General features: G+C 65.8%; 52 protein-coding genes and 2 pseudogenes (1 of these 54 only partly in view). 32 read left to right on the top strand and 22 right to left on the bottom strand.

Annotation, left to right across the window (positions count from 1 at the left end; all coding sequences use genetic code 11):
* From OU682_RS08310 to OU682_RS08300, 3 genes are all read left to right on the top strand, one after another.
* A protein-coding gene (locus tag OU682_RS08310) for a thymidylate synthase (RefSeq protein ID WP_268941606.1) crosses the window boundary here: on the top strand, window positions 1-759 show its 3' portion. The gene continues 75 nt to the left of window position 1, outside the view; the window shows 759 of its 834 coding nt (coding positions 76-834); the start codon falls outside the window, past its left edge; its stop codon occupies window positions 757-759.
* Window positions 760-762: 3 nt separating this feature from the next.
* Window positions 763-1242: a dihydrofolate reductase gene (locus OU682_RS08305; RefSeq protein ID WP_268941605.1), complete on the top strand. Its 480-nt coding sequence runs from the start codon at window positions 763-765 to the stop codon at window positions 1240-1242.
* 67 nt (window positions 1243-1309) lie between these two features.
* Entirely contained in the window at window positions 1310-1738 is a 429-nt protein-coding gene (locus OU682_RS08300) for a VOC family protein (RefSeq protein ID WP_268941604.1), read from the top strand.
* Window positions 1739-1753: 15 nt separating this feature from the next.
* Here OU682_RS08300 and OU682_RS08295 read toward each other — a convergent pair whose 3' ends face one another.
* Both OU682_RS08295 and OU682_RS08290 read right to left on the bottom strand, forming a co-directional pair.
* Window positions 1754-2254 (bottom strand): MarR family winged helix-turn-helix transcriptional regulator, encoded by a 501-nt coding sequence (locus tag OU682_RS08295; protein ID WP_268941696.1) that lies wholly within the window; start codon window positions 2252-2254, stop codon window positions 1754-1756.
* 127 nt (window positions 2255-2381) lie between these two features.
* Window positions 2382-2672, bottom strand: a complete 291-nt coding sequence (locus tag OU682_RS08290) for an FAD assembly factor SdhE (RefSeq protein WP_268941603.1) — start codon at window positions 2670-2672, stop codon at window positions 2382-2384.
* A 97-nt stretch (window positions 2673-2769) separates the two neighbouring features.
* On the opposite strand from OU682_RS08290, the gene OU682_RS08285 reads away from it, so the two are divergent.
* Window positions 2770-3972, top strand: coding sequence for a pyridoxal phosphate-dependent aminotransferase (locus tag OU682_RS08285; RefSeq protein WP_268941602.1), 1203 nt, complete (start codon window positions 2770-2772; stop codon window positions 3970-3972).
* Between the two features lie 140 nt (window positions 3973-4112).
* Here OU682_RS08285 and OU682_RS08280 read toward each other — a convergent pair whose 3' ends face one another.
* Window positions 4113-4895, bottom strand: coding sequence for a 3-hydroxybutyrate dehydrogenase (locus tag OU682_RS08280; RefSeq protein ID WP_268941601.1), 783 nt, complete (start codon window positions 4893-4895; stop codon window positions 4113-4115).
* Window positions 4896-5244: 349 nt separating this feature from the next.
* Here OU682_RS08280 and OU682_RS08275 point away from each other — a divergent pair, with 349 nt between their 5' ends.
* A complete protein-coding gene (locus OU682_RS08275) occupies window positions 5245-7023 on the top strand; it encodes an extracellular solute-binding protein (protein ID WP_268941600.1) in 1779 nt (592 codons plus the stop codon).
* 124 nt (window positions 7024-7147) lie between these two features.
* On the top strand, window positions 7148-7489 hold the full coding sequence (locus OU682_RS08270; protein WP_268941598.1) for a hypothetical protein: 342 nt from the start codon (window positions 7148-7150) through the stop codon (window positions 7487-7489).
* Here OU682_RS08270 and OU682_RS08265 read toward each other — a convergent pair.
* Window positions 7489-7779, bottom strand: a pseudogene (locus OU682_RS08265) (YnfA family protein); the annotation flags it as partial. The gene OU682_RS08270 and the pseudogene OU682_RS08265 sit on opposite strands and share 1 nt — an antisense overlap.
* A gap of 116 nt (window positions 7780-7895) precedes the next feature.
* On the opposite strand from OU682_RS08265, the gene OU682_RS08260 reads away from it, so the two are divergent.
* Window positions 7896-8783, top strand: a complete 888-nt coding sequence (locus OU682_RS08260; protein WP_268941596.1) for a cation diffusion facilitator family transporter — start codon at window positions 7896-7898, stop codon at window positions 8781-8783.
* On the opposite strand, the gene xth is transcribed toward OU682_RS08260, so the two are convergent.
* The gene (gene xth, locus OU682_RS08255; RefSeq protein WP_268941595.1) at window positions 8780-9565 is read right to left on the bottom strand and encodes an exodeoxyribonuclease III; all 786 of its coding nucleotides are present in this window, start codon (window positions 9563-9565) and stop codon (window positions 8780-8782) included. The two genes, OU682_RS08260 and xth, sit on opposite strands and share 4 nt — an antisense overlap.
* On the opposite strand from xth, the gene OU682_RS08250 reads away from it, so the two are divergent.
* Window positions 9564-10271, top strand: coding sequence for a hypothetical protein (locus tag OU682_RS08250; protein ID WP_268941594.1), 708 nt, complete (start codon window positions 9564-9566; stop codon window positions 10269-10271). The two genes, xth and OU682_RS08250, sit on opposite strands and share 2 nt — an antisense overlap.
* On the opposite strand, the gene OU682_RS08245 is transcribed toward OU682_RS08250, so the two are convergent.
* Window positions 10268-10591, bottom strand: a complete 324-nt coding sequence (locus tag OU682_RS08245; RefSeq protein ID WP_268941593.1) for a HesB/IscA family protein — start codon at window positions 10589-10591, stop codon at window positions 10268-10270. The genes OU682_RS08250 and OU682_RS08245 overlap by 4 nt on opposite strands.
* A gap of 75 nt (window positions 10592-10666) precedes the next feature.
* On the opposite strand from OU682_RS08245, the gene OU682_RS08240 reads away from it, so the two are divergent.
* The 6 genes from OU682_RS08240 (at window position 10667) to OU682_RS08215 (ending at window position 15127) form a co-directional block, all read left to right on the top strand.
* The gene (locus OU682_RS08240; protein ID WP_268941592.1) at window positions 10667-11824 is read left to right on the top strand and encodes a deoxyguanosinetriphosphate triphosphohydrolase; all 1158 of its coding nucleotides are present in this window, start codon (window positions 10667-10669) and stop codon (window positions 11822-11824) included.
* Between the two features lie 76 nt (window positions 11825-11900).
* Window positions 11901-12323 carry an OsmC family protein gene (locus OU682_RS08235; RefSeq protein WP_268941591.1) on the top strand — a complete coding sequence of 141 codons (423 nt, stop codon included), beginning with the start codon at window positions 11901-11903 and terminating at the stop codon, window positions 12321-12323.
* The gene (locus tag OU682_RS08230; protein ID WP_268941590.1) at window positions 12323-13165 is read left to right on the top strand and encodes a transglutaminase-like domain-containing protein; all 843 of its coding nucleotides are present in this window, start codon (window positions 12323-12325) and stop codon (window positions 13163-13165) included. The genes OU682_RS08235 and OU682_RS08230 overlap by 1 nt, the downstream gene beginning before the upstream one ends.
* Before the next feature lie 80 nt (window positions 13166-13245).
* Window positions 13246-14640, top strand: coding sequence for a class II fumarate hydratase (gene fumC / locus OU682_RS08225; RefSeq protein WP_268941589.1), 1395 nt, complete (start codon window positions 13246-13248; stop codon window positions 14638-14640).
* 69 nt (window positions 14641-14709) lie between these two features.
* Entirely contained in the window at window positions 14710-14901 is a 192-nt protein-coding gene (locus OU682_RS08220; protein WP_268941588.1) for a DUF4169 family protein, read from the top strand.
* Window positions 14902-14911: 10 nt separating this feature from the next.
* Window positions 14912-15127 (top strand): ribbon-helix-helix domain-containing protein, encoded by a 216-nt coding sequence (locus tag OU682_RS08215; protein WP_371832223.1) that lies wholly within the window; start codon window positions 14912-14914, stop codon window positions 15125-15127.
* Between the two features lie 130 nt (window positions 15128-15257).
* On the opposite strand, the gene pheT is transcribed toward OU682_RS08215, so the two are convergent.
* Entirely contained in the window at window positions 15258-17645 is a 2388-nt protein-coding gene (gene pheT, locus OU682_RS08210) for a phenylalanine--tRNA ligase subunit beta (protein ID WP_268941586.1), read from the bottom strand.
* Between the two features lie 185 nt (window positions 17646-17830).
* Here pheT and OU682_RS08205 point away from each other — a divergent pair, with 185 nt between their 5' ends.
* Window positions 17831-19081 (top strand): PPC domain-containing protein, encoded by a 1251-nt coding sequence (locus OU682_RS08205; protein WP_268941585.1) that lies wholly within the window; start codon window positions 17831-17833, stop codon window positions 19079-19081.
* Between the two features lie 68 nt (window positions 19082-19149).
* Window positions 19150-19467 carry a TM2 domain-containing protein gene (locus tag OU682_RS08200; RefSeq protein WP_268941584.1) on the top strand — a complete coding sequence of 106 codons (318 nt, stop codon included), beginning with the start codon at window positions 19150-19152 and terminating at the stop codon, window positions 19465-19467.
* 55 nt (window positions 19468-19522) lie between these two features.
* On the opposite strand, the gene infC is transcribed toward OU682_RS08200, so the two are convergent.
* Window positions 19523-20011, bottom strand: coding sequence for a translation initiation factor IF-3 (gene infC, locus OU682_RS08195; RefSeq protein ID WP_268941583.1), 489 nt, complete (start codon window positions 20009-20011; stop codon window positions 19523-19525).
* A 243-nt stretch (window positions 20012-20254) separates the two neighbouring features.
* On the opposite strand from infC, the gene OU682_RS08190 reads away from it, so the two are divergent.
* Entirely contained in the window at window positions 20255-20863 is a 609-nt protein-coding gene (locus OU682_RS08190) for a hypothetical protein (protein WP_268941582.1), read from the top strand.
* Window positions 20860-21726, top strand: a complete 867-nt coding sequence (locus OU682_RS08185) for a glycosyltransferase family 2 protein (protein ID WP_268941581.1) — start codon at window positions 20860-20862, stop codon at window positions 21724-21726. Before OU682_RS08190 ends, OU682_RS08185 begins: the two co-directional genes overlap by 4 nt.
* A 200-nt stretch (window positions 21727-21926) precedes the next feature.
* Here the strand turns inward: OU682_RS08185 and OU682_RS08180 are convergent, their stop codons facing one another.
* On the bottom strand, window positions 21927-22430 hold the full coding sequence (locus OU682_RS08180; protein WP_268941580.1) for an SH3 domain-containing protein: 504 nt from the start codon (window positions 22428-22430) through the stop codon (window positions 21927-21929).
* 309 nt (window positions 22431-22739) lie between these two features.
* Here OU682_RS08180 and gfa point away from each other — a divergent pair.
* Window positions 22740-23318 (top strand): annotated as a pseudogene (gfa, locus tag OU682_RS08175) (S-(hydroxymethyl)glutathione synthase); the annotation flags it as partial.
* A 395-nt stretch (window positions 23319-23713) separates the two neighbouring features.
* Window positions 23714-26896 (top strand): DEAD/DEAH box helicase, encoded by a 3183-nt coding sequence (locus OU682_RS08170; RefSeq protein WP_268941579.1) that lies wholly within the window; start codon window positions 23714-23716, stop codon window positions 26894-26896.
* Between the two features lie 59 nt (window positions 26897-26955).
* Here OU682_RS08170 and OU682_RS08165 read toward each other — a convergent pair whose 3' ends face one another.
* On the bottom strand, window positions 26956-28515 hold the full coding sequence (locus OU682_RS08165; protein ID WP_268941578.1) for a DHA2 family efflux MFS transporter permease subunit: 1560 nt from the start codon (window positions 28513-28515) through the stop codon (window positions 26956-26958).
* Window positions 28515-29690 (bottom strand): HlyD family secretion protein, encoded by a 1176-nt coding sequence (locus OU682_RS08160; protein WP_268941577.1) that lies wholly within the window; start codon window positions 29688-29690, stop codon window positions 28515-28517. The genes OU682_RS08165 and OU682_RS08160 overlap by 1 nt, the downstream gene beginning before the upstream one ends.
* A gap of 118 nt (window positions 29691-29808) precedes the next feature.
* Between OU682_RS08160 and OU682_RS08155 the strand changes: the two genes are divergently transcribed.
* The gene (locus OU682_RS08155) at window positions 29809-30495 is read left to right on the top strand and encodes a TetR/AcrR family transcriptional regulator (RefSeq protein WP_268941576.1); all 687 of its coding nucleotides are present in this window, start codon (window positions 29809-29811) and stop codon (window positions 30493-30495) included.
* Window positions 30496-30555: 60 nt separating this feature from the next.
* Window positions 30556-31305: an SDR family oxidoreductase gene (locus tag OU682_RS08150; protein ID WP_268941575.1), complete on the top strand. Its 750-nt coding sequence runs from the start codon at window positions 30556-30558 to the stop codon at window positions 31303-31305.
* Window positions 31306-31355: 50 nt separating this feature from the next.
* On the opposite strand, the gene OU682_RS08145 is transcribed toward OU682_RS08150, so the two are convergent.
* On the bottom strand, window positions 31356-32120 hold the full coding sequence (locus tag OU682_RS08145; RefSeq protein WP_268941574.1) for a DeoR/GlpR family DNA-binding transcription regulator: 765 nt from the start codon (window positions 32118-32120) through the stop codon (window positions 31356-31358).
* A 160-nt stretch (window positions 32121-32280) separates the two neighbouring features.
* Between OU682_RS08145 and OU682_RS08140 the strand changes: the two genes are divergently transcribed.
* The 8 genes from OU682_RS08140 (at window position 32281) to OU682_RS08105 (ending at window position 41420) form a co-directional block, all read left to right on the top strand.
* On the top strand, window positions 32281-32514 hold the full coding sequence (locus OU682_RS08140; protein ID WP_268941573.1) for a hypothetical protein: 234 nt from the start codon (window positions 32281-32283) through the stop codon (window positions 32512-32514).
* Window positions 32511-33578: an ABC transporter ATP-binding protein gene (locus OU682_RS08135; protein ID WP_268941572.1), complete on the top strand. Its 1068-nt coding sequence runs from the start codon at window positions 32511-32513 to the stop codon at window positions 33576-33578. The genes OU682_RS08140 and OU682_RS08135 overlap by 4 nt, the downstream gene beginning before the upstream one ends.
* Window positions 33578-34660 (top strand): ABC transporter ATP-binding protein, encoded by a 1083-nt coding sequence (locus OU682_RS08130; RefSeq protein ID WP_268941571.1) that lies wholly within the window; start codon window positions 33578-33580, stop codon window positions 34658-34660. Before OU682_RS08135 ends, OU682_RS08130 begins: the two co-directional genes overlap by 1 nt.
* Window positions 34660-35526 (top strand): carbohydrate ABC transporter permease, encoded by an 867-nt coding sequence (locus OU682_RS08125; protein ID WP_268941570.1) that lies wholly within the window; start codon window positions 34660-34662, stop codon window positions 35524-35526. The genes OU682_RS08130 and OU682_RS08125 overlap by 1 nt, the downstream gene beginning before the upstream one ends.
* The gene (locus tag OU682_RS08120; protein WP_268941569.1) at window positions 35526-36347 is read left to right on the top strand and encodes a carbohydrate ABC transporter permease; all 822 of its coding nucleotides are present in this window, start codon (window positions 35526-35528) and stop codon (window positions 36345-36347) included. The genes OU682_RS08125 and OU682_RS08120 overlap by 1 nt, the downstream gene beginning before the upstream one ends.
* Window positions 36347-36748, top strand: coding sequence for a DUF2160 domain-containing protein (locus OU682_RS08115; RefSeq protein ID WP_268941568.1), 402 nt, complete (start codon window positions 36347-36349; stop codon window positions 36746-36748). Before OU682_RS08120 ends, OU682_RS08115 begins: the two co-directional genes overlap by 1 nt.
* Before the next feature lie 37 nt (window positions 36749-36785).
* Window positions 36786-38501, top strand: coding sequence for an ABC transporter substrate-binding protein (locus tag OU682_RS08110; RefSeq protein ID WP_268941567.1), 1716 nt, complete (start codon window positions 36786-36788; stop codon window positions 38499-38501).
* Window positions 38502-38783: 282 nt separating this feature from the next.
* Window positions 38784-41420, top strand: a complete 2637-nt coding sequence (locus tag OU682_RS08105; RefSeq protein WP_268941566.1) for an ATP-binding protein — start codon at window positions 38784-38786, stop codon at window positions 41418-41420.
* Here the strand turns inward: OU682_RS08105 and uvrB are convergent.
* The 10 genes from uvrB to coaBC form a co-directional block, all read right to left on the bottom strand.
* Window positions 41417-43603: an excinuclease ABC subunit UvrB gene (uvrB, locus tag OU682_RS08100; RefSeq protein ID WP_268941565.1), complete on the bottom strand. Its 2187-nt coding sequence runs from the start codon at window positions 43601-43603 to the stop codon at window positions 41417-41419. The genes OU682_RS08105 and uvrB overlap by 4 nt on opposite strands.
* 154 nt (window positions 43604-43757) lie before the next feature.
* Entirely contained in the window at window positions 43758-44972 is a 1215-nt protein-coding gene (locus OU682_RS08095; RefSeq protein ID WP_268941564.1) for an NAD(P)/FAD-dependent oxidoreductase, read from the bottom strand.
* A gap of 102 nt (window positions 44973-45074) precedes the next feature.
* Window positions 45075-46286: a cysteine desulfurase gene (locus tag OU682_RS08090; protein WP_268941563.1), complete on the bottom strand. Its 1212-nt coding sequence runs from the start codon at window positions 46284-46286 to the stop codon at window positions 45075-45077.
* Complete coding sequence (locus OU682_RS08085; protein WP_268941562.1) at window positions 46283-46876, bottom strand: Yip1 family protein; 594 nt, start codon at window positions 46874-46876, stop codon at window positions 46283-46285. Before OU682_RS08085 ends, OU682_RS08090 begins: the two co-directional genes overlap by 4 nt.
* On the bottom strand, window positions 46873-47391 hold the full coding sequence (locus tag OU682_RS08080) for a hypothetical protein (protein WP_268941561.1): 519 nt from the start codon (window positions 47389-47391) through the stop codon (window positions 46873-46875). The genes OU682_RS08085 and OU682_RS08080 overlap by 4 nt, the downstream gene beginning before the upstream one ends.
* Window positions 47364-48698, bottom strand: coding sequence for a SufB/SufD family protein (locus OU682_RS08075; protein WP_268941560.1), 1335 nt, complete (start codon window positions 48696-48698; stop codon window positions 47364-47366). Before OU682_RS08075 ends, OU682_RS08080 begins: the two co-directional genes overlap by 28 nt.
* Window positions 48698-49453 carry a Fe-S cluster assembly ATPase SufC gene (sufC, locus tag OU682_RS08070; RefSeq protein ID WP_268941559.1) on the bottom strand — a complete coding sequence of 252 codons (756 nt, stop codon included), beginning with the start codon at window positions 49451-49453 and terminating at the stop codon, window positions 48698-48700. Before sufC ends, OU682_RS08075 begins: the two co-directional genes overlap by 1 nt.
* A gap of 67 nt (window positions 49454-49520) precedes the next feature.
* On the bottom strand, window positions 49521-51065 hold the full coding sequence (gene sufB / locus OU682_RS08065; RefSeq protein ID WP_268941558.1) for a Fe-S cluster assembly protein SufB: 1545 nt from the start codon (window positions 51063-51065) through the stop codon (window positions 49521-49523).
* 30 nt (window positions 51066-51095) lie between these two features.
* Window positions 51096-52133: a cysteine desulfurase family protein gene (locus OU682_RS08060; protein ID WP_268941557.1), complete on the bottom strand. Its 1038-nt coding sequence runs from the start codon at window positions 52131-52133 to the stop codon at window positions 51096-51098.
* Window positions 52130-53362 carry a bifunctional phosphopantothenoylcysteine decarboxylase/phosphopantothenate--cysteine ligase CoaBC gene (coaBC, locus tag OU682_RS08055; protein ID WP_268941695.1) on the bottom strand — a complete coding sequence of 411 codons (1233 nt, stop codon included), beginning with the start codon at window positions 53360-53362 and terminating at the stop codon, window positions 52130-52132. Before coaBC ends, OU682_RS08060 begins: the two co-directional genes overlap by 4 nt.
* Window positions 53363-53489: 127 nt before the next feature.
* On the opposite strand from coaBC, the gene OU682_RS08050 reads away from it, so the two are divergent.
* Window positions 53490-55004: a YifB family Mg chelatase-like AAA ATPase gene (locus OU682_RS08050; RefSeq protein ID WP_268941556.1), complete on the top strand. Its 1515-nt coding sequence runs from the start codon at window positions 53490-53492 to the stop codon at window positions 55002-55004.
* 61 nt (window positions 55005-55065) lie between these two features.
* Window positions 55066-56463, top strand: coding sequence for a hypothetical protein (locus OU682_RS08045; RefSeq protein WP_268941555.1), 1398 nt, complete (start codon window positions 55066-55068; stop codon window positions 56461-56463).
* Window positions 56464-56571: the final 108 nt, after the last annotated feature.

The raw sequence follows: 56571 nt of genomic DNA, 5'->3' as shown, positions 1-56571 counted from the left end.
ACGATCTCGTATTTCGGGCTGCAATGCCGCTATCCGCTGGCGGACGGTTTTCCGCTGGTGACGACCAAGAAGCTGCACCTGAAATCGATCATCCACGAGCTTTTGTGGTTTCTGTCGGGCGATACGAACATCCGCTATCTGCAGAAGAACGGCGTCTCGATCTGGGACGAATGGGCGGATGAGAATGGCGATCTGGGTCCGGTCTATGGCCGCCAATGGCGCCACTTTCCCAAGCTGGTGCCAAGCGGGCTAGATGCCGACGGGCGGCCGCTGTTCTTTGCGGATCATGTCGATCAGATCGCCGGTCTGGTCGAGGCGATCCGCAGGACACCCGACTCGCGCCGCCTGATCGTCTCGGCCTGGAACCCCGGCGATGTGCCCCAGATGGCGCTGCCGCCCTGCCATACGCTGTGGCAGGTGCGGATCCTGTCGGGCAAGCTGCACCTGCAGCTTTACCAGCGGTCTGCCGACATGTTCCTGGGGGTGCCGTTCAACATCGCCTCCTATGCGCTGCTGCAGGTCATGCTGGCGCATGTAACGGGATACGAGCCGGGGGATTTCGTCCACTCCATCGGCGATGCGCATATCTACAGCAACCACCTGGATCAGGTGCGGACGCAGCTTGCGCGGACCCCGAAGTCCCTGCCCCAGTTGCGCCTGCGGCGGCAGGTCGAATCCATCTTCGACTTTCGTTTCGAGGATTTCGAGATCGTGAACTATGACCCCGATCCGGCCATCAAGGCCCCGGTGGCGGTGTAGCCCATGCTGACCCTGATCGCTGCCCACGACCGCAATGGCGCCATCGGCAAGGACAACGACATTCCTTGGCGCGCGCCCGAGGATCTGGCCTTCTTCCAGCGCGAAACCACGGGCGGCGCCGTGGTCATGGGCCGCCGGACATGGGAAAGCCTGCCGGTCAGGCCGCTGAAGAACCGCCTTAACCTTGTGGTGTCGTCCGACCCGCACGTTGCCGAACAGGTCCTTCCCTCCCCCGACGCGGCTGTCGATCATGCACATCAGGCAGGCTACCGGCGCGTCTATGGCATCGGTGGTGCCGGCATCTATCGCGCCCTGCTGCCGGTGGCGGATCGGCTGCTTCTGACCGAGGTCGATCTGGACGTGGCAGAAGCGGATGCGTTCTTTCCGGCCTTCGACCGGAGCGAATGGCACTGCCTCGGCTCGGTCCCCCTGCGGTCCGCAGATCCCGCCTGCGTACTGTTCGAATACCTGCGCTGTCGCTAGCCGGTTTGCACCCCGGCACGCGGCGTGCCAAGCTGCTTGTAACCCGCGGCAAGACAAGGAGACGCCCATGAATATCCGCTATCTGCACACGATGGTCCGGGTGAAGGATCTGGACAAGACCATGGCCTTCTTCAAGCTTCTGGGGCTGGAGGAAACACGCCGCATCGACAACGACAAGGGCCGCTTTACGCTGGTCTTTATGGCCCCGCCGGGCCAGCCGGAATGCCCCGTCGAGTTGACCCACAACTGGGACGGGGATGAAGGCCTGCCGTCGGACAGCCGTCATTTCGGCCACCTGGCCTATCGCGTCGGCAACATCTATGAGATGTGCCAGAAGCTGATGGACGCGGGTGTCACCATCAACCGGCCCCCCCGCGACGGGCACATGGCCTTCGTGCGCAGCCCCGACAACGTCTCGATCGAGCTGCTGCAAGAAGGCGACCACCTGCCCCCGGCCGAACCCTGGGCCAACATGGAGAACACTGGCCACTGGTAAGCCCGCCGCCGCCGGTCAGTAGATATAGCGGATCTGTTCCAGCCAGAACCGCTCGATCCGGCGGCTTTGCATGTTCACCTGATCCAGGGGCGGGTCTTCCAGCACGCCCGACATGGCCAGCCCCTCGGCATGGCGCAGAAACAGTCGGTGAACCATGTCGCGGATGGCCTGCCCCTCGTCCGTCAGCTTTACCCTGACCGAGCGGCGGTCCAGATCGCTGCGCTCGTGGTGGACATAGCCCATCGTCACCAGCTTCTTCAGGTTATAGCTGACATTCGACCCCTGATACATGCCGCGGGACCGCAACTCGCCCGCCGACACCTCGGCCCCGCCGAGGTTGTACAGGATCATCGCCTGCACCGGGGTCAGGTCGTGCTGACCGAGGCGTTCGAATTCATCCTTGACCAGATCCAGCATCAGCCGGTGCAACCGCTCCAGAAGCTGGAGGGTTTCAAGATAAGCCTCGGTCGTGTCCGCCAGATCAGGCAGGGCCTGAACGTCGGCTTGGGGGCGCATATCGCGCGGCGCGGGTGAAATCATGGCGTCTCGCGGTCCTGATTTGTTCGTCATGACTCCATCATTGCCGCAAAAATCAAATCTACAGTTAATGCAACTCAACTTCCGTGAGATACTGCAGAAAAATTTAGCGAACGGGCTTGAGACGTTCCGCCGCATGACCGGCGATCCTGTCCAGAATTGCCGAGATCTCTGCCGGACCGCGATTGTCGCCACCATTCACGCGGGCAGTGACCCACAGATACAGGTCCTGATCGTTCTCGGTCAGCACGGCCTCATAGGCGTCCAGATCCTTGGGCGACAGGTCGGACAAGGGACCATCGGCGAAATGGCCCAGGATCAGGTCCATTTCCTTCATGCCCCTGCGCCAGCTGCGCATCTTCAGACGGCGCAGGCGAGTCTCGGCGGTTTCGGTCATTCTGTTGTCCTTCCAAAGGCGCGCATGCCGCGCTTGTCGTCTCGGCCCGGGCAGCATAAGCCATGCGGCAAGTCCGTTCAAACCGTCGAGGCCGTTCATGGGTTTTCTGTCCGACCGCCTGTCCCGCATCAAGCCCTCGCCCACCATTGCGATGACAACCCGTGCCGCCAGCCTGCGTGCCGAGGGCCGCGACATCATCGGCCTGTCGGCAGGCGAGCCTGATTTCGACACGCCGCTCCATATCCGCGATTCCGCGAAAGCCGCCATCGATGCGGGCCATACGCGCTATACGGCCGTGGACGGCACGCCTTCGTTGAAGCAAGCCATTCGCGACAAGTTCGCGCGGGAAAACGGGCTGGATTATGCACCGTCCCAGATCACCGTGGGCACGGGCGGCAAGCAGATCCTGTTCAATGCGCTGCTGGCGACGCTGAACGAAGGTGACGAGGTGATCATCCCGGCGCCCTACTGGGTCAGCTATCCCGACATGGTGCTGCTGGCGGGCGGCAGGCCTGTCATTGTCGAATGCAGCCTGGACCAGGGCTTCCGCCTGACGCCCGAGGCGCTGGAGGCTGCGATCACGCCGCGGACCAAGTGGCTGATCCTGAATTCGCCGTCGAACCCTTCGGGTGCGGGGTATGATCGCGCGGCGATGCAGGCGCTGACCGATGTGCTGCTGCGCCACCCGCAGGTCTGGATCCTGTCCGACGACATCTATGAGCACCTGGTCTTCGACGGGTTCGAGTTCGTGACGCCTGCGCAAATCGAACCCCGCCTGAAGGACCGCACGCTGACGATGAACGGCGTCAGCAAGGCCTATGCCATGACCGGCTGGCGCATCGGCTATGGAGCCGCGCCTGAACCGCTGATCAAGGCGATGGCCAAGCTGCAGTCGCAATCCACCTCGAACCCCTGCTCGATCAGCCAATATGCGGCCGAGGCGGCGCTGACCGGGCCGCAGGACTACATCGCCGAAAGCCGCGACGTCTTCCAGCGCCGGCGCGATCTGGTGGTGGCCGGGCTGAACGCCTGCCCCGGCATCGAATGCCCGGTCCCGCAGGGGGCCTTCTATGTCTATCCCTCGATCAGGGATCTGATCGGCAGGACCTCGGCCGCGGGGACCGTCATCGCGGATGACGAAGCCTTCGCCAACGCTCTGCTGGAGGAGACGGGCGTGGCCGTAGTCCTTGGCGCGGCCTTCGGCCTTTCCCCGCATTTCCGCATTTCCTATGCCACCAGTGACGAACAACTGACCGACGCCGTGTCCCGCATCCGCCGCTTCTGCGAGGCCTGCACCTGACCCCTATGCGGCTTTATCAAAAGGAACTGCAGTTCGGCCGGGCCAGGATGCGGCGAAGAGCCTGTCCGACTGGGACCCGCGCGCCGTCAAGGACGCGCTGGCCTGATCGATGTCCGGCCCCGACGAGCGGCGTTCGTGGCTTACAGGGCCGTCCAGCCCCCATCCACGCTGATCGCGGTGCCGGTGATCTGCGCTGCCGCATCGCTGCACAGGAAGACGGCCGTGTCGCCCATCTGCTCGACCGTCGCGAATTCCTTGGAGGGCTGGCGTTCCAGCATGACGTTCCGGATCACCTCCTCGCGCGTCATGTTGTATTCCTTCATCGTGTCGGGGATCTGCGCCTCGACCAGAGGGGTCAGGACATAGCCGGGGCAAATGGCGTTGCAGGTAATCGATTCCCTCGCCGTCTCGAGCGCCGTCACTTTGGTAAAGCCGACAAGCCCGTGCTTGGCCGCGACATAGGCCGATTTGAAGGCGCTGGCAGTCAGGCCATGGGCCGAGGCGATGTTGACGATCCGTCCCCAACCTGCCTCGCGCATCATGGGCAGTGCCGCAGCGGTGGTGTGGAAGGCCGAGGTCAGGTTGATCGCGATGATCGCATCCCACTTTTCGACCGGGAAGTCGGGGATGGGCGCTACATGCTGGATGCCCGCATTGTTGACCAGGATGTCGCAGCGGCCAGCCTGCCGGACCAAGTCGCGGCATTCGTCGGCCTTCGACATATCTGCCTTTATATACCGGACAGTTACGCCATGTTCCTCAGCCAGATTCTGGGCAATCTGATGGTCCTCGGGACGGTCGGTGAAGCTGTTCAGGACCAGATCGGCGCCTGCCTTGGCCAGTTGACGCGCCACCCCCAGCCCGATGCCGGAGTTAGAACCGGTCACGATTGCTGTCTTACCGCTCAGAAATCTTTTGAACATCGCACCCCCACGCTGCTGCCTGTATCCGGCCGAACCGGACCAGAACCCGTCTTTGCAGGTGCAGCATGGGCAAAAAAAAACGCCCGCACAAGGCGGGCGCTAGTCATGAGGCAGGTTTCATACAGGCAAGAAACCTATCGAGCAGTAAGCTATTTATACGCCAAAGCCTGCCAGAGTCCAACGAATAAGTCTCACCTGCCATTGACGATCTTCGGTCGAGTCAGTTGAATTTGTATCGAAAAGAATAAAAACGGGCACTCGGGCGATGAAAATCTTAAGAAACCTTAACAATTCCGCGACTCTGCGCGCCTTGTGCCTGATTTTTGGGGCTTTTTCAGGTGTTGCATCTATGCCGCTTTCAGGTCCTGCCGAAGCCGCGCACGCCCTTGCCATGTATGGCGAACCGGCGCTATCCGAGGGATTCACGGCCCTTCCTTATGTGAATCCCGACGCGCCGCAGGGCGGAGTGATTCGTTTGGCGGAACCTGGGGGATTCGACTCTCTGAACCCTTGGGTGCTGAAAGGCAATGCAGCATGGGGCGTCGGCATCCATGTGGCCGAGACGCTGATGTATCGCAGCCTTGACGAGCCCTTCACCCTTTACGGTCTTCTGGCCCAGTCGGTCGAGACGGCTCCGGACCGTTCATGGGTCGAATTCACCCTGCGCCCCGAAGCCCACTTTTCCGACGGCAGCCCGGTCACTGTCGAGGATGTGATCTGGTCCTATCAGACGCTCGGAACGCAGGGGCATCCGCGTTACCAGGCAGCCTGGTCCAAAGTTGCGAAGATCGAACAGACGGGCGAACTCGGGCTGCGGATCACCTTCACGGAAGCCGACCGCGAACTGCCCATGCTGATGGGACTGCGTCCGGTCCTGAAGAAGGCGCAATGGGAGGGGAAGGATTTCGCGTCCTCCAGCCTGGAAGCGCCGGTCGGATCGGGTCCCTACGTGGTTGACCGCGTGGATCCGGGCCGGTCCATCACCTTCCGGCGGAACCCTGATTACTGGGGCAAGGATCTGCCGGTGAACCAGGGGCGCAACAACCTGGCCACCATCCGCTATGACTATTTCGGCGATGCCAATGCCATGTTCGAGGCGTTCAAGGCAGGCGAGGTCACGGTCTGGCGAGAGTTGTCCGCGCTGAAGTGGGAACAGGAGTACGATTTTCCCCTGATGCAGCGCGGAGATGCCCTGAAGGCCGAGATCCCCCATGGCCGCCCGTCGGGGATCATGGGGCTGGTAATGAACACCCGCAATCCGCTGTTTGCGGACTGGCGCGTCCGGCAGGCGATGATCGAGGCCTTCAACTTCCGCTTCATCAACGCGACGCTGAATGGCGGCAAGGACCGGCGCATCACCTCCTATTTCGCGAATTCGGATCTGGCGATGCAGCCCGGTCCGGCAGCCGGGCGCGAGGCCGAACTGCTGCAGCCCTTTGCCGCCGACCTGCCGCCCGGTACGATCGAAGGCTATGCGCTCCCCGAGGGATCGGACCGGGCGCTGGATCGCGCAGGGCTGCGCCGTGCCATCAAGCTGCTGGAGGAAGCGGGCTGGACGGTCCGCGACGGCGTCCTGCAGAACGCCCAGGGCCGGCCCTTCGCCTTCGAGATCCTGCTGAATCAATCCGGCACCGCCATGCGGACTGCATCCGAGACGCAGCAGATTGCGGACATCTATGTCCAGGCGCTGCGGAACCTGGGAATGCGGCCGCGCATCACCTTGCTGGATTCGGCGCAGTTCGTTCAGCGGACCAACGAATTCCAGTTCGACGTGACCTGGTATGAACGCGCCCTGTCGCTGTCGCCGGGCACCGAGCAGTTGCTGTACTGGGGGTCCGCCGCAGCGGACCAGCCGGGCAGCCGCAACTGGATGGGCATGAAGAGCCCGGCCGTCGAATCGGTGATCGCGGCGATGGTGAACTCGCAAAACGCCGCCGATTTCACCGCCGCTGTCCGAGCCTTGGATCGAATCCTGACCGCCGGGCGTTATGTCGTACCGGTGGGGTTCTCGCCGGTCTCGCGGCTGGCTCATGCCGCGGACCTGCGATATCCTGCCCAAACAATGCCACTCTACGGAGATTGGCCGGGCTTCATGCCCGAGCTGTGGTGGCAGGAGGCAGAGGAATGAGAGCAGTGATAGGCTTGGCTCTGGCCTGCATGATGCTGGCTGGATGCAATACAATGGCAGGCGTCGGCGAGGATATCACCGGCATGGCAACTTGGGCACAGTCCTCAATGGGAGGCGGATACTGATGAAATGGCAGCACGTGCAACAGAACTGGGCCGCCTTCTACGAAGCCATCGTGGAAAAATGGCCCGAGGTTGACGAGGTGGACCTGGACGAGATCGATGGTGACCAGCGCGCCTTCGTGGCCTACCTGGCCGAGGCGACCGGTCAGGAGCCGTCCGAGATCCGCGAGGAAGTGCGCGAATGGCTGGCCGGAGAGATCCCCTCGGACGTGGTCATGGACCCTACCCATGACAACCATTCCATCGCGCTCAGCGGCAAGTACGTCAACGAGGGCGAGGACGAATATGCCGACGACGCCCGCTTTGGGGATGACGACGAATACCCCGACGACGGGGACCGCTGACCCGCCAGGCAGATGGTGGCGCCTAGCAGATCCCAAGGGTCAGGGCGGCGCCCCTCGGCAAGCCACAGCCACACAAGCGAGGCGGCGATATAGACGCCGCCATAGGCCGCATGGGCGCGGCCCGCCTGATCTGCGGGGCTGAGCGACAGGAGCCAGGCAAAAAGCGCCAGGGACGCCACGCCGGGGGCCAGCCACAGGGCGGATCGGCCCAGCCGGAACCATGCCCAGAAGGCGAAGCAGCCGGAGATTTCGGCCAATGCGGCAAGGATATAGACGGCGATGGCCTGCATGCGTGGTGCCGATAGCCGAGCCTGCAGCCAGCGTCCATTCCCCTTTCCAGTTGCAACTGGACCGATAACCTGCCAGATGCACCGCGACGGGAGGGCAGGATCGAAGGAACGTCGCAATGAACCGCACCCTGAAGATTGCCCTGGGCAGCATCATTGTCGGGATCGTGGTGCTTGGGCTCAAGACCCTGGCCTGGCGGGTGACCGGGTCTGTCGCTCTGCTGTCGGACGCCCTGGAGAGCACGGTCAACGTCGCCACGGCCCTTGCCGCACTGATCGCCATCCGCATCGCGCAGCGCCCGGCGGACCAGAGCCACCCTTATGGCCATCACAAGGCCGAATTCCTCAGCGCCGTGCTGGAAGGCGTGATGATCATCGTGGCCGCCCTGCTGATCCTGGAAGAAGCCTTCCAGGGCATCATGGCGCCCCGCCCGCTGGATGCGCCGATGGAGGGCCTGCTGATCAACGTCGCCGCCAGCGCGATCAATGCGGGATGGTGCTGGGTGCTGCTGAACCAGGGTCGCAGGCTGAGGTCCCCGGCGCTGGTTGCCGACGGGAAGCACCTGTTGTCGGATGTCGTCACATCGGCCGGGGTGATCGTGGGCGTGCTGCTGGCCATCGTCACGGGTCACGCGATCCTTGACCCGATCCTGGCGGCGGTGGTCGCGGTCAACATCCTGTGGTCCGGCTGGAAGGTCATGACGGCCTCGCTGGGCGGGCTGATGGACGAAGCCGTGTCGGACGACATGTTGCATGCGATCCGCAGCACCATCTCGGACCAGGCGGAGGGCGCGATCGAGGCCCATGACCTGCGCACCCGCCATGCCGGCAGCATGACATTCATCGACTTTCATCTGGTCGTGGACGGCGATACCTCGGTGGCCGAGGCCCATGTGATCTGCGATCGGATCGAGGCGGCGCTGAAGCGGCGGCTGGATGACGCGCAGATCACCATTCATGTCGAACCCGAACACAAGGCCAAGCATTCGGGCGTGCTGGTCCTCTAGGCCGCCAGCCGCACCCAGACGGGAACATGGTCGCTGGGCTTCTCGGCCGCGCGGGCTTCCTTGTCGATGCCGGTTTCGACCAGCAGGTCGGCGGCCTGCGGCGACAGCAGCAGGTGGTCGATGCGGATGCCGTCGTCCCTGCTCCAGGAACCCGCCTGATAGTCCCAGAAGGTGAACGGGCCGCGTGACGACCATGGATCGCGGATACGAACCGCATCGGTCCAGCCCTGGTTGACGATCCGCCGGAAGGCCGCGCGGCTTTCGGGCAGGAACAAGGCGTCCTCGGTCCAGGCCTGCGGCCGCGCGGCATCGCGCGGTTCGGGGATGATGTTGAAATCGCCCAGCATCACCACCGGCATTTCGCTGGCGAGCAGTTCCTCGCCACGCTGGCGCAGGCGCTCCATCCAGGCCAGCTTGTAGTCGTATTTCGGGCCCGGCGCGGGGTTGCCGTTGGGCAGATACAGCCCGGCGATGCGCACGGCCGTGGCGCCCACCACCGTCGCCTCGATATAGCGGGCCTGTTCGTCGGCATCGTCGCCGGGAAGGCCCCGGGTCACGTCCTCAAGCGGCAGCCGGGACAGGATCGCCACGCCGTTGAAGCCCTTTTGCCCGTGGGTTTCGACCGTCCAGCCCAGATCCTCGAAATGGGACCGGGGGAAGGCCTCGTCCACGGACTTGATTTCCTGCAGGACGACCAGATCGGCCGCCGATCCGGCCAGCCAGTCCGTCAGGGCCTGGATGCGGGCCTTGACGCCGTTGATGTTGAATGTCGCGATCTTCATGGCCGGCATCATTAGCGACCTCGCGGCGATTGGCAACCGGGGGACGGGCCGCTACCATGGTCCCATGCGCCACCTGCTTGCCCTGCTGCTGGTGATCGCCCTGGCCTTGCCGGCCTGGGCCCAGGACCGGCCGCGCGCGGGCCTGATGTGGAACCGCAGCGGCTTGCCGGCGACCCTGCCACTGGTTGTCGGGACTGAACCGGGGCAGGATTACGTGGTCTTCCTGGTCCCGCCCGACGGGGGCGACCCGGTGATGGCGGGCTATATCCACGGCGGCACCTTCTTCCGCCTGCTCGTGCCGCCCGGCAGCTGGCATGTCCGCTTTGCCCATGGCCGGGAATGGCAAGGCGGCGACACCCTGTTCGGCCCGGATACCGAATGGACCGGCGTGGACGAACCGATGACCTTCGGCTCCGGCGTCGCGCGCAGGCACGGCTATATCGTCCGGCTTGCTGAACACGAGGGGCGGATGCAGATAGCGTCGACCGGGCCCCTGGATCAGTGTCAGGACCTGTACGTGACAAGCGAGATTATCCACTTGGACGAGGAACGCGAGACAGCCATCAAACGCCTGACGACGTCAGGCCTGCGCAAGTTGGATATCGAGCAGGACGAAGAACCCGAGGTAAACACCAACCGCTTGCCCGCGCCCGGCCTGCGCGACTTGGACATCCAGGTGGACACCCGCAGCCAGGTCTGCCCCTAGACGGAGAAGGAGGTGCCGCAGCCGCAGCTTGAGGAGGCATTCGGGTTGTCGATGACGAAGCGCGCCCCGATCAGCTCGTCGGCAAAGTCGATGGTTGCCCCGGCCAGGTAGGGCAGCGAGACGGGGTCAACCACCACCTTCTGGCCTGCGCCTTCCAGCACCAGGTCGTCCGCCTCGGCCTGGTCCAGGCGGATGTCATATTGAAAGCCGGAACAGCCGCCGCCTGCGACGGCCACGCGCAGCGGGCGAACCTCGCCCGAATCGTTGATCTCGGCCAGACGGGCAAAGGCGCGTTCTGTGACTTTCGGCGGCAGGTTCATGGGGCGTTCCCGTTTTCGTCGGCAGGCCCTAAATATAGGGTCCACAGCACCTGTTGCAAGGAAGGCTTCGCCACCGTGACCGCGCCCTATGCCTGCCATCCCGATGCCAGCCGTGGGCGGCTGCATTCGGAACGGATGTCCACCTTCCGCAGCCCCTGGCAGCGCGACCGCGACCGCATCATCCATTCCAGCGCCTTCCGCCGGCTGAAGCACAAGACCCAGGTCTTTGTCGAGCATGACGGCGAGGCCTATCGCGGCGACTACTTCCGCACCCGCCTGACCCACACGATCGAGGTCGCGCAGGTCGCCCGCACGATCGCCGGGGCGCTTGGCCTGAACACCGACCTGGCCGAAACCGTTGCCCTGGCCCATGACCTGGGCCATCCCCCCTTCGGCCATACCGGAGAGGATGCGCTTGCCGCGCTGATGCAGCCTTATGGCGGGTTCGACCACAATGCGCAGGCCCTGCGGATCGTGACCCGGCTGGAGCGGCACTATGCCGATTTCGACGGGCTGAACCTGACATGGGAGGCGCTGGAAGGCATTGCCAAGCATAACGGTCCCGTCACCGGCCCCCTGCCCTATGCCCTGGCCGAGGTGAATGCCACCTGGGATCTGGAACTGCACACCAATGCCAGCGCCGAAGCTCAGGTGGCGGCCGTGGCCGACGACGTGGCCTACAACCACCACGACCTGCATGACGGCCTGCGCGCTGAGCTGTTCACCGAGGACGAACTGGCCGAACTGCCCGTCGTGGGCCCCGCCTTCGCCGAGGTGGACCGCCTTTATCCGGGCCTGGATCCCACCCGCCGCCGATACGAGGCCTTGCGCCGCGTCTTTGGCGTCATGGTGGAAGACGTGATCGCCGTCGCCCAGAACCGGCTTGCCGGGCTGCAGCCGCAGTCGGCGCAGGAAATCCGCGACATGGAGGGGCCGATCATCCGCTTTTCAAAGCCGCTTTACCAGAACATCAAGGCGATCAAGTCCTTTCTGTTCACGCGCATGTATCGCGCGCCCTCGGTCGTGGTGGAGCGCAGCAATGTCACCGCGATGCTGAACGACCTGTTCCCGCTGTTCCTGCACGACCCGTCGCAGATGCCCGACCATTGGTGCCAGGTCGCCAGGGCTGCAGGGGACGAGACGCAATGCGCCCGTGTCGTCCTTGATTACGTCGCAGGCATGACCGACCGCTTTGCCATCGCCGAACATCAGCGGCTGCTGCCGAACCGCTGATATTTGCCCCATGTCTGAACCGAAGCCTTGCCGCTGCGTTCGACATGCGAAAGCATGAACGCATGGAGGACCAGGCATGTTCACACGCAGCGGATCGGCCGCATGGCAAGGCGGGCTGAAGGATGGCACGGGCACGGTATCGACCCAGTCGGGCGCACTGAACGGCCTGCCCTACGGCTTCAACAAGCGCTTCGGCGATGAGCCCGGCACCAATCCCGAGGAACTGATCGGCGCGGCCCATGCCGCCTGCTTCAGCATGGCCCTGTCCAACGAAATGTCCGGGGCGGGCATCGGCAACATCTCGATCGAGACCACCTCGAAGATCACGCTGGAAAAGGACGGCGAGGGCTTCTCGGTCACCAAGGCGCATCTGGTCACCCGCATCTCGGGCGATGGCGACAAGGCGCGGATCGAGGAACTGGCGCAGAAGGCCAAGGCGGGCTGCCCGATTTCCAAACTGCTGAACGCCGAGGTCACCATGGACGCGACGGTCGCGTGATGCGTATCCGGATCGGGCACGAGATGACGATTCAGGTGTCGCAGGACACGCCGCTGATCAGTCTGACGACCCCAGAGGCGGCGCGCCACCGGGACTATGTCTTTCCCGAAGATTTCAGGACGACGCCCCATGTCCCGGTCCAGAACTATGTCGATCGTTTTGGCAATATCTGCCGGCGCATGGTGGCGCCGGCGGGCACTTTCACGATTTTCAGCGACATCACCCTCAACGACCCCGGCGCGCGCGACGAGGCCGACTTCAATGCCGCCGAATGGCCAGTCGAGGCCCTGCCCCCCGAGGTTCTGGGCTTTCTGACCGCATCCCGCTATGTCGAGACGGATCTGGTCAGCGACGAGGCCTGGGCGTTGTTCGGCAATGTCGCGCCGGGCTGGAACCGGGTCCAGCATATCGTCGATCACGTGAACGGCAGCATGGTCTTCGACTACAAGCTGGCATCGCAGTTCCGCACCGCGGCCAGCGCCCGCAGCGATGGCGTGGCCGTCTGCCGCGACTTCGCGCATCTGACACTGGCCTATCTGCGCGCGCTGAACATCCCGGCGCGCTATGTCAACGGCTATGTCGGCGATATCGGCGTGCCCGCCGCCGCCGCGCCCATGGACTTCGCGGCTTGGATCGAGGTGTTCCTGGGCGGCAAGTGGTGGACCTTTGATCCCCGCAACAACCAGCGCCGCATCGGCCGCGTGGTGGTGGCGCGCGGTCTGGACGCGGCCGACGTGCCGCTGATCAACAGCTTCGGCCCCCATGCCCTGACCAACTTCCGCGTCTGGTGCCACCCCGTCGATGAGCAGGGGAACGAACTGGACGGCATGCTGTTTGCCTGATCCCGGCATACTGTTGCATACCGATTGCCTATCGGCCTCGCGGCGGCTAGAACCGCGCCAAACCGCGAGGGAGCCTTCCGATGACCAAGACCCGCACCGAAACCGACAGCTTTGGCCCGCTTGAGGTTGATGCCAGCAAATACTGGGGCGCGCAGACGCAGCGATCGATCCAGAACTTTCCCATCGGCTGGGAACGCCAGCCGGTGGCGATCATCCGCGCGCTTGGGGCGATCAAGCTGGCGGCGGCACGCGTGAACCAGGCCAATGGCGATCTGGACCCGGCCATCGGCAAGGCGATGGAGCAGGCCGCGACCGAGGTCTTCGAGGGCAAGTTTGATGACAACTTCCCGCTGGTCGTCTGGCAGACCGGTTCCGGCACGCAGTCGAACATGAATGCCAACGAGGTGATCTCGAACCGCGCCATCGAGATCCTGGGCGGCGAACTGGGTTCGAAGAAGCCGGTTCATCCGAACGACCACGTGAACATGGGCCAGTCGTCGAACGACACCTTCCCGACCGCGATGCATGTCGCCATCGGCATGGTCGCCCGCGACACGCTGATCCCCGGTCTTGAAAAGCTGCACGACGCCCTGGTCGCGAAGTCCGAGGAATTCAAGGACATCATCAAGATCGGCCGCACGCACACGCAGGATGCGACGCCCCTGACGCTGGGCCAGGAATTCGGCGGCTATGCCCATCAGGTCCAGAAGGGCATCGAGCGGGTGAAGCTGGCGCTGACCGACATCTATGAACTGGCGCAGGGCGGCACCGCCGTCGGCACCGGGCTGAACACCAAGAAAGGCTGGGACAAGGCAATCGCGGCAGAGATCGCGAAGATCACCGACCTGCCTTTCGTGACCGCGCCGAACAAGTTCGAGGCCCTGGCGGCGCATGACGCGATGGTCTTCTTCTCGGGCGCGCTGAAGACGATTGCGGCATCCTTGTTCAAGATTGCCAACGACATGCGCCTGCTGGGCTCGGGCCCCCGTTCGGGTCTGGGCGAACTGATCCTGCCGGAAAACGAGCCTGGATCGTCCATCATGCCGGGCAAGGTCAATCCGACCCAGGCCGAGGCGCTGACCATGGTCTGCGCCCATGTCATGGGCAATGACGCCGCTATCGGCTTTGCGGGCAGCCAAGGGCATTTCGAGCTGAACGTTTATAACCCGATGATGTCCTACAACGTCATCCAGTCGATGCAGCTTCTGGGCGATGCGGCTGGATCGTTCACCGACAACATGGTCGTGGGCACGCAGGCCAATGTCGCGCGGATCGACAAGCTGATGAAGGAATCGCTGATGCTGGTGACGGCCCTGGCGCCGACCATCGGCTATGACAACGCCACCAAGGTTGCCAAGACCGCGCACAAGAACGGCACCACCCTGCGCGAGGAAGCCATCGCCCTGGGCTTCGTGGATGGCGAGACCTTCGACCGGGTGGTCCGCCCCGAGGACATGATCAGCCCCAAGGGCTGATCGCCGCTTGACCCGATCGGGCCGGGGCGCGGTAGAATGACCGCTCCCCGGCTTTTTCATGGGATCCAAATGACAAAGATCATCAACCTGCGGCAGGCCCGCAAGCAGCGCGACCGCGATGCGAAGCGCACGGTGGGCGATGCAAATGCCGCGAAGTTCGGCGAGGCGAAGCCTTTGCGCCAGGCGCGCGAGGCGGAAGCCGACCGCGCCGCCCGGGCGCATGAGGCGCATCGCCGCGAGGATGGCGAACAGGGTGATTGACCTGCCGCCCATGACCCCGCCGATGAAGCGGTCGGTGACGATTGACGGGCATCGCACCTCGGTGTCGCTGGAGGATGCCTTCTGGCGCGGCATTGCCGATGCCGCGAAGGCGCGCGGCGTCACGCGGGCGCAACTGATCGGCCAGATCGATCACGCCCGCCCGCCCGAGGTCGGGCTGGCAACGGCGCTGCGGCTGTTCGTGGTTGCCGAAATGCGGCGGGGTTGATTTGCGTCCCGCGAAGGCCGGGGGCGCTTCGCCCCCCGCTCGGGCCTACCGGGCTCTTCCTCGCTGAAAAAGATCCACTGGACCTTTTTCCGGACGCTCGAAAGCCCCGAGGATATTTGGGTGAAGAAGATCAGGTGCGCAGGGTGCCGCCGGTCGCCTTCTGCACCTTTTCGATGATCTTCTGGCTGACGGCCTCGATTTCCGCGTCCGTCAGGGTCTTGTCGCGCGGTTGAAGGCGGGCGGTGATGGCGATCGACTTCTTGCCGCCCTCGAGCCCTGCGAACTGGTCGAAGACCGTCACGCTGTCGATCAGCGCCTTGTCGGCCCCCGCGGCGACATTGACCAGGGTCAGCGCCTCGACCTGCGGATCAACCACGAAGGCGAAGTCGCGCTCGACGGCCTGCAGTTCCGACATGACAAGCGCCGGGCGGGTCGCGCTGCGCGCCTTGGGGAAGGGCACGTTGGCGATCCTGACGGTGAATGCTACCGCCGGACCCTTCACGTCGAGCGCGCGCAGGATGCGTGGATGCAACTCGCCGAAGGTCGCCAGCACGTTGGGGCCAAGGGCGATGTTGCCCGCGCGGCCCGGATGCCACCAGGGGTCCAGCTTGCGATTGATCTGAACCTTGGCGGGCGCGCCGATGGCGGCCAGCACGGCCTCGGCATCCGCCCGGGCGTCATAGAGATCGACCTTGCGGCGACTGCCGAAGGGATCGCGGGGCGCAGTATTGCCGATCATCAGGCCGGTGATCTGGGTGGCCTGCTCGCCCGGCTCGCCGCCTGCAAAGACCGGCCCCAGTTCGAACAGAGCCAGGTCAGCAAAGCCGCGCGCCTGGTTGCGGGCTGCGGCGGCCAGAAGGCCCGGCAGCAGGTCGGGGCGCAGATGCGTCATCTCGCTGCTGATCGGGTTTTCGACCTGAACGGCATCTGCGCCGCCGCCGAACAACCCGGCCGAGGCGCCGTCGATGAAGCTGTAGGTCACGCATTCGTTGTAGCCAAGCGCCGCCGCCTGCCGCCGCGCGGCCTTCTCGCGGACCTGCAGGGGCGTCAGCACGGGCTTCGGCACGCCGGGACGCGGGCGCGGCAGGGGCTGGCCCTGCAGCTTGGTGAGGCTGGCGATGCGGGCAATTTCCTCGACCAGGTCCGCCTCTCCCAGGATGTCAGGGCGCCAGGAGGGAACATGCGCCATGTCGCCCTCCATCCGGAAGCCAAGCGCGGTCAGCGTTGCCCGCTGCACATCCGCCGGAATGTCCAGGCCGACCAGGCGGGCGGTGCGGGCCGTGTCCAGAGGGTACGCGCGGGCGGTGCCGGGAACGGCGCCGGCCTCGACCACCTCCGAGGGTTCGCCGCCACAGAGATCCAGGATCATCTGCGTCGCAAGCTCCAGCCCCGGGCGGGTGAAGGCGGGATCGACGCCGCGTTCGAAGCGATAACGGGCGTCGCTGTTGATCTTCAGCGCGCGGCCGGTCGCGGCAATGGCGATCGGATCCCAATAGGCACTTTCCAGGAACACGTCGGTGGTGTCATCCGAGCAGCCGGAATGTTCGCCCCCCATGATGCCCGCGATGCTTTCGGGACCATTGTCGTCGGCAATCACCATCGCGCCTTCGGGCAGCGCATAGGTCTTGCCGTCAAGCGCCAGGATCTCCTCGCCAGCGGCAGCCGGGCGGACATGCAGGTCTCCGGAAACCTTTTCAATGTCAAAGACATGCAGCGGACGATTCAAGTCATACGTGAACAGGTTCGTGACATCGACCAGCGTGTTGATAGGGCGCAACCCGATGGCACGCAGGCGCTGCTGAAGCCATTCCGGCGAAGGGCCGTTCCTGACGCCCCGGATCACGCGGCCCGCGAAATAGGGCGCCTTGTCCGCGATGGCCGGATCGGTGGCGACGGTGACAGGACTGGGGAAACGGCCGGTCACGACCGTATCGGCCACCGGCTTCAACGTCCCTAGGCCGCGGGCCGCCAGATCGCGCGCGATGCCATGGACGCCAAGCGCATCGGGCCGGTTGGGGGTGATCTTGATGTGGATCATCGGATCCACCTTCTCGGGCGTATTGGCGGCCAGCCAGTCCACGAAACGCTCGCCGACCTCGCCCGAGGGCAGCTCGATGATGCCGTTATGTTCGTCCGACAGTTCCAGCTCGCGTTCAGAAGCCATCATCCCGTGGCTCTCGACGCCGCGGATCTTGCCCACGCCCAGGGTCACGTCGATGCCGGGCACGTAGTCGCCGGGCTTTGCCAGCACCACGGTGATCCCCTCGCGCGCGTTCGGCGCGCCGCAGACGATCTGCTTCTCGCCCTCGTCGGTCAGCACGCGGCAGACGCGCAGCCGGTCCGCATCGGGATGCTGTTCGGCATGCAGCACGCGGGCCAGGGTGAAGGTTTTCAGCTTGGCGGCGGGGTCGCGGACCTCCTCAACCTCCAGGCCAAGGTCGGTCAGCGCCTCGGTGATCTGGTCAAGGGTGGCGGTCGTGTCGAGATGCTCTTTGAGCCAGGAGAAGGTGAACTTCATGACGCAGCTTTCCGGTTCGCGCTTGTGGCGTTTGCCTGCCTTGAACCGTTCCGGGACGCGATGGTCAAGCGTCAAGCCCGATTTTGCCGGCAAGCGGAGTGTCTTTCAGCGGCTAACTATTGTTTATCGCCCATGGAAATGCCACGGTCCGCCCGAAATCCGGCACCCGCCGCCAGAGGTCTTCCGTGTTCCATCGCCTTTCCGTCCTTGCCTGCCTGACCGTCCCATCAGCATTTGGCCTGCCCGCCCTGGCGCAGGAAACGCCCCAGTTCTGCGGTGCAACACAGGTCAAGTGGCTGGCCGAGGACGAGGCCGGGCAGGACATCACGTCCGCCGAAGCCCCACTTTCGGCCCGCGTGCAGGTCACCGGCGGGCAGCCGTCCGTTCTGGCCTTTCGCAGCACCGCGGGAAGCCAGGCCCTGCGCATCGAAGCCAGCACGGACAGCGGCGATCCTGCCGTCTCGCTGATGACGGAAGACGGCGACATGATCGCGGAGAACGACGATTCGCCCGGTTCGCTGAATCCCCGCCTGGATGTCTCGGTAGGGCCCGGCGCCTATTGCATCGCGGTCCGTTCGGTCGGCGACAGCAACATGACCGCCACCGTGCAGGTCTCGCGCCCCGAACAGGCGGTGCTGCTGGAGGAGAACGAGGAAAGCACCGGCAGCAACCAGATTGCGGCCTGCACGCCCGATACTCCGGCCGCCCTGCTGGCCGAGGGTGCGCTCGACGGGCAATTGGCCCAGGGGCCGGTCAGCGCGACGCAAGAGGGCACGGAGGTTGGCTATTACCGCTTTACCTTGCCGCAGACTGTACCGTTGACGCTGCGCGCCTCCAGCCCGACGCTGGATTCCTATCTGAAGCTGTTCGACGCCCAGGGCATGCTGATCGCAGAAAGCGACGATGCCGATGGGCTGAACGCGCGGCTGGATTTCCTCTCGGCCTTGACCCCTGGCGAATACTGCATCGGCGCCGCCGCCCTGACGAGGCAGCCGGGCCAACTGACCATCAGCGCCGAAAGGCTGGAACCCGAGAACTTCCTGCGCAATGCCTATCGCAAGGGCGAACTCAGCCCGCCCGCCGACGGAAGCTATCCCGTCCAGCAGATCGACCCGTCGCAGAAACAGAGCGTGATCCTGCATGACGGGACCGCGCAGTGGATGGCCCTGGACCTGGACCAGCCGACAGTGCTGATCATCAGGGGCTATGGGTCCTTTGCGGGCTCCGATCCGCGGCTGGTGCTGTTCGCCGCCTCGGGCGCGCTGGAGGCCGAGAATGACGACGTGGACGGCGGCACGGATGCGCGCCTTGGGCCGGTCCTGCTGGAGCCGGGCCGCTATCACCTGGGCGTCCTCGATGTCAGCCGCAACAACGGCACTGCCGGCCCGATCCGCCCCATCGGCCTGAGGTTCGAGCGTTTTCAGCGGGTCGAGTGATCCTTGCGCGCCACCCGGCGCTTCCTATCTATTCATGGGGCGGATAATCGCCCGGGAGGGAGAGACCTTTGGCGGACAATGTCCAGCAACAACTGCTGATCGAACAGCGCGTGGCGAACGAATCGAAATCGCAACTGGTCGCCTATCTTCTGGCGATCCTGCTGTGGGGATGCGGCGTCCACCGCATGTATCTGGGCCGGTGGGCCAGCGGCATCGTGATGCTGGTCCTGTGGGGCATCGGCTGGTTGACGGCGCCGATCCTGATCGGCTGGATCCCGATCGCCCTTGTCACGGTCTGGGCGGTCATCGACCTGTTCCTGATCCCCGGCATGATCCGCGATGACCAGGCAGTGATCCGCCAGCGCCTGATGGCTGGCCGCCCGTAACAAAAAAGGCCGCGCGGCACGTGCCGGCGCGGCCCTTTTTGTCAGGTCAGGCGGCCTATTTCGGCGCGATCATCATGACCATCTGCCGGCCTTCCAGCTTGGGCATGGATTCGATCTTGCCCGCCTCGCCCACGTCGTCCTTGACGCGGTTCAGCAGTTCCAGGCCCAGATCCTGGTGGGCCATCTCGCGGCCGCGGAAGCGCAGGGTGACCTTGACCTTGTCGCCCTCGCCCAGGAATTTCATGACGGAACGCATCTTCACGTCGTAATCATGGGTATCGGTCCCGGGACGGAACTTGATTTCCTTGATTTCGATGATCTTCTGCTTCTTGCGGGCCTCGGCTTCGCGTTTCTGCTGTTCGTACTTGAACTTGCCGAGGTCCATGACCTTGCACACGGGCGGGGTCGCGTTGGGCGAGATTTCGACCAGATCCAGCCCGGCGTCCTGCGCCATCTGCAGCCCGACCGAGGGCGGCACGACGCCGACATTCTCTCCGTCAGCGCCGATCAGGCGGATTTCGGACACGCGGATGCGTTCGTTCACGCGGGGTCCGGTGTCGCGGGTGGGCGGTGCGTTATGCGGTCGACGGGCTATGGCGATGCTCCTTGGATGGCCAAATCGGAATGAACGGAAAATAAGCGTCAAAGCCCGATGATTCAACCGTATTTGCGGGCGCGCAGGCAATGCGGCCGGATATGGCCCGCCCTGCCCCATCCGCCGCCTTTTCCGCGCGTTTCGGCTGTGCCATAGCTGGCGGCAAATCGACCTATTCAAGGACTGCCCGCCATGCGAATTCTTCTGGCCCTGATCGTGATAGTGCTTCTTGGCGTCGGCGGCTGGTGGATCTGGCAGGATGGCCGTCCACCCCTCGTCGAAAGCCCCGTGGCGACCGAGACCCCGCCCCCCGCCGAAGCCCCGGCCGTGACCGAGGCGACCGAGGCAGCAGCAGATGCAGCGGCCGATGCCGCCGCAGTCGCCGCCGATGCGGCGGCCGAGGCTGCCCAAGCCTCCGAGGAAGCCGGCGTGGCCCCCGTCAGCGACGCCGCCGCCGAGGCCGAGGCCGCCGCCGAGGCCGCGCTGACCGCCGCCGACCGCGCGGCCGAGGCTGCCGCGGCGGCCGGGACCGCCCCCGAGGCAGCCGAGGATGCCGCGACCGCCGCCTCTGACGCCGCCGCAGCCACCGACGAGGCCGCCAGCGCCGCCGCCGCCGCCACGCAGATCCAGTCGCTGCTCACCCCCGAGGGCTTCGATGCCGCTCGTGTCGCACGGATCATCGAGGATGCCGCGATCAGCGACACGCAGAAAGCCACGCTGAAGCGCCTGGTCGAGACTGCGGGGAGCGATCCGGCCCTGCTGCGCCAGGCGCTTGATCAGGTCAAGGCCGTGATGCCGTGACGGCGCACCTGTCGCTGACCGATTTCCTGAAATCGCGTCCTGCGGTCCTGAAGCGCGGCCCGATCGCCATCATCCTTGTCGAGGACGATGCCGTCGTGACGGAAACCCTGCGCCACCATGCGCAGGTCGGCTTTCGGCACATCCTGGCGCTGTCGCCCAGCCCCGTCCCGTTGCCGGAAGACTTGGCGCAGTGCGTCACATGCCTGCACTGGAACACGCGCCGCCCCCATGCCCACCAGGACGCCGTCAACGCGATCCTGGCCGCCGTACCTGCCGGAACCTGGCTTTATTACTGCTACAATGCCGAGTTCCTGTTCTTCCCCTTTTCGGAAACCCGCAGCATCGGCGAACTTCTGGCCTTTCACGCCGAGGAACGGCGCCAGGCGATGCTGACCTATGTGGTCGATCTCTACTCGCCGGACCTTTCCCGCGATCCGAACGCCGTCAGCCTGACCGACGCCATGTTCGACCGCGCGGGCTATTTCGCGCTTGGGCGGAAAGGTCCGGAGGGTCCGCTGGAACGTCAACTGGATTTCCACGGCGGTCTGCGCTGGCGGTTCGAGGAGCATATTCCCACGGCAAGCCGCAGGATCGACCGCATCGCCCTGTTCCGCGCCGCGCCCGACCTGCGCATCGGAGCCGATCGCCGCTTCAACATCCCCGAGTACAACACGTATTCCTGCCCCTGGCACCACAACCTGACCGCCGCCATCGCCTCGTTCCGTGCAGCCAAGGCGCTTGCCACGAACCCTGGCTCCCGCGAGGCCATCGGCAGCTTCCGCTGGCGCAACTCCGAGCCTTTCCAATGGCGGGCACAGCAACTGATGGAACTGGGACTGATAGAGCCGGGTCAGTGGTTCTGATACCCGCCGCCCTGATCTCAGACTCGGCCAGGCCGCCCTTCGGTTTCACGACCTGAAGCATGGGCGTTCAGGGACAGAGGCCTTGATGCCGGTTGAGATCAGGCGAATGGACATGGCAAGCGGGCCTCTGGCGAAGGCGGCTTGCACAAGGAATGCGGAGGCAGCGCGGCGGAGCCGGCCGCGACCGTCAGCCACTCCCCTCAGTCGCCGGTGTGGGCCAGCCCTGCCTGGGGCAGCCAGCCCTCCCACCCCTCCACGCGAGCCTTTTGCCAGCCCTCGACCTTGTACGGGAGCGGACTGATCCCGCATTGCCCGGCCGGCAACTCAGTCACGACGCGCGATTCCGGCGACGGCCAGGCGCGCAGGTTCCGCATGTCGCGGCGCGCCGCGGCGGTGAAGCAGAACTCCGCGTCAGGCAAGGCGGCGATGTAGTGCCGGTGCACCCAACCCGAGTGGTGCCCGTCCTCGACAGGACACCAGGACCCTTCGCAGGCGGCAGTCACTATGAGCCCACAAGAGCCATAGGCAAAACGCTCGCGAATTGCGGCATTCGCGCCCGGCTTGGCCCTCAGGTTCAGCCGGTCGTCAGCACGAACGTTCACGACGCAGTGCTCTGCGCCGCGCACGACCGGCTCCGCGGCCGCTGGCGTGACGGCGCCCAGACAAAGGGCGGGAATGATGAGCGGCAGGGCGAATCTGAGCAATGTTGGCCTCGTGCAATAGGAACCGGCAGCCGGGGCTCTCTTGAGCAGAGTGCCGCCATAGTCAAGGCGGAACCCCCGGGGCAGGCGCAATCCCGGGCCAACGGCAAAAACGCCCAACTACCTATCCGAAGGCATTGCAGCGGGCTGTCTATTCTGCCGCGGATCACGCAGCCAGGACGCGCGCTGCAGGGCGGGCGAGCGTGCCTGGAGAGATGCAGTGGCAACCTTGGAACTGCAACTTTCTGCTAGCTTGCCAATCCCTTCCGCCCGGAGGAGCCTGACATGATCTGGTCATCGGAGGAGAGGACCATGGCGAACACTCAAACCGTTCTTATTCATCCTGCAGTCGACAACGGCATCAAGCGAGGCAAGCCGGACTTTTCCGGAGGCGTTCTGACCTGTCATTGCACCAGCAAGCCCGTGAAGGTCCGTGTAAGTGCCCAGACCGCGCATAACCACGTTTGCGGCTGCACCAAGTGCTGGAAGCCCAAGGGCGCCATCTTCAGCCAGGTCGCCGTGGTGTCGCGCGACGCGGTCCAGGTCCTGGAGAATGGCGACAAGCTGCAGGTGGTCAACAAGGACGCGCCGATCCAGCGTTACGCCTGCACGGGTTGCGGCGTGCACATGTATGGCCGGATCGAGAACAAGGACCACCCATTCTACGGACTGGATTTCGTGCATACCGAATTGTCAAAGGACGAAGGCTGGTCGGCCCCCGAATTCGCCGCCTTTGTCAGCTCGGTCATCGAATCCGGCGTCGATCCGTCCAGAATGGACGGCATTCGGGCACGACTGCGCGAACTGGGGCTTACTCCCTATGACACATTGTCGCCGCCATTGATGGATGCCATTGCAACGCATGCGGCGAAGCGTCAGGCGAAACCTGCGCCAGCCCAGGCCGGACAAAGCGCCCCTGCTGCATCTGCCGAGGCAAGGCAAGGCGCCGCCACGGAAGCGCAATGGAAGTCGGCCCCGACGCCCCCTGCCAAGAAAAACGAATCGATATTTGCGCGGCTTTTGGACAAGCTCTTTGGCGGTGGTCAGCGTCAGGGTTGATGTTCATCACGCGGGACGACGAGACGGGTTCTGCCGATCTCGTCGTCTGCCAGGGCGCTGATCTTCACCTGTTCAATCCCCCTGGTCTGGCCAAGCTTGCGCATCAGGCAAGGCCTGGGGGTCGCGCCGGGTCGTCCTTCCTCCATCGATTGGAACCGATCCCCTGCCGCCGAATTCATTAGGACGACGGGCAGATCCCCTGACCGAAGCGACGATCAGAGGTGCCTATGTCCGAGCCCCTTCCCATTTGCGTCGAGGCCCTGGTCCTTCTTCGCAACCTTGGCCCGGATGACAGGGTCCTGCATGTGACGCGCGACGGCCAGACGGCAGAGGCTCTGGCCGCCTTCCTGCGCGGGGCGCTGCCGGAACGCCGTATCCTCTTTTTCCCGGCCTGGGATTGCCTGCCTTTCGACGGCGCCTCGCCCACGCCGGACGCAATGGGCCGCCGCATGGCCGTCCTGCACAAGCTTCAGGATGCGCGGCCGGGCGACATCGTCGTGGCGCCGCTTTCCGCCCTGCTGCAACGCCTGCCACCGCAACGGGCGGTGCGTTGCCTCCCGGTCCGGCAGGACCAGCATCTGGACGCGGAAGCCCTGGAAGCCTTTGCCCGCCAAGCCGGGTATGTCGCAGATGACCGCGTGGACGAAGCGGGCGAGATCACCCTGCGCAGCGGCACCATCGAGGTCTTTGCCGGCGGCAATGCGCGTCCCTGCCGGATCGAGATCTCGGACGGGACCGTAACGGCGCTGCGCTGCTTTGACCCGGTCACGCAGCGTTCCACCGGTGACATCGACGTGCTTGACATCGTCCCGGTCACGGAGCTGCCACCCGCCGAGCACCCACCGGAGCGCGGGGCCGAACACCGGCTGTCCAAGGCATGGGAGGCCCTGACGATCCTGCCCGACCACATGGCGGGGGCCCGCATCACCGCCCTGCCCGAGACGCTTGGGGCTGCGGACCTGCGGCAGGCGCGGCTGGCCGAGGCCCGGGCCGAGGCGGAAGCGGATGGCGCCCATCCGCTGCCGGTGGACGCACTTTATCTTGGGGCAGAGGAATGGGCGGAACTGGCGTCCCGCGTCGAGCCGCTGCCCGAAACGGAGTGGCGCGCCGTCCCGGCCTTCGCCGCCGCCGCCCGGCCGCGCGCCCGGCTTGCGCAGTTCCTGGCCAGCGAGGGCGTGGAGGGGCGGCAGGTGGTCTTCGTTGCCGGCTCCGAGGCGGAACGGGCGCGCCTTGCGCGCATGGTCGCGCAGGCGGACGGACGTCCTCCCGAACATGCCGCCAGTTGGGCCGAGTGCGAAGCCCATGACCGCGCGGTCCTTCTGGCCGATCTGGCCGAAGGAGCCGTGACCGAAGATCTGGTGGTGGTCACCGCGCAGGACCTGATGGGCAGCCGGGCCGGATCCTTGGACAAGCGCCTTGCGCCCGCGCTGGCCCTGCCGTCCCCGGGCTTTGCCCTGGGCGACATCGTGGTGCACGAAGACCATGGACTGGCCCGCCTGGAAGGGCTGGAGCCACTGGACCCCGATCGTCCGGGGGCCGAGGCGATCCGCCTGACCTTCGCGCAGGACGAACGGCTGATGGTCCCCACCCATGACGCGGGCCGCATCTGGCGCTATGGCACGGCCGAGGCCGGCGTGAAGCTTGACCGCCTGCGGGGGACCGCGTGGGAGAAGCGCCGCGCGGCCACCGCCCAGGCGCTGGCAAGGCTGGCCGATCATCTCGTGGCGCTCACCCGCGCGCGGGACGCCGCGACGGCGCCGAAGCTGGTGCCCCCGGCCCGCGACTATGAGCGCTTTGTCGCCCGCTTTCCCTTTCAGCCGACGCCCGACCAAGCCGCCGCAGTCCGCGCGGTGCTGAAGGACATGGCCTCGGGGCGGCCCATGGACCGGCTGGTGATCGGCGATGTGGGGTTCGGCAAGACCGAGATCGCCCTTCGTGCAACGGCGGCGGCGGTCCTGAGCGGCTGCCAGGTGGCCATCTGCGCCCCAACCACCGTTCTGGCGCGGCAGCATTACGACACGTTCCGCCGCCGCTTCGCCCCCTTCGGGATAAAGGTCGGGCATCTGTCGCGGCTGGTTACCGGTAAACCCGCAGCCGCCGTTCGCGCAGGCCTTGCCGACGGGACGATCCGAATCGCCGTCGGAACCCATGCCCTTCTGGGCAAGACTGTCGGCTTCGAGGACCTGGGCCTTCTGGTCATCGACGAGGAACAACGCTTCGGTTCCACCCAGAAGGAGAAGCTGCGCAGCATGGGCCAAGGGATCCATGTCCTGTCGATGAGCGCGACGCCCATACCGCGCACGCTGCAGGCGGCGCTGGTGGGACTTCAGGATCTCAGCTACCTTCTGACGCCCCCTGCCCGCCGCCGCCCCATCCGCACACTGCTGGCCGACGAGGATGACGCCACCCTGCGCCAGGCGTTGCTGCGCGAACGGCGTCGCGGGGGGCAAAGCTTCGTCGTCGTCCCGCGAGTCGAAGACATCGCATCCGTCGCGGAACGCCTCGGGCGTCTTTTCCCGGACCTGCGCCTGCGCGTCGCCCATGGCGGTCTTTCCGCCCGCGAGATCGACGAGACAATGGTCGGTTTCGCCAGGGGCGAGGGTGATGTCCTGCTGGCGACCGCCATCATCGAAAGCGGGCTGGACGTGGTGCGGGCGAACACGATGGTGATCCTGCGCCCGGCGCTGTTCGGCCTTGCGCAGCTTCATCAGCTTCGCGGCCGGGTCGGGCGCGGCTCGGCGCAGGCTTACTGCTATCTGCTGACGGCCGAGGGCGAGGATCTGTCGGAGACTGCGCAAAAACGTCTTGGAACGCTGCAGGCCATGGACCGGCTGGGCGCGGGGATGGCCATCAGCGCCGCCGATCTGGACCAGCGCGGCGCTGGCGACCTGCTGGGCGACAAGCAGGCGGGCCATGTGCAGCGCGTGGGGCTAGGCCTTTACCAGGAGATGCTGGCATCCGCCCTGCGGCGCGCCAAGGGCGAGGCGGATGCCCCGCCGCCCCCGCAGGTCCCCGGCGAGCCCGGCCACATTCCCGCCGACTACATTCCCGAACCGGAAACCCGCATGGACCTTTACCACCGCGTCGCGCGCGCTTCGAGTTCGGCCGATGTGGCGCGCCTGGCCGACGAGATCGCGGACCGCTTCGGCACCCCGCCCGAGCCGGTTGATACGCTTCTGCGTGCTGCCCGGCTGCGGGCACTGGCCGGAAGCCTGGGGGTGGCGGCCCTCAGCCTCGGCCCCGAGGGTGTGGCGCTGGACTTTCGGCAGGGCGTGCCCGTGGAAGACCTTGCCTCGCAGCTGTCCAGCCTTGACGGGCTGGCTTGCAAGGACATGCGCCTGACGCTGCACCATCCCGGCCCCGAGGATCGGCTGGAGGTCGCCAGCGACCTGCTGGAGCGGATGGCCTGACAAGAGCCTGCCCGTCCGCCGTGGCGACGCAGGCGGCAATCACGCCGCCGCGCACGGTTTCAATGCCCGCCGCCTGACGCTCCCCTTGCGGGCGGCTTCATCGCCAGTGCCATCAGCGCAAGCCCCATGAACAGCATCGTCAGCAGGGTGAAGACGTCGATGAAGGACATGACCGTGGCCTGCCGGGCCACCTTTCCGACCATCTGGGTCAGCGCCCCCTCGGGCGCCAGGCCGTGGCTGGCAAGGTTCTGTTGCATCATCCGAAGCTGGCTCAGCGCTTCGGGATTGGCCCAGTTCACAGCCTCGTCCAGCCGCGCGGTATGCAGCGCGCGGCGGTCGGTCAGCACCGTGTTGATCAGCGCCAGGCCGACCGCGCCGCCCAGGTTCCGCATCAGGTTGTAAAGCCCCGAGGCGCCCTTCATCTTTGCGGGCGGCAGCGTGCCCAGCGCCAGGTTGTTGATCGGCACCATGCAGATCATCAGGGACAGGCCCCTCAGCACCTGCGGCCAGAACAGCTCGTTGAAATCCCAGTCGGCGGTCATCCCGGTCAGCATCCAGGACGACGTCCCGAAACCCACGAAGCCGCAGAGCAGCATCAGCCGCAGGTCCATCTTCGACGACAGAACCCCCGCCAACGGAGCCGACACGAACATCGCAAGGCCTGACACGAAGACCGTCTTGCCGATCATCAGGCTGTCGTAACCCCGGATCGCCGACAGATAGAGCGGGTAGAGATAGGTCATGCCGTAAAGGCCTATCCCCATCACGAAGGAAAAGACCGACCCCACGGCGAAGTTGGTGTTGGCGAAGGCTGAGAGATCGACCAGCGGCTCGTCGCAGGTAAAGGCGCGCCAGAAGGTGACCACGCCGCCGACGATCATGACGACGAACAGCATGGCCACGGCCTCGTCCTGGAACCAGTCGTTGTTCGGCCCCTCCTCCAGCACGAATTCCATCGCGCCCAGGAAGGCCGCCAGCGCCGCCAGGCCGGTCCAGTCGAACTTGTGGAACAGCGACCATTCCGGCTTGTCGAAGTCCACCAGGGCCAGCACGCCGATGGTGATGCCGATGCCGGCGGGCACGTTGACCAGGAACAGCCAGTGCCAGGACAGCGCATGGCTGAGATAACCGCCGACCGTCGGCCCCACCGTCGGGGCCAGCGTCGCGACAAGCCCGATCAAGGGCGAGACGACATTGCGTTTCGCAGGCGGAAAAATCGTGAAGGCCGCGGCAAAGACCGCGGGGATCATGCCGCCGCCCAGGAAACCCTGCACGCCGCGCCACAGGATCATCTCGTTGATCGAGGACGAGGTGGCGCAGAGAAACGACGCCGCCGTGAAGCCCGCCGCCGATATGGCGAACAGATAGCGCGTGGACATCATCCGGCCCAAGAAGCCCGACAACGGGATCATCACCACCTCGGCGATCAGGTAGGAGGTCTGCACCCACGAGATCTCGTCCGAGGAGGCCCCCAGCCCCGCCTGGATTTCCGGCAATGATGCCGAGACGATCTGGATGTCCAGGATCGCCATGAACATGCCGAAGACCATGATGAAGAACGCGGCGACCCGCCGCGGCGTCAGCTCGGGCGCGGCGGCGGCTTCGGCGGGGGCGGTCATCACTCGGCCTCGGCCAGGCGGGCCGTGTCCGTGCCAGCGGCGTCCGTGCCGGTGCGCGTGTCGATCGCGACCTCGACCGACAGGCCCGCGCGCAGGCCGGGCGTGCCCTCGGGCAGTTCGATGCGGACGGGAACGCGCTGCACGATCTTGGTGAAGTTGCCTGTCGCATTGTCGGCGGGCAGCAGCGAGAAGACGGCGCCGGTGGCAGGCGCAACCGACACGACGCGGCCCTCGATTTCCGGACCCTCGAAGGCATCAACCGACAGGCGGGCGGTCTGGCCGGCGCGAACCTCGGCCAGTTGCGTTTCCTTCAGGTTGGCCTCGACATACATTCCCCGATCGGGAACCACCGCCGCCAGACGGGCGCCCGCGCTGACCAATTCGCCCTGCTTGATCGCGATATTGGCGACCGTTCCGTCGAAAGGTGCGCGAAGGACGGTGAAGTCCAGGTCGCGCCGGACCTGCGCCACGGCAAGCTCCAGTTCGCGGCGGCTCGCCTCGGCCTCGGCCCGCTGCGCCTTCAGAACCTCCACTTGGGCCCCGGCGCCGGTGATCGCGGCGCTTGCCGCATTGCGGTTGGCCTCGGCCGTTGCCAGAGCCTCGTTAGCGTCGTCCAGATCCGCCTGGGAGGTCACGCGGCGCTCCGCTAGGCCCCGGGCCCGCTCGGCCGAGGTGCGGGCTGCGATCAGCACCGCCTCGGAGGCGGCAAGCTGCGCCTCGGCCTGGACGACATTGCTTTCGGCCGCAGCGACCTGCGCGTCGATCCGTGTCAGGGTGCTAGACAGTTCCGCAAGCCTGGCCTGCGCCTGCTCCAGCGCGATCCGGTAATCGCCATCGTCGATGCGCAGCAGCACGTCGCCCGCCCGGACATGCTGGTTGTCGGCAACCGGAATGTCTACGACATAGCCGGTGATCTTGGCCGAGATCAGCGACAGATCGGCCTGGACATAGGCATCGTCGGTCGAAACCAGGAAGCGCCCCTCGCTCCACCACTGCCAACCCTCGTAGCCGCCTGCCAGCAGGGCAACCAGCGCAAGCCCGCCCCCGATCATCTTCTTGCGACCCCTCGCAACGCGCGGCTGCGGCGCGGGTGTGTCGGACGCAGCCGGGACGACCGCGTCGGTCGCAGGCGTCACGACAGGCTGATCCGCCTCGGGTCGTTCATGACGGGACATCGAAAGCTTACCTGGCTTGAAGTGGATATCGAACCAACTGGTTCGATGGCGACAATAGCGCCGCGCGGCGGAAATTTCAATATTCCATCGAACCCTGCGGTTCGATTAGGATCGGACCATGACCCATGACCCCTCTGCTTCTCCGGAAGCCCCTTCCCGCCGCCACGCCGCCGGAGAGGACCCCCGCAAGCGCGAACAGATCCTTGCCGGTGCCTGGCACGAGTTCATGGAAAAAGGCTTTGACGCCGCCACCATGAACGGGATCTGCCGCGCGGCGGGCGTGTCCAAGGGGACGCTCTATGTCTATTTCCGCGACAAGGAGGACCTGTTCGTCGCCCTTGTCGAACATCGCCGCGCCCAGATCGCCGAGCAGTTGCGCGCCGCCCTTGCGATCCCCGGCGATATCGAGGCGCGGCTGACCGCCTATGCCGTCGCGCTGATCAGGATGCAGACCTCGTCCGATGTGCTGCGGGCGCAGCGGATCGTGGTGGCCATGGCCGAACGGATGCCCGACCTTGCCCGCCGCTTCTACGATGCCGGGGCACGGCAGGTGCTGGGCAGCCTTGGTCGCTGGCTGATCGAGGCGGAGGAAGCGGGCCTTTTGCGCATCCCCGACGCCGAACGCGCCGCGCAGCAGTTCACCGAACTGGCCATGGCGGGCGTCTGGCGACAATGCCTGTTCGGCCTGCGCCAGGAGCCACCCGACCAGGCCGAGATCGACTCGCTTGCCGCGGATGCCGTGCGGATCTTCATGGCGGCGCATCGCCTGCCCGGGCCGTCCGCGCTGCCCCGTCCCGATGCCTGACTGGACGCCAAGGCCTGCGACGTGGTCTGTAGGCCCGTTGTTCACTGAAAGGAGGATATGATGGTCAACCTTGAAGGCAAGGTCGTCCTGGTTACCGGGGCAAGCCGCGGCATCGGCGCCGCCGCTGCCCGCGCTTTTGCCGAAGCGGGGGCCGTGGTCGGCGTGATGGCACGGAATGCATCGGCCGTGGACGAACTGGCGGCCCGGATCGGCGGCGTCGCGCTGGCAGGTGATGTTGCCCGGTCCGGTGACATGGAGCGCGCCGTGGCCGCGTTGCGTGAACGCGCGGGGCGGCTTGATGTCCTTGTGAACAACGCCGGCCTGATCGGCCCCATCGCCGGGATCGCGGCGGCCGATGTCGATGAATGGTCGCAGGCGGTCGATGTCAACCTGAAGGGGGTCTTCCACGGAATGCGCGCCGCGCTGCCGGTGATGCGCGCCCAGGGTGGCGGAACGATCCTCACCATCGGCTCCGGCGCGGCCCACGCTCCCCAGCAGGGTTGGAGCGCTTATTGCGCAAGCAAGGCAGGCGCCTGGATGATGACCCGCGCCCTGGATCACGAGGCGCGCTCGGACGGCATTCGCGCGATCAGCCTTTCGCCGGGCACGGTGGCGACCGACATGCAAGACGCCATTCGGAAAAGCGGGGTGAACCCCGTCAGCCAGCTTGACTGGTCGGTGCATATCCCACCCGAATGGCCCGCGCAGGCGCTTGTGTGGCTGTGTGGCCCGGACGGAGACGAGTTTCTCGGGGCCGAGGTCTCGCTCAGGGACGAGGCCATCCGCCGTCGCGTCGGCCTTGTTCCCTAAGGGGGATTTGCTGACGCGGATCCAGAGGCGCTGTTGCCGCCAAGGAGGGTTCAGGTGTGCTGGGACGCTATTACCACGCGCGTCCCGGCTTCCTCGCAGACCTTTCGCAAGGTTTCGGGAAGCGGCTGGTCGATGACCACTGCGTCAAGCTCGGCCAGGGACACGACCCGGATCGGCGCCTTCTGCGCCAGTTTTGCGGCATCCGTCACCAGCCAGCGCTCACGCGCCTGGCGCAGGATGGCGCGGCTGACCTGCACCTCGGCCAGATCGAAGTCGAGGATGTCCCCGTCCTCGTCCAGCGCCGAGCAGCCGATGATGGCATAGTCGGTCTTGAAGTTCGCCATGAACTCGATGGTCAGATCCCCGATCAACCCGCCATCGGCGCGTCGCAGCAGGCCGCCCGCCACCAACACCTCGCAACTGTCGTTCGCGGCCAGGATGTTGGCCACGTTCAGGTTGTTGGTCACCACCGTCAGGTTGCGGTGGCGCAGCAGGGCGCGGGCGACTGCCTCGGTAGTCGTGCCGATGTTGAGAATGACCGAGCTGTTGTCGGAAATCTCGGCAGCGCAAGCGCGGCCGATGGCAGCCTTGGCGGCCTCGTTCATGCGGCGCCGTTCCTCGTAGGCGATGTTGCCGGCACCGCTGCGCAGGATCGCGCCGCCATGGACGCGGTCTAGGACACCTTGGTCGGCCAACTCGGCCAGATCGCGGCGGATCGTCTGCGGCGTCACTTCCAGCCGCATCGACAACTCCTCGACGCTGGCCCGCCCGGAGGCGCGCAGGATTTCGAGGATCTGCATCTGCCTGATATTCATCTGCGTCCCTCGTCTGGCAAGGCGGACCGGATGTCCGTTTGTTCAGGAGACCGCGCGCGGTCGATGTGTCAAGCGAAACAGGATGCGCACGAACGAACATCCATGTTGACAGATCGTGCCCGTGGATGTTCGACTTGGCGCGGGGGAGAGAGGAGCGGCAATGTCGGAGACGACGGACCTGTTCGTTACCGGTGGCGGGATTGACGCAACGATGCCGGGCGGTGCGCGGAGTGCGGCGTTGACGGAATCCGAACGGCGCTGGATGATCAAGCGGGAATGCACGCGAGATGCGGAGGGGGTGATGCGGCAACGCCCAAGGCTGGGGCTGCTGATGTCGCCCAGGCCATTCGCGGCGGTCGAGGATTGTGTTGCAGGCGAGAGGGTCGCGGCATGACGCTGGAGCTTCGGCGCGTCACCAAGGAGGTCGCAGGCCAGGCCTGGGTCCATCCGACCGACCTGGCCATGGGGCCGGGCAGCATGAACGTGCTGCTGGGACCGACGCTCTCGGGCAAGACCACGCTGATGCGGCTGATGGCGGGGCTGGACCATCCCACCGCCGGGCAGATCCTGTGGCAGGGCAAGGACGTGACCGGCCAGCGGGTGCAGGACCGGGGCGTGGCGATGGTCTATCAGCAGTTCATCAACTATCCGTCGATGAGCGTTTACGACAACATCGCCTCGCCGCTGCGGCTGCAGCGCGTCCCGCGGGCCGAGATCGACCGGCGCGTGCGCGAAACGGCGGCGATGATGCGGCTGACGCCTTTCCTTGATCGTCGTCCGCTGGAACTGTCGGGCGGCCAGCAGCAGCGCACCGCGCTGGCCCGCGCGCTGGCCAAGGGGGCGGGGCTGGTGTTGCTGGACGAACCCCTAGCCAACCTCGACTACAAGCTGCGCGAGGAACTGCGGGCCGAAATCCCCCGCATCTTCGAGGCATCGGGCGCGATCTTCGTCTATGCCACGACCGAACCCGAGGAAGCGCTGCTGCTGGGCGGCAACACCGCGACGCTGTGGGAAGGCCGGGTGACGCAGTTCGGCCCGACGCCACAGGTGTATCGCGCCCCGCAGGATGCCGTGACCGCGCGCGTGTTCAGCGACCCGCCGATGAACTTCAAGCGCATCGAGGTGAAGCGCGGCGAGGCGGCTCTGGACGAAGCCCGCTGGCGCGTGGATGTCACCGATGGCCAGTATACAGCAGGCTTCCGCGCGCCCCATCTGACGCTGGAGCAGAGCCCGCGCGCCGTTCCTCTGGTCGCGCAGCTTGACGCGATCGAGATCACGGGGGCGGAGACATTCCTGCACCTGCTGCACGGTGAGGACCGCTGGGTCGGGCTGGTTCCCGGCGTGCGGAAGCTGCCGCCGGGGGCGCCGCTGACCCTGTGGCTGGACCCGGCGCATGTTTATCTGTTCGACGACGGCGGCCGCCTTGCGCGCGCCGCCCCTTCCGCGGCGGCGGCGTAATGGCGCGGATCACGCTGGATTCCCTTGCCCACAGCTACAGCCCCGCGCCCGGGGCGGAAGGCGACTGGGCACTGAAGCCGATGTCGCTGACATGGCGGGACGGCGGAGCCTATGCGCTGCTGGGCAGTTCCGGCTGCGGCAAGACGACGTTGCTGAACATCATTTCGGGCCTTCTGCACCCCACCCGCGGGCGCGTGCTGTTCGGCGACCGCGACGTGACGGATCAGCCGACGGCTGCGCGCAACATCGCACAGGTGTTTCAGTTCCCGGTTGTCTACGACACCATGACGGTCCGCCAGAACCTCGCCTTCCCGCTCAGGAACCGCGGCCTTCCCGCCGACCGGATCGCCGCGCGGGTCGATGCGGTGGCCCGCATGATCGGGATGCAGGATGCGCTTGACCGGCGCGCGCAGGGGCTGACCCCGGATGCGAAACAGAAGATCAGCTTGGGCCGGGGGATGGTCCGGCAGGACGTGAACGCGATCCTGTTTGACGAGCCGCTGACGGTCATCGACCCGCAGATGAAATGGGAACTGCGCACCCAACTGAAGGCGCTGCACCGCGAGTTCGGCCACACGATGATCTACGTCACCCACGACCAGACCGAGGCGCTGACCTTCGCCGACGAGGTGGTGGTCATGTCCGAAGGCCGCGTGGTGCAGGCGGGCACCCCCCAGTCGCTGTTCGATGCCCCGGCGCATACCTTCGTGGGCTATTTCATCGGCTCGCCCGGCATGAACCTGCTGGATGCGCAGGTTTCAGGTGGGACCGCCCTTGTTGCAGGGACCACGATCCCGCTGGCGGCGCCCTATGCCGCGCCGAAGGGCCGCGTGCAGATCGGCATCCGCCCCGATGCCGCGCGGCCCAGCGCAGGCGAGGGCCTGCCCTTCCGCCTTATCCGCACCGAGGACGTGGGCCACCACCGCATCCTGCGCGGCGAGGTCGCCGGCGCACCCTTCAACCTTGTCGTCCCCGAGGACCAGCCGATCCTCGCCGGTTTCGACCGGGTGACGCTGGATCCCGCCCGCATCGGCGTCTTTGTCGATGACTGGCGCATCGAGCCGCTGGAAAGGGCCGCGTGATGGACAAGCCCGTCAACAACCGCGCCTGGTTCCTGGTCCTGCCGGTGCTGGTGCTGGTCGCGTTTTCAGCCGTGATCCCGCTGATGACGGTGGTGAACTATTCGGTGCAGGACACCTTCGGGAACAACCAGTTCTTCTGGAACGGCCTCGGCTGGTTCCAGGAGGTGCTGGAGTCGGATCGCATTCACGCAGCCCTGGGTCGCCAGCTTCTGTTCTCGGCCATCATCCTGTTCATCGAGATCCCGCTGGGCATCTTCATCGCGCTGAACATGCCCAAGCGGGGCTTCTGGGCCAGCCTCGTTCTGGTGCTGATGGCGCTGCCGCTGCTGATCCCGTGGAACGTGGTCGGCACCATCTGGCAGGTCTTCGGACGCGTGGACATCGGATTGCTGGGGCATACGCTGGCGGCGCTTGGCCTCGACTACAACTATGTGAACGACCCCGTGGATGCCTGGGCCACGATCATCGTGATGGACGTGTGGCACTGGACCAGCCTTGTCGCGCTGCTGTGCTATGCGGGGCTGCAGTCCATCCCCGACGCCTATTACCAGGCCGCGCGCATCGACCAGGCGAGCCGCTGGGGCGTGTTCCGCTTCATCGAACTGCCCAAGATGCGGGGCGTGCTGCTGATCGCGGTGCTGCTGCGCTTCATGGACAGCTTCATGATCTATACCGAACCCTTCGTCGTCACCGGGGGCGGCCCCGGCAACGCCACCACATTCCTGTCGATCGACCTGGTGAAGATGGCCATCGGGCAGTTCGACCTGGGCCCCGCCGCGGCCTTCAGCCTGATCTATTTCCTTGTGATCCTGCTGATCAGCTGGGTGTTCTATACCGTGATGACCGCGCAGAGAGAGACCCTGTGATGGCAGCCCTGCGCGCATCCCGCGGCTGGGGCTCGGCACTTGTCATGACGCTTTACCTGTCGTTCCTGCTGGTGCCGATCTACTGGCTCGTGAACATGAGCCTGAAGACCAACGCCGAGATCACCGGCACCTTCAGCCTGTGGCCGCTGAACCCGACACTGGACAACTATCGCACGATCCTGACAGACCCCAGCTGGTACATGGGCTATGTCAACAGCCTGATCTATGTGGTGATGAACACCGCCCTGTCGCTGGCCGTGGCCCTGCCGGCCGCCTATGCCTTCAGCCGCTATCGCTTCCTTGGCGACAAGCACCTGTTCTTCTGGCTGCTGACGAACCGCATGGCGCCGCCCGCCGTCTTTGCCCTGCCCTTCTTCCAGCTTTATTCCGCCATCGGATTGTTCGACACCCATATCGCCGTGGCGCTGGCCCACTGCCTGTTCAACGTACCCCTTGCGGTGTGGATCCTGGAAGGCTTCATGTCGGGCGTCCCGCGCGAGATCGACGAGACCGCCTATGTCGACGGCTATTCCTTTCCGCGCTTCTTCGTGCGGATCTTCATGCCGCTGATCGCCAGCGGCATCGGCGTGGCCGCCTTTTTCTGCTTCATGTTCAGCTGGGTCGAACTGCTGCTGTCGCGCACCCTGACATCGGTGAACGCCAAGCCCATCGCGGCGACGATGACCCGCACCGTCAGCGCCTCCGGCCTTGACTGGGGCGTCCTGGCGGCGGCGGGGGTTCTGACCATCCTGCCAGGCGCCTTGGTGATCTGGTTCGTGCGGAACTACATCGCCAAGGGCTTTGCCCTGGGGAGGGTGTGATGCGCGCGCGTTCCCTTGCTGCAGGCTTCGTCATCGCCGCCCTGCTGATGCTGGGCCTGCTTGCCTGGCTGATCCTGCTGGTCCCCGCCGAGGACGGCGTCCGCGAATGGACGGGCAGCCTCAATCCCGGCGGCTGGATGGCCTGGACCTTTCCGACCGCCCTTTTCTTCTGGGTGATAACCGCGCTGCTGCTGGCCTTCACCTGGGCCGCGATCCGTTTCCCCGAGACGCCGCGCAAGGGCGTTCTCGGCATCCTGACGACCCGGGGCGACCGGCTGTTCATCAGCCTGCTCGGCTCGGCCTTCGTGAACCTCGCCTGGCTTGGCCTTGGAGGAGCGCCAGCCTGGGGAGGACTGCTTGTGTCGCTGATCTACGCCGCGGCGGTGTTCCGCTGGGTGTGAGAACCGGGCCATTCGGCCCATCTGGGGAGGAAACGTTATGAAGTTTTACCTGACGACCGCCATGGCGCTGGCGCTGATGGCGACCGGCGCACAGGCCGGAATGGAGGAGGCAAAGGCTTTCCTCGACAGCGAGATCGGCGACATGTCCAGCCTGGATCGCGCCGCCCAGGAAGCCGAGATGCAATGGTTCGTCGACGCCGCCCAGCCCTTTGCGGGGATGGAGATCAAGGTGGTGTCGGAACCGATCACGACCCACGATTATGAAAGCAAGGTCCTTGCGCCCGCCTTTACCGCGATCACCGGAATCAAGGTCACGCATGACCTGATCGGCGAAGGCGACGTGATCGAGAAGCTGCAGACGCAGATGCAGTCGGGCGAGAACATCTATGACGCCTATGTCAACGACAGCGACCTGATCGGCACGCACTGGCGCTATCAGCAGGCGCGGAACCTGACTGACTGGATGGCGAATGCCGGGAAGGACGTCACCAACCCGAACATCGACATCGACGACTTCATCGGCAAGTCCTTCACCACCGCGCCGGACGGCGACCTGTATCAGCTGCCCGACCAGCAATTCGCCAACCTTTACTGGTTCCGCGCCGACTGGTTCGACGACGAGACGAACAAGGCCGAGTTCAAGGAGAAATACGGCTATGACCTGGGCGTGCCGATCACCTGGTCGGCCTATGAGGACATCGCCGAGTTCTTCACGGGCCGCGAGATCGACGGCAAGAAGGTCTATGGCCACATGGACTATGGCAAGAAGGACCCTTCGCTTGGCTGGCGCTTCACGGATGCCTGGCTGTCGATGGCCGGGAACGGCGACAAGGGCATCCCGAACGGGCTGCCGGTTGACGAATGGGGCATCCGCGTGGATGAAAACAGCCGTCCCATCGGCAGCTGCGTCGCCCGCGGCGGCGACACCAACGGCCCGGCGGCGGTCTATGCGCTGCAGAAATACCTGGACTGGCTGTCCAAATACGCCCCGCCCGCGGCGCAGGGCATGACCTTCAGCGAATCCGGCCCGGTGCCCAGCCAGGGCGAGGTCGCCCAGCAGATGTTCACCTATACCGCATTCACGGCCGATTTCGTCAAGGAAGGCCTGCCGGTTGTGAACGAGGATGGCACGCCCAAGTGGCGGTTCGCCCCCTCGCCCCACGGCGCCTACTGGCAGGACGGGATGAAGCTTGGCTATCAGGACGTGGGATCCTGGACCCTGATGAAATCGACGCCCGATGACCGGGCCAAGGCGGCCTGGCTTTATGCGCAGTTCGTCACCTCGAAGACCGTGGACGTGAAGAAAAGCCATGTCGGCCTGACCTTCATCCGCCAGTCCACGCTGGACCACCAGTCCTTCACGGACCGCGCGCCGAAGCTGGGCGGGCTGATCGAGTTCTACCGCAGCCCCGCCCGGCTGCAATGGTCACCCACGGGGACCAACGTGCCGGATTACCCGAAGCTTGCGCAGCTGTGGTGGCAGGCGATCGGCGACGCGGCCACGGGCGCCAAGACCGCGCAAGAGGCGATGGACAGCCTTTGCGCCGAGCAGGAAAAGGTCATGGAACGGCTGGAGCGCGCGGGCGTGCAGGGCGACATCGGCCCCAAGCTGGCCGAGGAGCAAGACCTTGAATGGTGGAACGCCCATGCCAAGGAAAATGGCGGCCTTGCCCCTCAGCTGAAGCTGGAGAACGAGGATCCGCAGCCGGAAACCATCAACTATGACGAGCTGGTGAAAAGCTGGCAGCAGTGACGGACTTCCCGAGAACCCGGGTTTCCCGGGTTCTCGTTCAACCGGCATTCGCGGGATGATCTCCCACGGGCGGCCAAGACGCGCGCATGTTTCGCGCGCTCGTTGTTCCCTGCGCGCCTGACGGGGCGACCGGGGCAACAATCGTCGCATCCTCTTTCCGCGCAACCCAGCGACACTCTTGCAGCTTCGCGCCGTGCAGGCAAATATCCGCGCACGGAGACAGGAAATCCCTTGCCCGGGGAAGACAACCCCGACAAGTCGACGCGCGATCAGGACAGACAGATGAATATTCAATGGCCCGCCTCCACCTGGCTGCCTGTCACCAGCAGCGAGGTGGCGCAACAGATTGCCTTGCGCGACTGGTCGGCGACGTCCTTGGGCCCGCTTGACGTCTGGCCGCTTTCGCTGCGCGCCATCCTGTCGGCCATGCTGACCTGCCCGACGCCCATGTATCTGGCCTGGGGGCCAGAGCTTGTGTCGTTCTACAATGACGCCTATCGCCCGATCCTGGGTTATCGCGAGCAAAATGCGCTTGGCCGCCCGTTCCGTGACCTGTGGGCGAGCATCTGGGACGACATCTCGCCCCTGGTCGATTCCTGCCTGCGCGGCGAAAGCCAGCAGATGGTGGACATGCCGCTCGACCTCAGCCGCACTGGCGAGCCCGAGGAAAGCTACTGGACCTTCACCTATTCGCCAGTCTTCGGCGACGACGGGCGCATTGCCGGGCTGCTTTGCGTCACGAATGAAACAACGGCGCGGATCCTGGCGGAACGCGCCCGCGCCAAGGCGGACGAGCGGCTGAACCTTGCGATGGCGGCGGGAAACAGTGTTGGCATCTGGGACTGGGAAGTGCCGGAAGACCGCGTCACGGCAGACAGCCGCTTCGCCGCCCTGTACGGGGTCGACAAGGCCATGGCCGCAGGCGGCGCCAGGGTCGAGGAATTCTTCAAGGGCATCCATCCGGACGACCGCCCCCGGGTCGAGGCCGAAGTGGCCCAGGCGGTGCGCACGGTCGGCTTGTTCAGTTCGGAATACCGGCTGCTGCGCGCGGATGGCACGATCCGCTGGGTATCGGCGCAGGGGCGCTCGATTCCCGGCCCGGACGGGCGCTGCATCCGGCTGCCCGGTGTCAGCTATGACATCACCGAGGTGAAGGAGGCCGAACTGAAGCTGCGCGCCGCCAAGGAGGAACGGGAATTCGTCCTGGAACAGATCGGCCGCCAGCGAGTGCTGACCGATCCGAGGGAGATCCTGCACAGATCGTCCGAGGCACTGGGCCGGAGGCTTGGCGTGAACCGGGTGGGCTTCTATCGGCTGACCGGCCCCGACAGCATCTGTCACGAGGCATCCTGGACGGACGGCACGCTGGACCCGCTGATCGGGATGCAACCAACCAACCATTACGGCATTCACGCCGACACCGAGCGCCGGGCGGGGCGGTGCCTGGTCTTCGGCGACAGCCGTCGGGACGCGGATGGCCAGCTTGCGCCCTATGCAGACGAGGGCGTCCTGGCCGGGCTCTGCGTGCCCTTGCTGACCAACGGACGGTGGGCTGCCGGCATCTATCTTCACCAGGCTGCGGTGCGCAGCTGGACCGAGCCCGAAGTCACGCTCGCCAAGGAGATCGTGCAGCAAACCTGGCTGGCGATGGAGCGGGCCGAGGCCCTGCTCAGCCTGAACCGCCGGATCGAGGAACAGGACGCCACCATTGCCCAACGGGAAATCGTCCTGCGGGACGAGTTCGCGCGCCGCGAAGCCGCCGAACTCCAGCTGCGACAGTTGCAGAAGATGGAGGCCGTGGGCCAACTGACGGGCGGCATCGCGCATGACTTCAACAACATGCTTGCCGTGGTCATCAGCGGGTTGAACCTGACCCAGCGCCAGCTGGCCCGGGGCAACACCGATGTCGGCCAGTATATCGAGGGCGCCCTTGAGGGGGCAAACCGGGCCGCCGCCCTGACGCAGCGGCTGCTGTCCTTTTCGCGCCAGCAGCCGCTGGAGCCTGCGGTGGTCGATGCCAACGGCCTGCTGACCGGGCTTTCGGACATGCTGTCGCGGTCCCTCGGCGAAACGATCGTTCTGGAAACACTGCTGCAGCCGGATCTTTGGGCCATCAAGCTCGATCGCAACCAGCTGGAAAACGCCATCGTCAACCTGGCGGTCAACGCGCGCGACGCCATGCCGAACGGCGGGCGGGTCCTGCTTCAGACGAAGAATGTCCATCTGAATGGCAATCAGGCCCGTGCCCTTGGAATGGAGCCGGGCGAGCATGTCCGCATCCGCGTGAAGGATACCGGCAGCGGCATGACGCCCGAGGTGCTGTCCAAGGCCTTCGATCCTTTCTTCACCACCAAGCCGACAGGCCGGGGAACGGGGCTTGGCCTGAGCCAGGTCTATGGCTTCATCCGCCAGTCGGGTGGGCATGTCTCGATCAGGTCGCAGACCGGAGAAGGCACGATCGTCGATCTGTATCTGCCACGCTGCCAAGAGGGCGCATTCCAGACCCCGCGCGACCAGGCGGCTGATGTGCCCCTGGGCCGGCCCGAAGACGTGATCCTGGTCGTCGAGGACGAGGACCGCGTGCGCAGCTTTACCGTCTCGGCCCTGCGCGAGTTGGGCTATGCGGTGCTTGAGGCGGCGTCCGGTACAGCGGCCCTGGCGCTGCTGGACGCTCGGCAGGATATCCGGCTGCTGTTCACCGACGTGGTGATGCCGCAGATGACCGGCCCGCAACTGGTGGACCAGGCGCAGGCCCTTCGTCCCGACCTGCGCGTCCTTTACACCAGCGGATATACCGGCAAGTCGCTGGAAACCGACGACCGGATCAGGTCGGGCGGGAACTTCCTGCCCAAGCCCTTCAGCTTCGACCAGCTTGCGCGCAAGATCAACGACGTGCTGTCCCGCCCGCCGATGGGTTAGCGCCGCCGTTTCGACCGCTTGTTGCCGCCCCGCTGCCCTGCCCGGCCCGCAGTGGACCGGCCCGAGGCCTTGACGGCTTCCTCTGCCGCCTCCTCGATAACGGACTGGCGCGCCAGCGGATCGTCGGCGACAGCCAGTTCGACCGCCTCCAGGCGCTTCACCTCGTCGCGAAGGCGGGCGGCTTCCTCGAACTCCAGGTTCTCGGCGGCCTTGCGCATCTGCGCGCGCAGGGCGTCCAGATGCGCCTGCAGGTTCGCGCCAACCATCGGTCGGTCGACCTTGGTGGTGACGCGCGACTGGTCGGTATCGCCCTGCCACAGGCCTGCCAGCACATCCTCGACGTTCTTGCGAACAGTTTGCGGCGTGATGCCGTGGGCCTCGTTATAGGCCATCTGCTTCTGGCGGCGGCGTTCGGTTTCCGCCATGGCGCGTTCCATGCTGCCGGTGATGCTGTCGGCATAAAGGATCACCCGCCCGTCCACGTTCCGCGCGGCCCGGCCGATGGTCTGGATCAGCGAGGTTTCGGACCGCAGGAAGCCTTCCTTGTCCGCATCCAGGATCGCCACCAGCCCGCATTCGGGGATGTCCAGGCCTTCGCGCAGCAGGTTGATGCCCACAAGCACGTCGAAGGCGCCAAGCCGCAGGTCGCGCAGGATCTCGATCCGCTCGATGGTGTCGATGTCGCTGTGCATGTAGCGGATGCGGATGCCCTGCTCGTGGAAATACTCGGTCAGATCCTCGGCCATCCGTTTCGTCAGCGTCGTGACCAGCGTGCGCAGGCCTGCCGCGCTGACCTTGCGGATTTCGTCCAGCAGGTCGTCCACTTGCATCTCGACCGGGCGGATCTCGATCTGGGGGTCCAGAAGGCCGGTGGGCCGGATGATCTGTTCGGTGAAGACGCCGCCGGTCTGGTCCATCTCCCATTGCGCGGGGGTGGCGCTGACAAAGACCGACTGCGGGCGCATGGCGTCCCATTCCTCGAACTTGAGGGGGCGGTTGTCCATGCAGCTTGGCAGGCGGAAGCCGTGCTCGGCCAGCGTGAACTTGCGCCGGAAGTCGCCCCGATACATGCCGCCGATCTGGGGCACGGAAACGTGGGACTCGTCGGCGAAGACGATGGCGTTGTCGGGGATGAACTCGAACAGCGTGGGGGGCGGTTCGCCCGGCGCGCGGCCGGTCAGGTAGCGGGAATAGTTTTCGATCCCGTTGCAGACGCCGGTCGCCTCCAGCATCTCGATGTCAAAGTTCGTGCGCTGCTCCAGCCGCTGGGCTTCCAGCAGCTTGCCCTCGTCCACCAGCTGCTTGAGCCGGCCCTGAAGCTCGGCCTTGATGCCCTTGATCGCCTGCTGCAGCGTCGGGCGCGGCGTGACGTAGTGGCTGTTGGCATAGATGCGGATCTGGCGGAAGTTGTCGGTCTTCTGCCCGGTCAGCGGATCGAACTCCGTGATCGCCTCAAGCTCGTTCCCGAAGAAGTCGAAGCGCCAGGCGCGGTCCTCAAGGTGGGCGGGCCAGACCTCGACCACGTCGCCGCGGACGCGGAAGCCGCCCCGCTGGAAGGCCGCGTCAAGGCGCTTGTACTGCTGGGCGACGAGCTGGTTCAGGAATTCGCGCTGGTCATAGCTGTCGCCCACGATCATGTCCTGGGTCATCGCCGAATAGGTCTCGACCGAGCCGATGCCATAGATGCAGCTGACCGATGCGACGATGATCACGTCGTCGCGTTCCAGAAGCGCGCGCGTGGCCGAGTGGCGCATCCGGTCGATGGCCTCGTTGATCTGCGATTCCTTTTCGATATAGGTGTCCGACCGGGGGACATACGCCTCGGGCTGATAGTAGTCGTAGTAGCTGACGAAGTACTCGACCGCGTTGTCGGGGAAGAAGCCCTTGAACTCGCCGTAAAGCTGGGCCGCCAGCGTCTTGTTCGGGGCCAGGATGATGGCGGGGCGCTGCGTGGCCTCGATCACCTTGGCCATGGTGAAGGTCTTGCCGGTGCCCGTCGCGCCCAGCAACACCTGGTCGCGTTCGCCCGCCTGCACCCCTTGGGTCAGTTCGACAATGGCGGTCGGCTGGTCGCCCGCTGGCTGGAATTCGCTTTTCATCACGAAGCGCCGCCCGCCTTCCAGCTTGGGGCGGGTGACTTCGATCGGGCGCGCAACCGGCGCGTTGGTATTGTTGTGACCCATGGGCGACCCTTGTGCGGCAGAGCCTTAAGGTGTGTTCCCGGGCGCGAAAGTCAACCGGGACTGCTGACGGTTTGCGGCAGCAGGGGGCGCTCGCGCCCCCTCTTGGCCTGTGGCCAATTCACCCCCTGAGGATATTTGGGTGAAGAAGAACCAGTCAGCGTTTGAAACGAGCGGGGTTCAATTCTGCCCATCCTTGGCCGCCGTCGAACTCCTCGGCGAGGATCTCCGCTGTCACGGGGCCGAGCGTGAACCCCTGGTGGCCGTGGCCGAAATGCGCCCAGAGGTTCGGCTGGTCGGGGACGCGGCCGATCACCGGCAGCATGTCGGGGATGCAGGGACGGCGGCCGGTCCAGGGTTCGGCCTCGACCGGGCTGCCGATGTCGAACAGTTCCCGTGCGGCCCTTTCGCCGTGTTTCAGTTGCGGCGGCGTCAGGCGCGGGTGGCTGGTCAGCTCGGCGGCGGTGGCGATCCGCAAGCCCCGGCGCATCGGCGACAGCACGACCGAATTGCCGAAATCGGCGATCGGATGCTTCGGGGGCGTCTCCATGCGGTAATGGCGGTGATAGCCGCGCTTGAAGACCATCGGCACGGTCAGGCCGAAGCGCTGCAGCAGCATCGGCGACCAGGGGCCAAGCGCCACCACCGCATGTTCGCCCGTCGCCTCGCCTGCCTGCCAGCCCTTCCCGGCGCGGTGCAGGTCGCCCGCGTCGCCGTTGACGATCCTCCCCCCGCGCCTTTCGAACAGGCTCGCGTAGGCCGCGACCAGCCCGCCGGGGTCAGAGCAGGTCCAGGTGTCGGCCCAATGGGTCGCGCCCTCGACCTCGATCTTGATGGCGGGTTCCAGGGCGCGCAGGGCCTTTCCGTCCATCAGCCTGGCCTCGACGCCAAAATCATCGAGGAAGCGCTTGGCAGTGATACGGGCCTTTTCCATCCGCGCGGGGGTGCGATGCACCTCGATGTAGCCGTCGCGGCTGATGATGTTGTCGGCGCCCGCAGCTTCGACGAGGGGGGCGTGACGCTCGGTCGATTGGCGGATCAGCTTGCCCCAGGTCAGCGTTGCCCGGCGGTGACCCGCGGGCAGCGAGTTGATGGCATAGGTCCAGACCGCGTTCAGTTGCGACAACAGGCCCGGCAGGTTCCATTTGACGTCGTAGCCGCGCCCCATGGCGATCTGCAGCAGCGCGCCGGGGGCCAAGGGCATGGCATAGGGCTCGACCGCCTCTGTCTGGATCAATCCCGCATTGCCATAGCTGGTTTCGCGCCCCGGCACGCCGCGTTCGACGATGGTGACCTGATGCCCGCGCGCCTGCAACGCCAGGGCGGTCGTAACGCCCACCATGCCCGCACCCAGAACCAGAATCTCTGCCATATCCGCACCTTGACCCGTGTTTTGGTCAGGGATGCAGACATTCCAGAAATCCGGCAAGGACTATCGCATGATCTTCGGCCTCTACCGAAAACTTTGCAAGATTCAGGCGAAAAGCTCGCGGCAGAAGCTCAAACCTTCGACCAAAGCATCCACTTCCTGCTTCGTGTTGTACATCGCGAAGGAGGCACGGGCGCTGGCGGTGATTCCGAAGAACTCCATCAACGGCATGGCGCAATGGCTGCCCGCGCGGACGGCGATGCCGCGCTTGTCCAGGATGGTGGACAGGTCATGGGCATGGGCGCCCTGCATGGTCATCGAAAAGATCGCGCCCTTTCCCGGCGCATCGCCTTGGACCTGCAGCCAGTTCAGGCTGCGCAGCCGGTCGCGGGCATAATCGCGCAGGGACCGTTCATGGGCGGCAATGTTCTCCATACCCAGATCCATGAGGTATTCCAGCGCCGCGCCTAGGCCGATCTGGTTGACGATGCCGGGGGTGCCCGCTTCGAACCGCAAGGGCGGATCGGCATAATCGACGCCCTCGCGCGTCACCGTCCGGATCATGTCGCCGCCCCCCATAAAGGGCCGCATCTCGGCCTGCCGCTCGCGCCGGATCCACATCGCGCCCGACCCCGAGGGGCCGTAAAGCTTGTGCCCGGTGATGCAGTAGAAATCGACGCCCAGCGTCGCCAGATCGACCGGCATGTGAACCGCCGCCTGAGAGCCGTCCGCCAGCACCGGCACGTCGGTGCCCCGCGCGATGGCGCCCACATCGACGACGGTGCCGGTCACGTTCGACATATGCGTGACGGCGATCAGCTTTGTCCTTGGTCCGACCGCCGCCAGCACCTTTTCAGGCGGCAGGCTGCCGTCGGGTTCCGGTTCCACCCATTTCAGCACCACACCCTGCCGTTCGCGCAGGAAATGCCAGGGCACGATATTAGCATGGTGTTCCAGCACCGACAGGACGATCTCATCCCCCGCCTGCAGGCGCGGCGCGGCCCAGCCATAGCTGGCCAAGTTGATGCCTTCAGTGGATCCGCTGGTGAAGATCACCTCGTCTTCGTGCGGGGCGTTCAGGAAGCGCGCGATGGTCGCGCGGACGCGTTCGTAATTCTCGGTGGCCAGATTCGACAGGAAATGCAGGCCGCGATGGACATTGGCATATTTGTCCTCATAGGCGCGGGTGATCGCGTCGATGACCTGGCGCGGCTTTTGCGCGCTGGCGCCGCTGTCCAGATAGACCAGCGGACGGCTGTTGACCTGCCGCGACAGGATCGGGAAGTCGGCGCGGACCTTGTCGATATCAAAGCTCATTGCGGTATCTCCGGCATGATCCCAAAGGCGGCGGCAAGAATGGACAGAACGAACCCTGCCCCGATTGCGGTTCCGATCAGGCCCATCGTGACCTTCAGCGTGCTGCGGAACCCGTGCAGCGCCTTGGTGAATTGAACCGTCAGCCACAGGAACAGGACCATCGCGGCGATCCCCAGCAGCCCGGCGGCCGAGGGAAGGACCATCGACAGCACAAGTTGGGCGGCCTGAACCAGCAGCAGCAGAACCTCGATCCAGACGGTCAGCAGCAGCGCATCCTCGAACCGGCCCTGGCCCCCGAACATCCGGCCGACGCCGGACATCAGGCCCGCTGCCAGCAGGATGGCCACCATCTGCATCACGGCCATGACCATGGGCTGCTGGCTCAGCATGATGACCTGGACGCTCTCCTCGGCCGGGGCAGCGAACATTGCCGAGGCAAGCCAGGCCAGCAGCGCCGAGACCGACACGGCGGCCAGCAGCGCCATCCAGCGCGCCTGGATCGGCCAGTTCTGCCGCATCAGCAGATGCGCCGCGACCTGCGGATCACGGAAGGACAATCCGACCAATGCCTTGAAGTCGTTGAAACTCATCTTCGCCTCGCCAGCGCCGCAATGCCGGCGCCCCAGATCATCAGAAAGCCCAATCCGCAGACCGCCTGAGTCAGGGTCAGTCCGGGACCCTGACCGACCAGTCCGGCAACCAGTCCGGCCAGCAGCATCGCGGGCGCCACGGCCAGCAGCGCCCAGAACAGCGCAAGCCGGGAGTCGCCGGGCGCCAGTCGCCATGGCGTCAGCCGGGACAGGGCAGAGGTCAGCGCCGCAAGGCCATAGGCCAGTATCGGCATCAGGAACATCACCCCCAGCAACGCACCTGCCATGCGGGCCTGGAAAGGAACCGAGGGGTCAAGCTGCGCCATTCGCGCATTGGCGGGCGCCTGCGCGATCAGGAAGACCAGCATCGCCGCCATCAGCACCACGAGCTTGACCGCTTCCGGCATGGCGGAAAGGCCCCGCACCACCTGGCGCGGGGCCCACCAGCTTTGCAGCACGCGGGGAAGAATGCCCCCCTGCGCGCGCCTTACTGAACCGCGTTCAGGGTCAGCCACACGTCGAGCCGTTCATAGATGCGGTCACGAATCCCATCGTCCTCGACCTCGGCCAGCGCGTCGGCCAGGAAGGACAGGACCAGGAACACGATGGCCCGTTCGCGCGACACCCCGCGCGAGCGGAGATAGAACAACGCTTCCTCGTCGATCGCGCCGGTGGTCGAGCCGTGAGAGCATTTCACGTCGTCGGCATAGATCTCCAGTTCCGGCTTGGCGAGGAATTGGCTGCGTTCGTCAAGAAGCAGCGCCTGGCTGATCTGGTAGCCGTCGGTCTTCTGCGCGCCGGGCTTGACCAGGATCTTGCCCTGGAACACGCCCGTCGCGCCGTTCTTCAGGACCTTCTTGAAGACCTGGCGGCTTTCGCAGCGTTCGGCCCCGTGGGTAACGAAGACGGTGTCGTCCTGATGGAAGGGCGCCTGCGCGCCATCGCCCAACACAGCGGCAGCGATATGGGCCACGGCATCGTCGCCCGCGATGTCGATCACGGCCTCGTTGCGCATCATCGTGCCCTTCACCGACAGGGTGAAGGACTTGAACTGCGCCCTGGCCGCAATGCGGGCGAAGATGTGGCCGATGCCGACCTTGGGATCGACCGCGCGCTTCGAGGCGACATGGTGGAACTTCGCGCCCTCGGCCAGATCGACCTCGATCACGCTGTTCGACCGGGCACCCGACATGCCGGTTTCCAGCAGCGTCAGTTCCGCGCCTTCCTCGACGCGGATGACATGGTGCCAGACCGCGTCCGCGCTGTCCGAGGCGCGGCGATGCACCACATGCAACGGCTTGGCAGGGGTCGCCGTTACGCGGATCAGCAGCCCGTCGCGCGCTGCCACCGTGTTCAGCGCCGCAAAAGGCCGCTTCACGGGTTTCTGGCCCGCAGCCTCCAGCTTGCCATACAGGTCCGCCGCCCAGCTTCCCGCCGCATCGGCCTGGGCCAGGGTCGCGATCTCGACCCCTTCCAGCGCAAGATCGTCCGAAGCGGCCTCGTCGAAGACACCGTCCACGAAGACCAGCGTCAGCTTGTCCAGCCCGTCGAACAGCGGCGTCTCGTCGGCATCCGGAACCGCAAGCGCCGCAGGCACCGGAGCATTGAAGCTGCGCGGATCGGTATAACGCCAGTATTCGTCGCGCGGACCGGGCAGCCCCATGTCCTGCAAGCGCGCCAGAGCATCCCGGCGGGCCGCCGCCGTGAACCCGCCCTGCGGCAGGCTCAGGGCCGCCAGCCGGGCATCCAGCGCACCGGCGGGCTTGGGCGCGCCGTCGATGGTCGGCGTCTGGTCCTTTGCCTTGACTGCGGTGTCAGCCATCAGCCGACCTCCGCCAGAAGATCGCCATAGCCTTGCTGTTCGACCTGAAGCGCCAGTTCCGGGCCGCCCGACTTCACGATCCGGCCATTCGCCATGATATGCACCACGTCCGGCTGGATGTGGTTCAGCAGCCGCTGGTAATGCGTGATGACCAGGAAGCTGCGCTCGGGCGAACGCAGCGCGTTCACGCCGTCCGACACCAGCCGCATCGCGTCCACATCCAGGCCCGAGTCGGTTTCGTCCATGATGCACATGCGCGGTGCCAGCATGGCCATCTGCAGGATCTCGTTGCGCTTCTTTTCGCCGCCCGAGAAGCCCACGTTGACCGGGCGCTTCAGCATATCGGGGCTGATCTGCAGTTCCGCCGCCTTGGTGCGCACCAACTTCAGGAAATCGCCCGAGGACAGTTCCTCCTCGCCGCGCGCCTTGCGCTGCGCGTTCACCGCAGTCCGCAGGAAGGTCATGTTGCCAACGCCGGGGATCTCGACAGGATACTGGAATGCCAGGAACAGGCCCGCGGCCGCGCGTTCCTCGGGCTCCATGTCCAGCAGGCTTTCGCCGTCCAGCGTGGCGGAACCCTCGGTCACCTCATAACCGTCGCGGCCCGACAGGACATAGGACAGGGTCGATTTTCCCGAACCGTTCGGGCCCATGATCGCGTGAACCTGACCGGCGGGGACCTCCAGCGACAGACCCTTCAGGATCTGCTTGTCCTCTTCCTCAAGTTTCACGTGCAAGTTTTCGATTTTCAGCATCTTTTCCTCATCAGATGGTGGCGGCGGTGCCGAAGCCACGGCACCATCATCAAATCCCGTCGTGGCCTCAGCCGACCGAGCCTTCCAGCGAAATGGCGACCAGCGACTGCGCTTCCATGGCGAACTCCATCGGCAGGGCCTGCAGCACCTCGCGGCAGAAGCCGTTGACGACTAGGGCCACGGCCTCTTCCTCGTCCATGCCGCGCTGGCGGCAATAGAACAGCTGGTCGTCATCGACCTTGGAGGTCGTCGCCTCGTGCTCGACGCGGCTCGAGGTGTTCTTCACCTCAATATAGGGCACCGTATGGGCGCCGCACTGGTCGCCGATCAGCAGGCTGTCGCACTGGGTATAGTTGCGGCTGTTGGTGGCGCGCGGGTGCATTGTCACCAGACCACGATAGGTGTTCTGCGCCTTGCCTGCGGAAATACCTTTGGAAACAATACGAGAGCGCGTGTTCCTGCCAAGATGGATCATCTTGGTGCCGGTGTCGGCCTGCTGCATGTTGTTGGCAATGGCGATGGAATAGAACTCGCCCTGCGACTCGTCGCCCCGCAGGATGCAGGACGGGTATTTCCAGGTGATCGCGGACCCGGTTTCCACCTGCGTCCACATCACCTTGGCGCGGGCCTCGCGGCAGTCGGCGCGCTTGGTGACGAAGTTGTAGATGCCGCCCTTGCCTTCCTCGTCGCCGGGGAACCAGTTCTGGACGGTCGAGTATTTCACCTCGGCATCTTCCAGCACGACGATCTCGACCACCGCCGCGTGCAGCTGGTTCGTGTCGCGCTTGGGCGCAGTGCAGCCTTCCAGATAGCTGACATAGCTGCCCTTATCCGCGATGATCAGCGTGCGTTCGAACTGGCCGGTGTTTTCCGCGTTGATGCGGAAATAGGTGGACAGCTCCATCGGGCATTTCACACCCTTGGGGACATAGACGAAGGACCCGTCCGAAAACACCGCGCTGTTCAGCGTGGCGAAGAAGTTGTCGGACTGCGGCACCACGGAGCCGAGGTATTTCTTCACCAGTTCGGGATGCTCACGGATCGCCTCGCTGATGGAACAGAAGATCACGCCGGCCTGGGCGAGTTCCTCCTTGAAGGTCGTGCCGACCGAGACGCTGTCGAACACCGCATCGACAGCCACGCGCCGCCCTTCGGTCGCGGCGATCGCCATGTCCATGGCGGGCGACGGCGAAGCCCCCTCGACGCCGGCGAGGATCATCTGCTCCTTCAGCGGGATGCCCAGCTTTTCATAGGTCGCCAGCAGTTTCGGATCGACCTCGTCCAGGGACTTCGGCTTTACTTCCATGCTTTTCGGGCGGGCGTAATAGAACTGGTCCTGATAGTCGATTTCAGGATAGTTCAGCATCGCCCATTTCGGTTCCGTCATGGTCAGCCAGCGGCGATAGGCTTCCAGCCGCCATTCCAGCATCCATTCCGGCTCGTTGTTCTTTTGCGAGATCAGGCGGACGATATCTTCATTCAGCCCCTTCGGGGCATAGTCCATCTCGATCTCGGTTTCCCAGCCATACTTGTAGCTGCCCATGTTCTGCACGGTCTCGACCGTTTCGCGGTCGACGCCCTCGCGCACTTCAAGATCGATGGTTGCAGTCATCCTTTGTCCTTCCCAAGGCTGGGTGGTCGCCTAGCCGTTGCGTTCGCGCCAGCGTCCATACGCGCTTTCCCACGCATCCGCAAATCGGTTCACCTGATCGTCGCCCATAGCCGGGCTTATCGAGATCCGAATTGCCGATTGCGCGGCCTTATCGTCGAAACCCATGGCCTGCAAAACTCCGCTGGCCCGGACCTTGCCCGAGGAACAGGCCGACCCTGCCGAAATGGCAAAGCCCGCCAGATCCATCTGCATGACCTGGGTTTCACCCTTCCAGCCCGATGTAAGAAGACAGGTGGTGTTCGGCAAGCGCCTTGCGCCTTTTCCAGCAATGATTGTGCCCGGCAAGGACAGCAGCCGTTCCTCCAACGCGTCGCGGCGGGCGGCGACCTCGTCCCAAAGGCCCGCCTCAAGTTCCTTCTGCGCCGCCGTGGCGGCCGCGGCAAAGCCGAGGATGCCAAGCAGGTTCTCGGTCCCGCCGCGGCGGCCCTGCTCCTGCCCGCCGCCGCGGATGATCGCCTCGACATCGGTGCCGCGCCTGACGACGAGGGCGCCGATCCCCTTGGGACCGCCAAGCTTGTGGGCGCTGACGAAGCCTGCGGTGATGCCAAGCCAGTTGAAGGCAAAGGGGACCTTGCCGAAGGCTTGCGTCAGGTCGCTGGACCCCAGGCCTTCGGGCAGGGTCTGGATCACGCCGGTCTCGTTGTTGGCCAGTTGCAGGCTGGCCTGCGCGGGGGCCGGCGCGGTGACGATGCCATCGCCATCCACTGCTAGATCCTGTTCGCACCAGACCTTGATCGCGCTGTGCTCGACCGGCGCGCAATGGATGCCACGGCCCGCCAGCACCATCGCCGCAGCCTCGGTCGTGCCCGAGGTGAAGATCACATCCGCCCCTTCCGCGCCAAGCGCCGCCGCGATCTGTTCGCGCGCGCGCTCCATCGCCATCTTGGCCGCCCGCCCCTCGCTGTGGACGGATGAGGGATTGCCCACGATCTCCATCCCCTCGCGCATCGCGGCCTTCGCTTCCTCGCGCAGGGGGGTGGTGGCGTTCCAGTCGAGATAGGTTCTCATGCGATCGCCCCCGCGATCTTCTGCGCCAGCCTGCGCGCCACGGCGTCCTTGGCCATGCGCGGCCATTCCTCGGCGCCGTCGTCGGTGATGACGGTCACGGCGTTCTCTGACCCGCCCATGATCCCGGTGCCTTCGCTGACATCATTCGCGACGATCCAGTCACAGCCCTTGCGCAGCCGCTTGTCGGTGGCATGGGCAAGCACATCGTTGGTTTCGGCGGCAAAGCCCACCACCAGCCGGGGCCGCCGTTCATCGGCGCGGCTGATCCAGGCCAGGATGTCGGGGTTCTCGGTCATCTCCAGCACCGGGGCCTTGCCGCTGCCGTCCTTCTTCATCTTCTTGGCGGAGGAATTCCTGATCCGCCAATCCGCCACGGCGGCGGCCATCACCGCCGCGTCGGCGGGCAGCGCGGCCTCGACCGCGTCGCGCATCTGCCGGGCGGTCTGGACGCGGATCACCTCGACGCCTTCGGGCGGGGCGATCTCGGCGGGGCCGGTGACAAAGCTGACCCGTGCGCCCATGTCGCGCAGGGCCGCCGCAATCGCCGTTCCCTGCGCACCCGAGGATCTGTTGGCGATATACCGCACCGGGTCGATGGGCTCATGCGTCGGGCCAGAGGTGACGATCACATGCCGTCCGGACAAGGCGCCCGTGCGCACCTGCGCCTCGGGCAGCAGCTTCAGCGGCTGCGGGGCCAGTTCCTCGCGGATGGCCTCCAGGATCGCCTCGGGTTCGGACATCCGGCCGGCGCCGTACTCGCCGCAGGCCATGTCGCCCTCCTCGGGGCCGACGAACAGGATGCCGTCGTTGCGCAGCACCCGCAGGTTCCGCTGCGTCGCGGGGTGGTTCCACATCCGCACGTTCATCGCAGGTGCGACCAGAACGCGCTTGTCGGTTGCCAGCAGCAGGGTCGATGCCAGGTCGTCCGCGAGCCCATGCGCCATCTTCGCCAGCAGGTCGGCGGTCGCAGGCACCACGACCACCAGGTCGGCCTTGCGCGACAGCTGGATATGACCGATCTCGGCCTCGGCCGCGATGTTCCACAGGCTGTCATGCACGGCCTCTCCGGCCAGCACGGACAGGGTCATCGCGGTGGTGAACTGCGCCCCCGCCTGCGTGAGGACCGGCGTGACGGATGCACCCTCGGCCCGGATCAGGCGGATCAGTTGCGGGACCTTGAAGGCCGCGATGCCGCCGCCCACGATCAACAGGATGCGCTTGCCGTTCATCTTGCCCCCTTGGCGTTCCGCATCAGACACATAGCCCCCCGGCCCTTGTGTCGCAAGCAATCGCCTCCTGTTAACCTTTCCTTAAGCCCCCTGCCGTTAACCATCACGGGAACGAAAAGGGGAAGTCATGGTCGCGATCGCCTATTCCGTTGCCTTCGAGGGGATCGAGGCGCGGCTGGTCGAGGTTCAGTGTTCCGTCGCCGCTGGCCTGCCGGGCTTTGCCATCGTGGGCCTGCCCGACAAGGCCGTCAGCGAGGCGCGCGAACGCGTCAAGGCGGCGTTCGGATCGCTGGCCATTGCCATGCCGAACCGCCGCCTGACCGTGAACCTGTCCCCTGCGGACATGCCCAAGGAAGGCTCGCATTTCGACCTGCCCATCGCGCTGGCGATCCTTGCCGCGCTTGAAATCGTCCCGGCCGAGGAACTGTCGCGCTGCGTGGCCCTGGGGGAACTTGCGCTTGACGGGCGGCTGGTCGCGGTGACGGGCGCCCTGCCCGCCGCCATGGCCGCGGCCGAGGATGACCGCGCCCTGATCTGCCCCCGCGCCTGCGGTCCGGAAGCCGCCTGGGTCGATGCCGTCCCAGTTCTCGCCCCCGCCACGCTGCGCGAGGTGATCGACCACTTGACCGACCGCGCCCCCATTGCCCGAGCGACCCCCGGCATGATCGGTGACGCGCCCTTGCGTGGCTGCCTGTCCGAGGTGAAGGGCCAGGAGCGCGCCAAGCGCGCCCTGGAAATCGCGGCGGCGGGACGGCATCACCTGCTGATGGTCGGCCCGCCCGGCGCGGGCAAGTCCATGCTGGCCGCCCGCCTGCCCGGCCTGATGCCACCCCTCGGCCCGGTCGAGGCGCTGGAAACCTCCATGATCCATTCGCTGGCGGGCACGTTGGACGATGGCGGCATTTCCCGCCGCGCGCCGTTCCGCGAGCCGCATCACACGGCGTCCATGGCCGCCATCGTCGGCGGCGGGCGTGGTGCCAAGCCCGGAGAGATCAGCCTGGCCCACAACGGCGTCCTGTTCATGGACGAGTTTCCCGAGTTTCCCCGGCAGGTCCTCGAAACCCTGCGCCAACCCATCGAGACCGGCGAGGTCGTGGTGGCCCGTGCCAACGCCCATATCCGCTATCCCTGCCGGTTCCTGCTGGTCGCTGCCGCAAATCCCTGCCGCTGCGGCTACCTGGCCGATGCGGCGCGGGCCTGTTCACGCGCGCCGGTCTGCGGGTCGGACTACATGGGCAAGATCTCGGGGCCGCTGATGGACCGCTTCGACTTGCGCCTGGAGGTTCCGGCCGTCGGCTTCATGGACCTGGAACTGCGCTCGGACGGGGACACGTCGGCGCAGGTGGCGGCACGCGTGGCTGCGGCGCGGGACGTGCAGGCCGCGCGGTTCCGCGACCATCCGCAGGTGCGGGTGAATGCCGAGGCCTCGGGCGGGCTGCTGGACGACATTGCCGCGCCCGATGGCGAAGGCCGGGCGCTGATTCTCAAGGCCTCCGAACGCCTGGGCCTGACGGCGCGCGGCTATCACCGGATCCTGCGCACCGCGCGCACCATCGCCGATCTGGCCGGCTCCGCTGCCATCCGAGCGCCCCATCTGGCCGAAGCGATCAGCTACAGGCTGCCTTTCGTCGCTGGCGGCTGACGAATTGCGCATCGTGCAGGACGGGGATATGGCGGTCGGACTCTGACCAGGGACCCGCGTCATGCCCCCACTCAGCGCCCAGATCGGCGGCATCCTGACCACCGCCGCCCTGCTGGCGACGATCCCCTATCAATACGGGGCCGGAGAGAGCTTTGCGATGGTCGCTGCCGCGCTGCTGGTCGCTGCCCTGGCGCTTTTCTCCCTGACGGTCCGCCTGTCGAGGCTGGCCTTTGTCGTCGTCGGGATCGGCCTGATTGCCTGGGCAGCCGCGACCCGCGGCGACTGGATGCAGGCCACAATGACCGCACTGACGCGCGGGGGCTTCATCATCGCGCTGTTCACCGCGCTGTCGGCCCTGCGCAGCGCCGCCATCGGTTCTCAGGCGATCCTGGATTGCGGGCGTTTCCTGGCGCGCCAACCGCCCGGCCGCCGTTACCTGGCGCTGACGGTTGGCGGGCACCTGTTCGGGCTGATCCTGCTTTACGGCTCGATCTCGCTGCTGGGCTCGCTCGCTGCCGAAAGTACGGCGCGCGAGACGAACGAGGAACTGCGCCGCCACCGCCTGCGCCGGATGCTGGTGGCGATCCAGCGTGGCTTCGCCTCGACCCTGTGCTGGTCGCCGATGGCGCTGTCCATGGCGGTCACGATCCCCGTGGTGCAAGGCGCCTCCTGGGCGGGCGCGGTGGCCTTCTGCCTGGTCAGTTCGGCCCTGATGATCGGCATCGGCTGGGGACTTGACGCGATCTTCAAGCCGCGGCTGGCGGTCCCGCCGCCGCCGCGCGCGGCTGAAACCGACAGCTGGCAGCCGCGACTGCGGCCCTTGCTGGTCCTGCTGGGCATCGTGGTCAGCAGCGTCTTCCTGCTGCATGGCGCGGCCGGCGTCGCCGTGACCGGAGCCGTCATGACCGTGGTGCCGCTGATCGCCATGGCCTGGACCCTGATCCTGCCTCCGGCACCGGGGGGACGCATGACGACGCTTGCGGCCCGCATCGGTCAATTCGCGACGCGGGAATTGGCCGGCTACCGGGGCGAGATCGTTCTGCTGTTCATGGCGGGCTTCATCGGCAGCCTGGGATCATACCTGCTGGTTCCGATCATGCAGGCCCACGGCCCCGATCTGTCCGCGGTTCCGCCGCTGCTGATGGTGGCCGCGATGGTCTGGATCATCCCGCTGACGGGACAGATCGGCATGAACCCGATCCTTGCCGTGTCGCTCCTGGTGCCCTTGTTGCCGACCTCTGCCGCCCTGGGGATCCATCCCACGGCGATGGTCATCGCCATCACCGGGGGCTGGGCGCTCAGCGGAAACACATCGCCCTTCACCGCATCCGTCCTGCTGGTCGGAAAGCTGGGCGGCGTCGAGGCCCGCCATGCCGGGATGCGATGGAACGGCCTTTATGCGCTGGTGACCGGTTCCGTTCTGACCCTCTGGGTGCTGATCGCCGCGTCCCTTCTGTAAGGACTGCGGCGATCCTTCTCACTCGACCTCGACCAGCAGGTCCTTGGCGTCGATCTGTTCGCCCGGGCGCACGTGGATGGCCTTGATGGTGCCGTCGCGGTCGGCATG

It is taken from the genome of Paracoccus benzoatiresistens, from assembly GCF_026913015.1.
GTDB lineage: Bacteria > Pseudomonadota > Alphaproteobacteria > Rhodobacterales > Rhodobacteraceae > Paracoccus > Paracoccus benzoatiresistens.
The sequence above is the reverse complement of the archived record's forward strand: the minus strand, read 5'-3'. Positions and strand labels throughout refer to the sequence as shown.

Bases quoted from the DNA above. Each gene is read 5' to 3' on its own strand.
- OU682_RS08305 (WP_268941605.1), top strand. From the start codon at position 763: ATGCTGACCCTGATCGCTGCCCACGACCGCAATGGCGCCATCGGCAAG.
- OU682_RS08300 (WP_268941604.1), top strand. From the start codon at position 1,310: ATGAATATCCGCTATCTGCACACGATGGTCCGGGTGAAGGATCTGGAC.
- OU682_RS08295 (WP_268941696.1), bottom strand. From the start codon at position 2,254: ATGCGCCCCCAAGCCGACGTTCAGGCCCTGCCTGATCTGGCGGACACG.
- OU682_RS08290 (WP_268941603.1), bottom strand. From the start codon at position 2,672: ATGACCGAAACCGCCGAGACTCGCCTGCGCCGTCTGAAGATGCGCAGC.
- OU682_RS08285 (WP_268941602.1), top strand. From the start codon at position 2,770: ATGGGTTTTCTGTCCGACCGCCTGTCCCGCATCAAGCCCTCGCCCACC.
- OU682_RS08280 (WP_268941601.1), bottom strand. From the start codon at position 4,895: ATGTTCAAAAGATTTCTGAGCGGTAAGACAGCAATCGTGACCGGTTCT.
- OU682_RS08275 (WP_268941600.1), top strand. From the start codon at position 5,245: ATGCCGCTTTCAGGTCCTGCCGAAGCCGCGCACGCCCTTGCCATGTAT.
- OU682_RS08270 (WP_268941598.1), top strand. From the start codon at position 7,148: ATGAAATGGCAGCACGTGCAACAGAACTGGGCCGCCTTCTACGAAGCC.
- OU682_RS08260 (WP_268941596.1), top strand. From the start codon at position 7,896: ATGAACCGCACCCTGAAGATTGCCCTGGGCAGCATCATTGTCGGGATC.
- OU682_RS08250 (WP_268941594.1), top strand. From the start codon at position 9,564: ATGGCCGGCATCATTAGCGACCTCGCGGCGATTGGCAACCGGGGGACG.
- xth (WP_268941595.1), bottom strand. From the start codon at position 9,565: ATGAAGATCGCGACATTCAACATCAACGGCGTCAAGGCCCGCATCCAG.
- OU682_RS08245 (WP_268941593.1), bottom strand. From the start codon at position 10,591: ATGAACCTGCCGCCGAAAGTCACAGAACGCGCCTTTGCCCGTCTGGCC.
- OU682_RS08235 (WP_268941591.1), top strand. From the start codon at position 11,901: ATGTTCACACGCAGCGGATCGGCCGCATGGCAAGGCGGGCTGAAGGAT.
- OU682_RS08230 (WP_268941590.1), top strand. From the start codon at position 12,323: ATGCGTATCCGGATCGGGCACGAGATGACGATTCAGGTGTCGCAGGAC.
- fumC (WP_268941589.1), top strand. From the start codon at position 13,246: ATGACCAAGACCCGCACCGAAACCGACAGCTTTGGCCCGCTTGAGGTT.
- OU682_RS08220 (WP_268941588.1), top strand. From the start codon at position 14,710: ATGACAAAGATCATCAACCTGCGGCAGGCCCGCAAGCAGCGCGACCGC.
- OU682_RS08215 (WP_371832223.1), top strand. From the start codon at position 14,912: ATGACCCCGCCGATGAAGCGGTCGGTGACGATTGACGGGCATCGCACC.
- pheT (WP_268941586.1), bottom strand. From the start codon at position 17,645: ATGAAGTTCACCTTCTCCTGGCTCAAAGAGCATCTCGACACGACCGCC.
- OU682_RS08190 (WP_268941582.1), top strand. From the start codon at position 20,255: ATGCGAATTCTTCTGGCCCTGATCGTGATAGTGCTTCTTGGCGTCGGC.
- OU682_RS08170 (WP_268941579.1), top strand. From the start codon at position 23,714: ATGTCCGAGCCCCTTCCCATTTGCGTCGAGGCCCTGGTCCTTCTTCGC.
- OU682_RS08165 (WP_268941578.1), bottom strand. From the start codon at position 28,515: ATGACCGCCCCCGCCGAAGCCGCCGCCGCGCCCGAGCTGACGCCGCGG.
- OU682_RS08160 (WP_268941577.1), bottom strand. From the start codon at position 29,690: ATGTCCCGTCATGAACGACCCGAGGCGGATCAGCCTGTCGTGACGCCT.
- OU682_RS08155 (WP_268941576.1), top strand. From the start codon at position 29,809: ATGACCCATGACCCCTCTGCTTCTCCGGAAGCCCCTTCCCGCCGCCAC.
- OU682_RS08150 (WP_268941575.1), top strand. From the start codon at position 30,556: ATGGTCAACCTTGAAGGCAAGGTCGTCCTGGTTACCGGGGCAAGCCGC.
- OU682_RS08145 (WP_268941574.1), bottom strand. From the start codon at position 32,120: ATGAATATCAGGCAGATGCAGATCCTCGAAATCCTGCGCGCCTCCGGG.
- OU682_RS08140 (WP_268941573.1), top strand. From the start codon at position 32,281: ATGTCGGAGACGACGGACCTGTTCGTTACCGGTGGCGGGATTGACGCA.
- OU682_RS08135 (WP_268941572.1), top strand. From the start codon at position 32,511: ATGACGCTGGAGCTTCGGCGCGTCACCAAGGAGGTCGCAGGCCAGGCC.
- OU682_RS08130 (WP_268941571.1), top strand. From the start codon at position 33,578: ATGGCGCGGATCACGCTGGATTCCCTTGCCCACAGCTACAGCCCCGCG.
- OU682_RS08125 (WP_268941570.1), top strand. From the start codon at position 34,660: ATGGACAAGCCCGTCAACAACCGCGCCTGGTTCCTGGTCCTGCCGGTG.
- OU682_RS08120 (WP_268941569.1), top strand. From the start codon at position 35,526: ATGGCAGCCCTGCGCGCATCCCGCGGCTGGGGCTCGGCACTTGTCATG.
- OU682_RS08115 (WP_268941568.1), top strand. From the start codon at position 36,347: ATGCGCGCGCGTTCCCTTGCTGCAGGCTTCGTCATCGCCGCCCTGCTG.
- OU682_RS08110 (WP_268941567.1), top strand. From the start codon at position 36,786: ATGAAGTTTTACCTGACGACCGCCATGGCGCTGGCGCTGATGGCGACC.
- OU682_RS08105 (WP_268941566.1), top strand. From the start codon at position 38,784: ATGAATATTCAATGGCCCGCCTCCACCTGGCTGCCTGTCACCAGCAGC.
- uvrB (WP_268941565.1), bottom strand. From the start codon at position 43,603: ATGGGTCACAACAATACCAACGCGCCGGTTGCGCGCCCGATCGAAGTC.
- OU682_RS08095 (WP_268941564.1), bottom strand. From the start codon at position 44,972: ATGGCAGAGATTCTGGTTCTGGGTGCGGGCATGGTGGGCGTTACGACC.
- OU682_RS08090 (WP_268941563.1), bottom strand. From the start codon at position 46,286: ATGAGCTTTGATATCGACAAGGTCCGCGCCGACTTCCCGATCCTGTCG.
- OU682_RS08085 (WP_268941562.1), bottom strand. From the start codon at position 46,876: ATGAGTTTCAACGACTTCAAGGCATTGGTCGGATTGTCCTTCCGTGAT.
- OU682_RS08075 (WP_268941560.1), bottom strand. From the start codon at position 48,698: ATGGCTGACACCGCAGTCAAGGCAAAGGACCAGACGCCGACCATCGAC.
- sufC (WP_268941559.1), bottom strand. From the start codon at position 49,453: ATGCTGAAAATCGAAAACTTGCACGTGAAACTTGAGGAAGAGGACAAG.
- sufB (WP_268941558.1), bottom strand. From the start codon at position 51,065: ATGACTGCAACCATCGATCTTGAAGTGCGCGAGGGCGTCGACCGCGAA.
- OU682_RS08060 (WP_268941557.1), bottom strand. From the start codon at position 52,133: ATGAGAACCTATCTCGACTGGAACGCCACCACCCCCCTGCGCGAGGAA.
- coaBC (WP_268941695.1), bottom strand. From the start codon at position 53,362: ATGAACGGCAAGCGCATCCTGTTGATCGTGGGCGGCGGCATCGCGGCC.
- OU682_RS08050 (WP_268941556.1), top strand. From the start codon at position 53,490: ATGGTCGCGATCGCCTATTCCGTTGCCTTCGAGGGGATCGAGGCGCGG.
- OU682_RS08045 (WP_268941555.1), top strand. From the start codon at position 55,066: ATGCCCCCACTCAGCGCCCAGATCGGCGGCATCCTGACCACCGCCGCC.